Here is a 49,710-nt window from a genome sequence, read left to right on the forward strand (position 1 = left end):
TCGTCGAACTGGAATGGGGCGCCAAGGCCTATGGCCTGATGCGGCGGATCAAGGCGCTTTTCGATCCAAACGGGATTCTCAACCCGGGCGTGGTCATTTCCGACGATCCGGACATTTATCTGAAAGCCCTCAAAGCTCTGCCGACGGTTGATCCGCTGATCGACAAATGCATCGAATGTGGCTTCTGCGAACCGGTCTGTCCTTCCCGGGCGCTGACCACGACGCCGCGCCAGCGGATTGTCGCGACCCGGGCGCTCGCCGCTGGCACCTTGCCGGACGAGGCGTCCAGGCATCGCTACGACTATGCGGCAGTAGATACCTGCGCTGGCGACGGGCTCTGCGCCGGCTTCTGCCCGGTCGGCATCGACACCGGCGAGATGATGCGGACGCGTCGGCAGCTACGCCGTGGACCGGCCAGCCGCACAGCAGCGCGAACCGTGGAGCATCACATCGGGCTTGCCATGAGCGCGGTACGGGGAGCGCTCGGCGTCGCCGATCTCGGCCAGCGGGCGCTCGGCCCCGGTGGAATGAACCGCACGATACAGTTGCTGCGCGGAATATCCCGCGGACGCATCCCACAATGGACGCCCTACCTGCCGACGCCCGGCCGCAGGCCGAAAACAGGGACGTTTGCAACGACGACCGCGCGTCCCCGGATCGTCCTTTTCTCGAGTTGCGTGAGCAGCGTCATGGGCCCGGCCCGCGACGCCCCGGACGCACGCCCCCTGTGGGACGTTTTGAAATCCCTGTTCGACAGGGCGGGCTATGACGCGGTGCTGCTCACCGCCGTCGAGACAGCCTGTTGCGGCATGCCGTTCCAGAGCAAGGGCTTTCCGCAGCAGGCTGCAGAAAGTGCCGCGACGCTCGCCGCGCGTCTTCTGGAAGCAAGCCGCGGCGGCAGCGATATCGTCGTCAGCGACACGAGCCCCTGCTCCAACCAGATGGCGCTGACATTCCCGCAGAATATCCGGCCAATGGATATTACAGCGGCGCTCGCCAGGCTCGTCCTGCCCAAGCTCAACATCCGCCGCAAGGCTGAGACGATTGCGCTGCACGTCACCTGCAGCACGCGCAAGATGGGCCAAGACGCACTGCTGCTCGAACTTGCTCGCGCCTGTGCGGACGAGGTCATCGTGCCGGATGACATCGAGTGCTGCGGCTTTGCCGGCGACAAGGGTTTCGACACGCCGGAACTGAATGCCAGTGCGCTCAGGACCCTGAAGGGTCAGCTGCCGGAGCGCTGCAACACCGGCTATTCGACCAGCCGCACCTGCGAAATCGGTCTTTCGGCCCATTCCGATCGCCACTACCAGTCAATCGCCTATCTGCTCGACTGGGCCAGTACCGAAGCGCCGGCCCATGCGGCGATCAAACGAACGACACCATGAAAGGTCTTGCCATGTACGCCATGCCGCTCACCGACGATTGTCTCGAACCATTCGCCACTCGGCTTCGTGCCCATCCTGGAGAGCGCACCGTCTATCCGGTGGTAACGGAGCCCGGCGACAGCCCCGGCAAGCCGGTGTTCTCGATCATGACCCACGCACCCGTGGAAGGCGACATCGTCGTAACCAAGCTGGAGCGTCACCCACACACCAGCCAGAGCTTTCTCGCACTCAACTCCGACCGCTGGCTCGTCATCGTCGCTCCCACGAAGGCCGACGGCGATCCGGACGTGGACAAGGCCATGGCTTTCATCGCAGGCTCCGGCGACGCCATCTGCTTCCATCGCAATGTGTGGCATGCCCCGCTCACCGTCCTCGGTAGGCCGGCCGACATGGCGATGATGATGTGGAAGGTCGACAGTGGCGACGACAACGCATTCTACGACCTGCCGAAGCCGCTCGTCGTCACCGTCTGAACCGCAGGCGCGAGCAATCTGCGCGCGACCGTAGCGTCAGGCCGTGTTGAGCAAGCCCCGGGGAATTTACCGGCAACGCCTTTGGAAAACGCGCCGGGTTTGTTCATCCACCCGGCGCTCTCGCCCATCCGAGTGTCCCGTCATGCCGTTTCCATCAATACCCGCGCGTGTATTCGACAACCCCGGTTACCGGGTTGCCGGCAAGGTAGTCGTCGAGATTTTTGGCAAGGTAGCGCGCGAGGCGCTTATCGGCGTCTTCCGATCCACCGGAGACATGCGCTGTCAGGCGAATACGCGGGTGGCTGTAGAAGGGATGGCCTTCAGGCGGTGGTTCGGGCATCGTCACATCGAGCGTCGCCGCGCTGATCCTGCCGCCGTCGATCGCTGCGACCAGCGCTTCGTCGTCGATCAGAATGCCGCGCGCCACGTTGATGACATGCAGTCCGGGCTTGGCGTTTGCAAAGCGTTCGGCGTTGAAGATCCGCTCGGTTTGCGGCGTCTGCGGCATGGCGATGACCAGATGGTCGCTGAGCGCCATCAGCCCGTCGAGATCGGCGATACTTTCGACGCCGACCATGTCGATCTTGGAGGACCGGGTCAAGGCGACGACCTTCATGCCGAGAGCAAGTGCCAACCGCGCCGCCTCGGTGCCGATGGCACCAAAGCCAGCAATCCCGAGCGTTTTGCCGCTGACCGCGCCGAGCATGGTGGGCTGCCATCCTGCGCGATCGGTAACACGCTGGTCCCAGAACTGCTTTTCATGGGCAAATATCGCCCCGATGACATATTCACCGATCATCGGCGCCTGCACGCCGCGACCGCGTGTGATCAGCGGAACCTCATAGGCCCACACCGGAAACGTATCGACGCCCGCCGAACCAACCTGGATCCATTTCAGGTTGAACGGCCAGCCGGCAGGCTTTTCCTTAGGCGCATGCCGCCACTGGGTCTGGAAGGTGAAGAGCGCTTCCGCTTCCAAAGGCACCTCCCAGGCGGCTCCCGTCAAGGCAATGACTTCAGGCCGGGCGTGATGGCTTGCAAGATACTCGTTCTGCACCGGAGGCAGGCTGCTGGCGATCTTTATCAAGGCGTGAATTCCTCCGTTTTATGCGATTTTCTGCACCATAGAAAATTTTGCAGCAGGCGCAACACGTAAAGTTTGTTTTCATAATTTTCACTACTGTTTGCAGGTAGTGACACGAACAACGACGTGTAAATCATGCTGAAATCCGCCGAAAATGGCGATATTCCTCGGTTAAGCAATGAATCTTTCAAACCATAATTTTCATATATTTCAAAGTTTTTAATTGACAATTCGTGAAATTACGTGATTTTCAAGCTACCTCAAGGCATTCGGGTTTGCGCGTTGGCTCAGAGCGTCCCGCTCGCGTTTACGGACCCCGTTACATTCACAAAACCGTTTGGAGATCGGAAACTTTAAAATGCTGGACTGGATGGGATATCGCGGCGAAGTCAAAAGTCGTGTGGGCGATTTGCGTACGCTCGTGCCGGAAGTCATGAAGGGTTATGGTGCGCTCGCCATGGCGGGAGAGAAATCGAAGCACCTCGACGCCAAGACCCGCGAAATGATCGCGCTCGCGGTCGCAGTCACGACCCGTTGCGATGGATGCATTGCCAGCCACGTAGAAGCCGCGATCTCGCTTGGTGCAACGAAGGAAGAAATCGCCGAAGCGCTTGGCGTCGCGATCGCGCTGAATGCCGGCGCAGCGCTCGTCTATTCTGCACGCACCCTCGACGCATTCGACAACATGAGCGCGAAATAGCAGCAAAGGCATGCTTCCGGATGAATTACGGAAGCGTGCTTTCGTCTAGGAAGGCCAAGGGAAACAAGGAAAACGGCGCATGCTTTTGGCAATTCTGTGTGTGGACAAGCCGGACCATCTCGACCTTCGCATGGAGACTCGTCCGGCCCATGTGGAATTTCTGAATGGCCTGAACGACAAGGGCATTCTGAAGATGGCCGGCCCCTTCCTCGACGCGGAAGGAAAACCATGCGGCACGCTCGCGATTTTTGAAGCCGCATCGAGCGAGGCCGTCGGAGCGCTTGCCGAAGCCGATCCCTATGCCAAAGCCGGCCTTTTCGCATCCGTTGAAATCCGCCCCTACAATTGGGTCTTCAACAGCCCGGCATGATGTACTCGCCAGCGGCCGCGATCGAGGCGGACCGCCCTGCGAGCCAATGAGAAGTGATGTCTGGGAGGACATGATGGAGATACAAAACCGCCCCGTGGGAGGGGATTCTGGTCACGATACCAGCTACCTGCCGCTTGGCGCGAGCTGCACCATTGTCGGCATTGGCGCGATCCTGATTGCAAGGGGGTACGAGTACGGGACGCTCACTGCCATGGGGCCTGGTTTCGTTCCGACATTGATAGCCGCGCTGTTGACCTTCTTCGGCGTCGTCATTCTGGCGTTTCGCGGCGGGGATGTCGCGGCGCAAGAGAAGGACGAACAGGAAAACGGCGCAGGTTACAGGTTCGGCGGCGTCGTTCGGGTCCTTCTGATGATCCTCGGATCGATCATCGTTTTTGGCTTCGGGCTGAGGGTTCTGGGGCTGGCAATCAGCACCTTCATTCTCGTTTTCCTGGCGAGCTACGCCCGCCGAGACGCCGAACTGCTGCCAACCCTCCTGCTCGCCGCCTGTCTTTCGGCGTTTGCCTGCGTGCTTTTCGTGGTGCTGCTCGGCGTCAATGTTTCCATCTTTCCGGGATTTTCCGATGCTTGACCTCGCGACCACATTTGGCGGCGTCGTTCATGGCTTCGGCGTCGCGTTCGAACCGACCAACCTACTTTTCGCCTTTCTCGGCTGCATGGTCGGCACGCTCGTCGGCGTTCTGCCGGGCCTTGGACCCACAGCGACGATCGCCGTTCTCCTGCCGCTGACATACGGACTTCCGCCGGTTACCGGGCTTATCACGCTCGCCGGCATCTACTACGGCGCGCAATATGGCGGCTCGACCACATCGATCCTGCTGCGCCTTCCCGGCGAAGCCTCGTCAGTCGTCACCGCGCTCGACGGCTATGGCATGACCAAGAATGGGCGGGGTGGCGCAGCGCTTGCCATCGCTGCGGTCGGCTCGTTTTTCGCAGGGACTGTGGGCACGCTGTTCATCGCGCTCTTCGGCCCGATGCTTGCGACCATCGTGCTGAAATTCGGCGCTCCGGAGTATTTCATGCTCATGGTCCTCGGCCTGATCGCCTCCGTTGTACTTGCTCGGGGGTCAGTGCCCCGTGCCATGGCGATGATCATGCTTGGCCTGCTTCTCGGAATGGTCGGCACAGATCTCAATTCCGGGCAATATCGTTATACATTCGGCAGCAACGAGCTTCTGAACGGCATCCCCTTCGTGCCTCTCGTCGTCGGCCTCTTCGGTGTCGCAGATATCCTCGGTGCGTTGGAAAACCAGGTAAAGGAAAAGATCCCGCCAGCCATTGGCAAGATCACCAGCCTCTGGCCGACGAGGGAAGAAGTGCGCGAGTCGGTGCCTGCCGCCGCCCGTGGCACGCTGATCGGCCTGTTCCTCGGCCTTCTGCCCGGCGGCGGGGCGCTGATGAGTTCGTTCGTTGCCTATTCTGTCGAAAAACGCTTTTCCAAGACGCCGGAAAAATTCGGAAATGGCGCGCCGGCTGGGGTCGCCGCGCCGGAATCGGCCAACAATGCAGGGGCGCAGACGGCTTTCCTGCCGCTCCTGACGCTCGGCCTGCCGTCGAATGCGGTCATGGCACTGATGAGCGGCGCGATGCTGGTGCAGGGCATCGTGCCCGGCCCGCGCATCATGACCTCGCAGCCCGATCTCTTCTGGGGACTGATCGCATCCATGTGGATCGGAAACCTGATGCTGGTCATCATCAACCTGCCGCTCGTCGGCATCTGGGTGCAGATGCTGAAGATCCGCTATCACATCTTGTATCCCCTGATCCTGGTCGTCAGCATCGTCGGCGTGTTCGGGGTCGATTTCTCCATCTTCGACGTCTACCTGACGGCGGCATTCGGCTTGCTTGGCTACTTGATGAACAAATGGCGTTGCGAACCGGCGCCGCTCATTCTGGCCTTTGTGCTCGGTCCGATGATGGAACAGTATTTCCGGCGTTCGCTTCTCGTGGCGCGCGGCGATCTCGGCATCTTCATCGAGCGCCCGATCAGCCTGGTCATGATGATCATAACCGTGGCGCTGCTTATCAGCATCGCACTTCCCTTCTTCCGGTCTTTCCGGAAAGAGGCGTTTGTCGAATAACAATAGGGTAAAGGAGGACCCCAATCCATGTTTAACCAACTCAACCGACGGAATTTCATGACGCTTGCGGCCGGCACAGCGCTTGCCGCAACCGTTCCGATGCGCGGCTTTGCACAGTCGACCTACCCGCAAAAGGATATCACCTACCTGATCCCCTATAACCCCGGCGGTCTCAGCGACAACATCTCCCGTCTTGTCGGCGCTGAACTGACCAAGGCGACCGGCAAGAATGTCATCAATGACTACCGTCCGGGCGCCGGTGGCGCGATCGCGGCCAATTATTATGTCGGTACGAAGCCTGACGGCTACACGATCATGCAGTCAACCAACAGCTTCTACGCCATCATCCCGAAGATGACCAAAGTGGAATTCAATCCTGATACCGATCTTACGCCGCTGGTCCTGATCGGCGATGCACCAATGGTCATCGCCGCGCACCCGGCTGTTCCGGCCAAGACATTGAAGGAACTGATCGACTACGCCAAGAAGAACCCGGGCAAGCTTTCCTATGGTTCGTCCGGTCGCGGCACCGTCGGCCATCTGTGCGGCGAATGGCTCAAGGCGAAGGCCGGCGCCGACATGCTCCATATCCCGTATAACGGCACGCCGGAAGCGATGCAGGCCTGCATTTCCGGCGAGGTCCAGATCATGTTCGGTCCCGAATCCGCGCCACAGATTCAGGCTGGCGCGCTCAAGGGCATCGCCATCATGGGCGACCAGCGCTGGAGCGTCATGCCTGACCTGCCCACTACCGTCGAAAGCGGCATTCCCGGTTGGGCGCCGCGCAGCTGGCATACCGTGACGGTCCTGTCCAAGACCCCGGACGACATCAAGAAAAAGCTGAGCGATACGATCAACGGCTTCCTGAAGACCGACGAGGTGAAGAAGAAGATCGTCAACTTCGGCCTGATCGGCGGGATTGAGGATCTCGCAGGCGTGCGCAAGCGCGCCAATGACGACGCTGCCGAATTCGGCAAGTTGATTGCCGAAGCCGGCATCGGCCTCAAATAAGGATCGCATGGATAGAAGCGTCGCCGCATACGGCGGCGCTTCCACTAAAGGAAAACGCCATGGCCGATTCCAGCCTCTTTTTGCCCGACCTTTCTTCCCGCACGGATGTTACGCCGTTCTTCGATCAGCAGACAAACACGTTCAGCTATGTCGTCAAGGACCCGCAATCGCCCGCCTGTGCCGTCATCGACACGGTGATGGACATCGACTACGCTGCGGGCCGCATCAGTTACAAAGGCGCCGACGCCATCATTCGTCATGTCGAGGCGGCCGGACTGACAGTCGAATGGCTGATCGAGACGCATGTCCATGCCGATCATCTCTCCGCCGCGCCTTATATACAGGAGCGGACCGGCGGCAAACTCGGTATCGGTGCCAATATCGTCCAGGTGCAGGAGATCTTTGGCAAGATCTTCAACGAGGGCACGGAGTTCCAGCGCGACGGATCGCAGTTCGATCGCCTGTTCCGGGAGGGTGATAGCTACACGATTGGTTCGCTGCGCGGCCACGTCATGGAGACGCCCGGCCATACGCCGGCCTGCACCAGTCACATCATCGGCGACGCAATCTTCGTCGGCGACACGCTTTTCATGCCGGATAGCGGCACGGCGCGCGCCGACTTTCCCGGCGGCGATGCACGCATGCTCTATCGCTCGATCCAGCGACTGCTGGCGCTTCCGGACGAAATCCGCGTCTACGTCTGCCATGACTATGGCCCGAATGGCCGCAAGGTCCTGTTCCAGACCACAGTGGGCGAGGAGCGCGAGCACAATATTCACGTCGGCCGAAATTCCAACGAGGACGATTTCGTCACCTGGCGCCTGCAGCGCGATGCAAGCCTGGCAATGCCTAAGCTTATCATTCCGTCCTTGCAGGCGAACATGAAAGGCGGTCAGCTCCCCTTGCCGCAGGACGGCGGGCGCCGGTTCTTCAAAGTTCCGATCAATGGGCTGTAGTTTCACAAAGTCCGGTCGCGTCCCGTGCTGACCGAAACCGTACTTGCCATCGTCTCGGGCGGCTTCGTCGGCTTCATCCTTGGGCTTCTCGGCGGCGGCGGCTCGATTCTCGCCACGCCGCTGCTGCTTTACGCCGTCGGCACCGAGCCGCATGTAGCAATCGGTACCGGCGCGTTCGCCGTCTCGGTCAACGCCTATCTCAACCTCTTCAATCACGCCCGCAAGGGTCATATCTGGTGGAAATGCGCCGGATTTTTCGCCGTTTTCGGCTGTCTTGGCGCACTGGCCGGCTCCACGATCGGGAAATCGATCGACAGCAGCAAGCTACTTTTCCTGTTCGGTCTGATGATGATGGTGGTTGGAGCTCTGATGCTGCGATCCGGCAAGCGGGTCGTCAATCATATGCGCCACGAAAGCGTCCAGACCCATTCCAAGACGCTCGCCATCGGCTTCCTGACCGGCCTCACGTCCGGCTTCTTCGGGATCGGTGGCGGCTTCCTCATCGTACCGGGCCTGATTCTCGCGACCGGCATGCCGACCATCAGCGCCGTTGGCTCGTCGCTGCTTGCCGTCGGCACGTTCGGCCTGACGACGGCCTTGAACTATGCCGCATCGGGGCTGGTGGACTGGTGGATCGCCAGCGAATTTATCGTCGGCGGCATTGCCGGCGGGATTGGCGGGATGATCGCCTCCACTTCGCTCTCGAACGGCAAGGATGTGCTGCACCGCTATTTCGCGGCACTGGTTTTTCTGGTCGCCATCTACATCCTGTACCGCAGCGGCAGCGAATTGCTCACCGCCGCCTGACCGGATATCTCAGCCCGCGGAAACCGCGATGGAGCCGTCACTCTCGTCAAATACGATCCTCGTGCCGTAGGTCTCGCTCATCGACGCCACGTCGGCTGCTATCTCGCGCGCAAGCTCCAGGCTTGCGCAGGCGGGCAGGCCACGATCCGATGGCCGCCGACGGTTGAGGTCGAGATCAAGCGCCACCAGCCGAATACGGACTTCGTCCTCTTCGAAGTCGCAGACGGCGATCGCCGATTTCGAGAAACGCGAGTCAGCGTTGAATCCCTTCGGCTTGCCGTTCTCGTCCCGGGCGCGCGAGCCATGCAGATGCGATGGCAGGTTTTCGCGGGTGAAGCCGTAGGTCTCGTACATTTCCGGCGTCATGCGCTGCATGCCGGCTTCGAATTCCATCAGCAGGCTGCCGAGCGAATAGAAGATCGGCTTGCCCTTGTAGATCTCGATGCCGCGCAGCATGTGTGGCCCGTGGCCAATGACCGCCGTCGCACCGGCATCGATCGCCCTGCGGGAAAACTCTTCTAGGAACGGTGCCGGCCGCGGCGAATACCAGTTTTCCTCCGTGCCCTCATGGGCGTGCAGGCTTAGAAACACATAGTCTGAACGCGCGGCCGCGTCGCGAACGTTTTCGAGGATCGCCTTGGCGTCCTTCTCGTTAGCGTAATAGCGGATATGCGCCGTCTCGCCGCGCTCGAACTGCAATTGCCCCTCGAAAACCGAGCCGAAGGGCAGGCGGTTCGGGCCATGATCGGGCATGACCTCAACTTCCATGACCTCCTTGCGGCTAGCCGCCATGCCGAGCAATTCGTCGATCGCCTGGATTTGGTGAAATTCCTTTTCAGGCAACACATAGGCTCGCCCCCAGCGCAGCGGATTGAGGCCTGCCCGCGGCGATATACCGGCACCCGGCGAACTAGCCGCGAATTCCGCCGAGCGGGTGGTGCTCGTCGATATCAGCGAGATGCGACCCTTCGCGGTATCGAGGAATTGCGCCATCCGCGCCTCCTCGAGGCTACGTCCGATACCGCTATGGATGACGCCCCTCTCCTCGCAGGCTTCGATCGTGTCGATGACCCCCTGGTGCCCGAAATCGCCGGTGTGATTGTTGGCGAACGAAAGCAGATTGACGCCGATCGAGGTCAGCTCGTCGACCGCCTGAATGCCGACCGCAGTCATGAAGCGGCGCGGCGCCGGCGGCGTACCATAGTTGGGGCAGATAAACTCCGCATTCGCAAACACAGCGTCGGCGGCTTCGAACTCCTCGAGAAGCTTTTCATCCAGTCGTTCGGCGAGATTCCCGCCCGAAAACAACGCATCGCCACCCGCAATAAGACGCATTGGCCCATTCTCCTCCGTTTCGACACAGGCGGGCGACCGGAGCCGTTGTCCGTCGCCTGAAGCCTATCTGTCTTAGGCGGTACGAGCCTCATGTCAACAAAAGAAACGCTCTAAATGATGAAACACGCGAAACAAATGAAACACGCGTCAGCAGTGCGAATTCGGTCGGAAGCCCCAGAAATCCAGTTGGATGGGGATCTGGGCAAGGGTCATCTCTTCGCCCAGTTGAATCTTGTGACCTTGTGATCGCGCCGCCTCAAGCCAGGGCGCTATTGACGGCTTCGTCACCACGTCGGCGACAATCCTGACACCCTGCAGCCGTTCGAGCGCGACCGGAAAAGGATCGCCCTCGCGCATGCCAAGGGTGGAGGCATTGATGACCAGATTGACGGCCTGTCCTTCAGGCCAAACGTCCAGAAGTTCAAGCTGCGGAAAGCTCCGGGCGAGACTGGAAGCGGCCGCAGCCCTGCGCGCCGGATCGATCTCGATTATCACCAGGGAGGCGACGCCCGCTTCGCCAAGCGCGTGCAAGATCGCCAGGCCGGCGCCGCCGGCCCCGACGACAGCCGCACGGGCGCCGTGCAGTGAGACGCCATTGTTGGTCAACGCCTTCGTCATGGCGATACCATCGACCATATCGCCAAGCAGCCGCCCGTCGCTCGACCGGCGCACGATGTTGACCGCGCCAATCGCGCGCGCCCTTTCAGTCAACGCATCGACATGCCGAGCCACCAGCTGCTTGTGCGGCACGGTGACGGAAAGGCCAATGCAGTTCCGGATACCCCTGACCGAAGCCAGCAGGGTTGGCACCTGCTCGCTGTACACATCCATCGGAAAGATGATTGCCTCCACCTGGTTTGCGGCAAACCACTCGTTGATCGGCTCCGGCGACCTGACCTGCGTGACAGGGTGACCAAGCAGCGCGACGAAACTGGATTTTCCTGAAATGACCATGACAATTCCAACTATAACTTGGGTGGTGATGAAGGTGGGCCGTGATCCCGCAATCAGCGAGGAATCAGTTCAGTTTGAATTGCTGCCGGGCATTCAAATAATAAAACCTGTCCGTTTCGCCTGCGCGCGCCCCAGGGCGCCGCCTCTTCCCGCATGTTCAGCCAGCCCAGATAATCGATGGAAATCCGCGAGGGAGAGGGAATTCCACCCCAAACGCCCCTTTTTTGGATCCCACGCTGGACTACGGAAACACCCTCCGACGGCTTATCTGAGCCAGGACCAATTTATGTCAACAAGAATTTTCAGAAATAAATGAAAATTTCGAACCCGGAACGTACTCGTTCGATGGTTTCCCTGCTTGCCCGCTCGGCGTCGAAAACCTCCACGGTCCGCTTCGACGACAGGCCTATTATCTCGGTAGTTCGGGCGAAGCTGGCGGCACAATCAATGGACACTATGGCCGTGATCCAATCGTGAAAATCTACACCACGATCACCGATCGTTGTGCGCCGCTTCATCAGAGGGTCATCGCGGGCACCGCCGGCGAAGCCATTCATGCGTTGGACGGCATTCTTGGCCATGAAAGCAATGTGAGTGTCAGCGCACTTCATGTCGATGGCGGCGTCTCTGGCATCGACTTTACAATCGCAGCGCTGCTGGGCCGCTCGTTCGAACCTCGTATTCCACGCCTGTCGGACCGCAAACTCTATGCATTCGAGCCGAAGTCGAGGTACGGGCGCCTCGCGCCTTTGTTTGGCCATCGCCTCTACGCTCGCCTGATTGTCGCTCACGCCGATGAAATCGGCAAGGTAGTCCGGGCACTCGCCGACAAGGTGCTCACACCTTCTCTTATCTTGAAGAAGCTGTCCGCCTACCGGCAACAGAGCGGTCTGGCAGCGGCCTTGCGTGAAATCGGGCGTATCAAGCGCGCCCTCTTCACCCTAAGGTGGTTTGAGTATCCCGCTCTCCGGCAACTCGTCACCGCAGAACTCAACAAGGGCGAAGCACGAAACACCCTTGCCCGCGCCGTCGCCTTCCGTCGTTTGGAGCGCTTTCGGGACCGTAGCTATGAAAATCAGGCGAGCCGGGCTGCAGCCCTCAATCTCGTCACGGCCGCCGTAGTTCTCTTGAATTGCCGCTATCTCGGACGGATCACGGAGGCTTCGCGCCGACAGGGCAGGCCGTTCGATGAGAAGATGATTTCCAACCTGTCGCCGTTGGGCTGGGATCACATCAATTTTACCGGCGATTATGTGTGGTCCGACGCTCTGAAGGTCGATCAGGAGGGCTTCCTCCCGATCAGGTTGGCACCATCCTGAGCCGAAAATCGCCTACCGTATATCTGGGTCCCAACAATGTGCTGGGGCCATTCCGACCTGGGCGGTGCTTCCACGCAGGCGTCAGACAAGACCACTGCCGAGGCGAGATGCCGCCATCGAAAATGCGGGTTAGTTCCTCAGGCGTTGGGCGACGTTCACCGCATCCCCGATGACCGTGTACTCCATCCGGTGTTGCCCGAGGGCGCCGACAAACGCCTGGCCGCAATGAACGCCAATGCCGGCATCGACCGGGCTTCGCCCCTCCCTTTCTCGTTTTTTGCGCCAGCGAATGATCTCGCGCTTAAGATCGTGGGCTGCTGCATCCGTATTCGCAGCATCTCGATCGCTGGGAGCGGTCAACCCAAACACGGCCAACAGCCCATCGCCGGTGAACTTGTCGATCACACCGCCGTGGCGTGCAACGACGAGTTCAGCGTGGGTGCGAAACGATATTAAAAGCCTTGCGACCCGTTCAGGTTCGAGCGTCTGCGAAGGTCAAACCATGATAGTTTTCAGATCTCGAAAGACAGCTATTTTTCGAATGATGGCGTCATCTGGCTGGCCAGCATCAGGTGGCGGCGCATAAGCGTCGCCGCCGGATCGCCTCATGAAAGAAACGGTTTGCCGGAAGCTGCGGCGATCCCTTCATGGAAGGCGGCATTCACTTCGTAGTGGAGAATGCCGTAAGCCGGCGTCCAGGCAGCGGCGAGGATTTCCTTATGACGCCGGCACATGGCCTCAAACCAACGGGCGGCAATCGAAAGCTTGGCTCGAGAATGCCAGCCGGTTCGATAACCATGCGAAACCGGTAGCTCTCCATACGAACATCGGCATTCCAGACCGTCATGAAACGCCAACGTAGCCGGGCTTACGCTGTACCATGTCGAGATCCGCGAGCGACTTAAGCGCGCTCCGGACGCTCGAACGGGCCACCGCATACCGCTGCATTAGCTCGGATTCGGAACTATCGCCAATTCGGGGTGCCGCTGGCTCTGATCCGCCGCGAGGTGCTGGAACAGAAGCAGCTCGCGGTTGCCATGAAGACGGTCTATGCGACACAGAAATCCGCCTCCAACAACATCATCGTCAGCCATGCCAATGGCGTCGCGATCAATTTCGAATGCGCGCCGGAGGAGACGTTCCAGATTCTGCCTGAAGACGGGCTGATCGTGCACGCGACCCATTTCCAGAGCTCGGTGGCGCTCACCAAGCTGCTCGACAAGGGCGTCGCCAACATACCGGACTCGCTCTATCGCGATATTCGCGTCCGCGATCTGCTGAAGCCTCATCTGGGCGTGATCACGCCGGACATCGTCAAGACCGCTCTCTTCGACGATTTCGAGGATCCCTCTTCCGTCTGCCGGCCGCCGCGTCCGTCGCTCTGAGGCAACAACCAGTCAGCCACCGTCGCGATGATCGTCATGGAGCCGGAGCTCGGAATGATGGACCTGGCCATGCTGCCGGCCTTAAACAGGGAGTTTACTCGCTACCAGCTGGCAATGACGAATACGAAGCCGACAGCAATTTCGGGATATGGACAAGCCGCAGAATAGAGCGAAGATCGACCTCGCTCGCCAAATTTGATCTAGCGCGCGTGAGAGCCATCGCTGACTGCGAAACGACGTTCCGTCGCGGCGACGGCGATGGCTTCACCGGCAGGCTGTTTTCTGCCGTATTGTCGCCAGAACTGCAGTGGGTTTCCCATTGCGTTCTTTCGCCGGTCGTCCGGGAATGGGTGTCTCTCACGGCCTACAACATCCTGCGGGCTGTATTCACGGGCGCTTAACCGTCCAAAGAGCACGCGGATGTTTCTGAGCGCCTTGAACGGATACGAACTTACGACCTGAAGCAACAGTCAGGCTAACTAACTGTCTTTCAACACTTTCACAGATCAGGATGTCGGTTGACGTCCTTGTAGAGCAGGTAGCGAAAGCGTCCCGGGCCACCGGCATAACAGGCCTGCGGGCAATAGGCGCGCAGCCACATGTAGTCGCCTGCCTCGACTTCTACCCAGTCGCTGTTCAGCCGATAGACGGCTTTGCCTTCCAACACGTAAAGCCCGTGCTCCATGATGTGGGTTTCCATGAAGGGGATGCTGGCGCCCGGTTCGAAAGTGACAATGTTAAGATGGAAGTCGTGACGCACGTCGTTCGGATCGAGGAAACGGGTCGTGCCCCAAGCTTCTTCCGTGTCAGGCATCCAGTCGAGCACGCACTCGTCCTCGAGGGTAAATACCGCCGGCGGCGGGTCCAGGCCTTCCACGGCCTTGAACACCTTGCGCACCCAGTGGAAGCGGATCGGCGCGGAACTGTCGTTTCTAAACGTCCACTTGGCACCAGCTGGAAGATAGGCAAAGGAACCTGAACGCAACGGTCGGCCCTGGCCCTCATAGGTGATCGTGCCTTCGCCTTCGACGACGAAGATCGCGGCCTGCGCACGCGAATCCGGTTCCGGCATCACGCTGCCCCCGCCGGGAGCGACCTCCATAATGTATTGCGCAAACGTCTCGGCAAAACCGCTGAGCGGCCGCGAGAGTATCCATGCGCGAGTCTTTTCCCAATGCGGCAGAACACTGGTAACGATGTCGCTCATCACTGTCTTCGGGATCACGGCATAGGCGGTGGTGAATACCGCCTTGCTGGAAAGCGTCTGCGTCTGCGGCGGTAAGCCGCCGACCTGCGAGAAATATCCCCCACTGGTCATTCGGCAGCTGCCTTTGACTTGTCCTCCCGGCTTTCCCATTCCTGTGGCGTCAGCGTCTTGATGTCGAACTGATCGCGGGTGCGGGTATAAGTGTGTCCTCCCATGCGGCCGACCGCGTCCATCAGGTGCTGGTCGATATGCAGGTTCGATGGGTTCACCGTGTCGCTGCGGACATAGACGCCGAGTACCTCCCCCAGAATGATTTCTCGCGCCGGGCCGACCTGCAGCGTCGTGTGGCGACGGCACTCTAGTGCTGCCGGTGCAGCAAGAATGCGTGGACTGCGCACCATCTGGCCGGGCACGGTCGCAAGGCCTGCTTCCTCCATCTCGTCGATCTCGGGGCCAAACTTGATGGCGCAAACTTCCATCTGTTCGACCAGCGCATTGTCGCAGATGTGCACGGTGAACTCGCCAGTCTCGCGTATATTGCGGGCGGTATCCTTGAATCGCATGTCGGAATAGTTCTCGACCCCGATCGCGACGATTGCCGGATCATGGGTCAGGACGTTGAAGAAGCTGAAGGGCCCGGCATTCGGCAGGCCATCAGTACTCACGGTCGTCACCAACGCGATCGGGCGCGGGATCACGGTTCCAATGAGTAGCTTGTAGCGCTCGCGCTCGTTGAGCTTGGCGAAATCGAAATGGGTGTGCTCGGTCATGTCAGGCCTCGACTGCAATGCGGTGGGTTTCAAGCGGGGTATGGCGGGACAGGTTCTCGAACCCATCCTTTGTGACGACATACATGTCGCCGACATTGCAGCCGGCAGACAGTGGTTCGAGCCACTGCGTATGCAGCACGAACACCATGCCCTCCTCCATCCGGTCGTAATTATGGGAGGAGATGTTGAAGCTGTTCTGCCCGCCCGCCATGCCGACGGAATGACCGAGATTGGGGTTATGCGGCCCGTGGGTGGCCGGGTAGACATGCATCAGCGTGCGGCCCTGCGCCTCCCAGTCGATATTTTTGACATACTGCCGCGGGATAAGCCGCGCGCTGCCATCGTCCATCGGCGCCCAGTTATAGGGCATGGTGCGCGCTTCCGGCGAAGATAGCATGCCGCGCTCGATCATCGCCTCGAAGGCGGCGTTGTTAACGTCGCGCATCAGAGCCCCCGGCCGGATCAGCTTTTCAGCACGTTTGACGCCCTCGGTGCAGGCGGCAAGCACCTCTTCCTGCCGTTTGGTGATGTTACCAACCGCGATCATGCGGGCGGTCTGGGCGGTGTAGCCGCGGTAGGTTATGTTGGAGACGTAAAGATTGATCAGATCACCGGGACGGACGACGTGGCCGTATGGCTTGCCGCAATGGGTGCCAAACTCGTTGATGCCGATCTGGTAGCCGTCACCCGTCTCGCCACCGAAAGAAAGCTGCGCCTGTGTGAAGGCGGCATAGATTACATGATCGGTCACGCCGGGTTTCGCCACGTGATAGGCCGCCTGAGTGGCAATGCTGACGAGTTGCGCGGCGGCCCGGAACATCTCGATCTCCCGGGGCGAGCGCACTTTCTGCATCCGGTCGAGAATGGCGTTGTCAGCCACGAACTTGCACTTGGGCATCAACTCATCCAGACCAGACCAGAAGGTCAGCGAAGTACGATCACCGATGCGGCCGATCTGTGCCTTCGACAGTCCCATGCCGGCCAGCAGTTCGGCGCATTTCTCCGCCGTCTTGACCACGCTATCACCTGGACGGTCGGCATATTCGCGGCCGATCGGGCCGATCTGCCAGATATCTTCGACCAGCACGGGCTCGCCGCCCGGCGGCAGAAGCACGGACTGGGTGAAGAAGGACAAAAGCGTCAGCGGCGTGTCGACATCCGTCGGAATGATCAGCACGCCCTCACGCATCCAGTCGCAGATGTAGCGAAGGTAGTGGTTCGATGTGTGGAACCAGCCGACGCCGCCGGTGTGGACGATCAGCGCGTCATGCCCGGCCTCGACGGCCTGGCGGCGGATGCGCCGCAGGCGCTCCTCGAATTCCTCGACCGGCAAGGGCAAGGGTGCCGCAAAATCGAAATTCGGCTGGAAATCGGCAAGCAGCGATCCGATGCGGTAGGCGCCTGCCCTGGTAGCATGTATGTTCATGGGGTATTCCTTCCAGAAGTGTTTTTTCTATGGGTCAGGCTTGCCTGGGTGGCGCCAGCACCCGCCTTGCAACCAGCATCACCACCAGGGTCAGCCCGATCAGGATGCCGGACATCGCAGCCACCCGGACATCGAGCGACTCTTCGATAAGCGCGAACATGCGAAGCGACAGCACAGTCGTTTGAGCGTCGGCAAGGAAGAGCGAGACGGAGACGTTGTCGAGCGACTGGATGAAGACGAGAAAGGCACCGGCCAGGATGCCGGGTGCCAGCAGCGGGAGGATCACGCGGCGGAGCGTCGTGTACCAGGTCGCGCCCATCACGGTGGAGGCCTCCGCCAGCGACGGGTTGATGCCCTGCGCGACAACCGATGCGGCCCGGTACATCAGCGGCCCGAAGACGACGACATGGCCGACCACAGTGAGCCAGAGTGATGGCTGGAAGCCGATGAAATTCGCCACGATCAACGCTGCAAGACCATAAACAAGACTAGGCAGGACGAGCGGCGCCAAGAGAAACGGCTCCAGCGAATTGACCGTGCTGCGCCGCATCCGCGCCATGCCGATCGTGGCAGGCACGGCAAACAGGAGCGATCCGAGTACCGCGAGGACTGCGATCTTCAGCGAATTGCCGGCCGCGATATGTTCGGTTCCGGAGCGGACAGGATCGAGGAGCGCCTCGTACCAGCGGAGCGAAAAGCCCTCGGGCGGATATTTGAGCGTCTGGCCCGCGGTAAACGACATGGTGATCGCGATGACAATTGGCGCCACCAGATAGATCAGGCTGAGACCACCGAAGCCGAAGACGAAAGCCCTGTAGAGGAAGACGGGAAACGGATTTTCGCGAGGACTATGCATGGCCGACAAGCCTCCTGTGGCGGGAAATCGTGGTCATGGCGACGAGAAGGATGCCGGTCGACAAAAGCAGGACGACCGCGATGGCAGAGGCCATTGGCCAGTCGAACAGCGTACCGACCTCGCGATAGATGAGCTGCGGCACATAGACATTGCGGGCACCGCCGATGACTGCCTGGGTGACGAAAGAGGCGCTGGTGCTGGCAAAGACCAGGATCCAGCCCGCTAGCAGGCCCGGCAGCATCATCGGCAGGAGAACCGTTACCAGGATCCGCCACGGTCCGGCGCCCGAGACCTGTGCGGCCTCCGTGAACTGCACCGGCGTACGCGACAGGATTGCGATCAACGGCAGGATGATCAGTGGCAGGTCGATCTGGCACATGGCCAATACGAGGCCAAGTTCGGTGGACATCAGCGTGAACGGGCGCTCTGCAAGTCCGAGAGCCACAAATGTCTCGCTGATCGGTCCCTGCCTCCCGAGGATGACGATCCAGGCGAAGGTGCGCACCACATTGCTGGTCAGCATCGGGATGAGCGTCAGGAAGATGATGACCTGTCGCGCGGTTTTGCCGCTGTGCCAGTAGAGAAGCGCGATCGGAATACCGAGCAGGGTCGTGCTAGCAATCGTCTGCATGCCGAGCTTGGCTGTGTTTATCAAAACGCGGTAGTTGAACGCATCGCCCAGAAAGCGCGCGTAGTTGTGAAGGGACGGGCCGTCGGGGCCGATGAAGCTGAACCCCACGAGAACGGCGAGCGGCGTCGCAAAGAACGCCACCGACAGCAGAAGCATCGGGAGAACGTATGGGAAGCCGCTCGCTTTCATTTTATACCCTCAACCGGCGACGAGAGCGTCGAACTGGCGGATCCATTCCGCACGGTTCTTGTTGATCGCCGCCCAATCCGGATAGACCAACGTCGCAAGCTGTTCGCGCTTCACATAGGCCTCGATGCCGGGCGTCAATTCGACTTGCCTGTTGGTCGGGAACATCTCGGTCGGCGGCATCTTCAGCTTGTCCTGCGCGGCCTTGGAGATGGCGGCATCCATATAGGCATAAGCCGCATCCGGGTTCTTTGCGCCCTTGGTGAGGTGGATGTTGACCGGAGCTGCCGGAGAGCCTGTCTCGGGCTGGGCGAATTCGGCCTTGAGGCCCAATGCCTTCAGCTTCGCGACATTGCCAGTCGAGCACATGAAGACGGCGATTTCGCCCTGCTGGAACAGCGTCATCTGGTGGTTGGTGCTGGCGACGACACCTTTCAGTTGCTCCGGATGCTCCTTGAACAGCTTGAACACGGCCTCCATGTCGGTCGGACCGGTCCCGAAGATCTTGGCGATCTCGGAATAGGCCATGACGCCGGTGTTGGAGGCAAAACCCGTCCAGGAAACGAGGCCCTCGTAGGCCGGATTTTCGAACAGATCGCGGTAGCCCTTAGGCGCGGGTACCAGGTCCGGGTTATAGGCGATCCCGTTGACTTCGACGGTCACGGTCGGGCCGTACTCGCCCTGGAAGGCCGGATCGAGCAGGCTCCAGTTCTTCAGCTTCGACGGATCGATCTTCTGGATCAGATCGTTCTCGATGGCGACGGCCATCTGGCCGGGCGACATCAGCAGCGTGTCATAGGGCGGGTTGCCGGGGCTCGCCATGACCTTGGCGAGCTGATCCTGCGCCATGGCGGGCGCGACCGTAAGATCGAACCCGGCTTCCTTGACGAGCGGCGTCAGCGTGGTGCGATAAGCATCCTCCCAATTGCCGGGGAAGGTCGCGGCGACGGCCATGCCTCCGGCGGCGCGTGCAGCGAAGGGCAGCGTGGCGGCGGCTGCCGCACTGGCGGCGAGCAGTCCGAAATGACGTCGTGTGATGTTGAATTCTTGCATCTGTTCACCTCTGTTGTTGTTCATTCACGGGATGTTTCCGGGTCGCTCGGAAAGGCGTGACACCTCAAGGTGTCGATCTCGGCAAAGAGTTGGGCTCCCGGCTCGGGAATGAATGTGTAAGGTCCACGGACCTGCGACGCGCGCAGGCCCGTCCCGTCATCCAGGACAAGATCGTGGACGAGCGTCGGTCCCAGTGGCACAGACACTGTCAGCCGGGCTGGCAATGCGAAGTCACTCGGGTTGGTGGACAGCCGCACATCTTCGGGACGGAAGGTGATGGTGACCTTGGAGCCGACCGTGAAGTTCAGGCGGCGCGGCAGAACAACCGTGTTGCCATTCGGGAGCGCAACGGTCGTTGCCTCTGCGTCCAGCCGCTCCACTGTCCCATGCAGCACATTGGCCTGGCCGATGAAGGTATTGACGAACAGCGTCTTCGGCCGATCATAGACGGCCATAGGCGTGTCGATCTGCTCGACATTGCCCTTATTCATCAGCACCAGACGCCCCGCAAGGCTTTGCGCCTCTTCCTGATCATGCGTGACGATCAGCGTGGTGATGCCGAGCGTCTTCTGCAAATGCAGAAGCTCGACCTGCAGATCGAAACGAAGCGCCCGGTCAAGCGCGCCGAAGGGTTCGTCGAGCAATAGAAGCGAGGGCCGGCCGGCAATGGCGCGGGCGACCGCGACGCGCTGCTGCTGGCCGCCTGAAAGTTCGCGCGGCAGGCGGTTGCCATAGCTCTTCAACTGCACGAGCGAGAGCATTTCCTCCACCCGTTCCCTTCGCTCAACTCGTGGCATATGCTGGCAGGCCAGCGGATAGGCGATGTTTTCCGCTACCGTCAGGTGCGGAAACAGAGCGTAGTTCTGAAACACCATGCCGATGCCACGGGACCTTGCGGACACGTTGGCGAGATTCTGGCCGCCCAGCTGAACAGCGCCGCTCCTTGGTTGGATGAGCCCGGCGATCGCCCGCAGCACCGTGGACTTGCCGCAGCCGCTTGGCCCCAGTAGGGCGACGATCTCGCCAGCCTCGACCTCGAACGAAATGTCGCTGATGGCGTTCTGCCCACCGTAGCTGTGAGTCAGACCCCGAACGCTGAGCTGCTTGCCTTCGCCTGCCTTCAAGGCCTCTGCCATGAATATCCCCTTCGGTTTCGCCATGTCGTCAAAGCGCTCGGCGCGTGGTGGCACCAGGCAGAGATGAGGTCGGTCGATGATGTTGGCTTCTGTTTCGGGCATGGCAGAAGAGTAGCAATCTGCATGCCAGTTCTCCGGTTACGTCTGATCGATAGCGGCAACACAATGTTTTTGCGTATTTAATTCTGAATCTTCTAGTTTCGCATATCTCCAGTAAACTTTGTGCGAATATCATTCCGTAACTAAAAAATGTGCAACTTTCGCCGACGCCGCTCACGCATTAAGCACTATTTGAGGCAAAAAATAGGGATTTTCCGGGAATTTCCCAAATGAAATCGCAGCAGACGATTGTCCATACGGCTTGGATAATCAGAAAAATGCTCTGCCAACGCAGTGACTTAGGCAAGCGACCGCCAACGCACGGTCTGGGAAGCATCCGTGAGGTGGTTTTTTAATCATCACGTTTTCGGATCTTTGTGCGCATATTTGTACGGATGAATGAAAAACCTTTATTGTAAAAAATAAACATTTAAAAACAAAACACTAAGAAGCCATCGCCCAAGGTGGCACACCGATTGCATTGAAGTTTGCGTAAATTAACGGTCATAAAAACCGACAAGGGGATCACATGCGCAGCTTCAAGAAAAGTTTCAAAGGCGGCCTGGCCGGCATCGCATTCGCACTGCTCGCGACTTCGGCATACGCCGCAGAAGGGACCGCCATTAAGATGGTACCGGATGCAGACGTCGCCAAACTGCCGGGCGTCGCCTTCGATCAGACACTGGCGGACCGCCTGCCACCTGCGATCAAGGACAAGAAGACACTGAAAGTGGCGACAGACCTGACGCCGCCGATAAGCTTCCAAGCAGAGGACGGAAAGCTGATCGGGATCGACGCCGATATCGCCGCAGCACTGGGTGTCATTCTCGGCATCGATGTTCAGATGACCAATGTTGGCGCCGGCGCCGCGATCGTGCCCGCCGTCCTGTCCAAGCGTTTCGACATGACCATCTCCGGCATCAACGACGATGTGGAGCTGGAAAAGCAGGTCGACGTCATCGACTACATGTTCGACGCCACGACGATCATGACCATCAAGGGCAACCCGCTCGGCATCAAGAGCATGGAAGACCTCTGCGGCAAGAAGGTTGCCGTGCCCGTCGGCACGTTCCAGGCGCGTCTGGTGGAAGCCGCATCGGCAAAATGCGCGACACCGATGAACATCATGTCGATCCCGAAAATGCCTGACGTCCTGCAGGCTGTGCGCACCGGCCGCGCCGACGCAACCGTCAACGGTTATGCGACGAGCGTCTACACGACGGAAAACCAGACCGGCAAAGGTGCCGGCCTGCAGGCGATCCCGGAAGTCCGCCTCGCCGTCGGTTATCTCGGCATGCTGACGTCGAAGGACAATCCCGAACTGCGCGACGCGGTCATCGCCTCGTTGCAGCATATGGTCGACAGCGGCGCCTATAAGGCAATCATGGAGAAATGGGGTCTCGGGGCCCTCGCCGTGACGACCGTCAAGTTCAACGACGCCGCCAGCATGCCGGTGAACTGACGATGTCATTGTTTGCTCAACCCGTCAGCATGGCCATCGCACCTCCGGTCGGCAAGCCGATCCGGTGGGGGCAGCTCACAACCGGAACCAGCGCGATTTTCGCGCTGGTTTTCTTCGTCACCACGATTGCACGAAACCAGACCGTTCAGTGGGGCGAAATTCCCCGTTACATGGTCGATCCTGTTATCCTCGACGGGGTCGTTCTGACTTTGCAGCTGACGGCCGGTGCAATGGTGTTCGGTATCGCCTTCGGCTGCATCGTTGCTATCATGGCCACCAGCCAGAATATCGTCTTGAAGGCTTTCGCCATAGCCTTCGTCTGGTGGTTCCGCGGCGTGCCGCTCATCGTCCAGATCTTCTTCTGGTTCAACATCGCGCTGTTCATTCCGCAACTGGGCGTCGGCAGCTATTCCATATCGATCAACGAAGTAGTCACTCCCGCACTTGCCGGCTTCCTCGCGCTCGGCCTGCATGAAGCCGCCAATATGAGCGAGATCATTCGCGGCGGATTAACGGCTGTCGATCGAGGCCAGCGCGAGGCGGCCTCCTCACTCGGCCTTCGCCCACTCCAGGTCCTTCGAACCGTCGTCCTGCCCCAGGCGATCCGGCTTATCGTACCGCCAACCGGCAACCAGGCGATCGGCATGCTGAAGGCGAGCGCCATCGTTTCGGTCATCGGCATGCAGGACTTGCTGACCCAGGCACAGGCTATCTACGCGCGCAACTTCCTTGTGATCGAGCTGCTGTGCGTCGCCTCGCTCTGGTACCTGCTGATCACCACCATCGCATCGATCGGTCAGCATTTTCTGGAAAAGCACCTTGCCCCGAAGGGCCGCAGCGCCGGTGCGCAGAAAGGCGCGCCCAGACCTGCCTGACACACCACCCACTCAATCCACCAACCAACCAGGGTCGCCATTGCAGCGCATCCGATCAGGAAACATCAAGGAGCAGATCATGAGACTAGGCATCGATGGACAAAAACTTCCAGAAGCCAGGAAGCGCGGGCCAATCAAAAGCCTCGACCACGTCAAGGAACTGGGTCTCGGTGGCATCTTCTTCAGTACAATCCTCGATATGAGCGCCACGCTGGACAAGGGAGAATTGGCCGATATACGGGCCAAGGCAGACGAGCTCGGGCTTTATCTCGAAGCCGGTGTTGGCAAGATCAATCCCTATTGCAGCGCAGAAGCCCCTGAGTTCCGGGCAATCGGCGATGGCGACACTATCCTCGGTTTCACCCGCATGATCGAAGCGAGTGCGGCCATCGGCTGCCGCGAGCTCTGGGTGTCGCCGGGAAACTTCAAATCGGAGTATCGCGGGCGTCTGGCCAATGACCGCTTCCGTACCGACGTCACCTGGGACGAGCAACTGCTGGCGATCGAAAAGGTGCTCTTGAAGCTCGCCCCTGTGGCGCGCGCCAATGGCGTCCATCTCAACATGGAGACCCATGACGAAATCACCTCCTTCGAAATCCTTCGACTGATCGAAAAGGTGGGCGAGGATTGCATGGGTGTCGTCTTTGACACCGCCAACGGACTGCAACGTGCAGAACATCCGGTCTTTGCCGCAAAACGCGTGGCCCCCTATGTTCGCCAGACCCATATCAAGGACGCCTATGTCGGCCGTGCTGCGGGCGGCCTCGATTTCCAGACCCGTCCCGTCGGTCGGGGCATTGTCGATTTTGCGACGATCATCCCCATCCTCGCCAAGGCCAATCCTGATCTCAACCTCTCCCTTGAGGTCGCGGCTTCCGTCGAGGACAAGCCGCGCAGGACCTATCCTCGCCAGTGCATCGAGATCAACGATCCGATCTGGCGCGCCGGGCACCCCGACCTGACCGCGGAAGAACTCGAGGCCTATCTGGCACTGGTGCATGGGTTCGAAAAGCGTGTCGCCGCCGGCGAGATCCCGGACTGGGAGACCTATGAAGCCAGTCAGTATGGATACCCGACCTATGAGAAGCAGTCCTACGGCTACAGTGAAGCGGTAGAGTTCATCAAAAACTCGGCCCTGCATATCCAACAGGTCTGCATGGAGAGCGGAATTTCACTCTCGACGGCTTCCACGAAACAGCGAGCAGCCTGAAAGGGAAAAGTATCAGCACCGGCGACGGTTGTTGCCGGTGCTCCGAAAACCGTGGGAATATCTCGACTTTTGGCACCATGCGCATATACGCAGGAATATTCTCATGAAAATAATTACATCGCCTAATTGGAGCTGGAGACGAGAATGAAGAAGACGACACGACGTCAGGGCACCAAGACCGCACCGAAGGCCAACGCCCCGGTGGACACGGCGGAAAACGCCCATGACGACGTTACGGAACGCATCCGGATCACCCTTGCCACGGCGATAGGTGAAGGCGCGCTCAAACCCGGCGTCAAGATCCTCGAGGACGCGATCGCTGACCACTTCGGCGTGAGCCGCACGGTCGTGCGTGGCGCACTTGGCGTATTGGAGAGCGACCATCTCCTTGAGCGGAAGAAAAACCGCGGCACCTTCGTGGCCGAACCGAGCATCGAAGAAGCGAAGGCCTTGTTCGAGGCCCGTCGCAAGCTTGAGCACGTCATTCTCGAACTGGTAATGGACCACGCGACCGCCGACCAGCTGGACGCGCTCGAAAAGCTGACCGACGAGGAAGAGCACATTCATCACCATGGCGACGAGAAGTCGAAGACGGTGCTGTCGGGCAAGTTTCATGTCGTTCTGGCAGAGCTTGGCGGCAATGCCGTCCTAACGGAGATGTTGTCGAAGATCGTCGCTCGCCTCTCGCTTGTCATGTTCCTCTATGAAGAGGAGCGGAAGGACGATTGCGGGGCCGATCATCATCGCCAGATCGTCGGCGCCTTGAAGGCCAAGGACCTGGCAAAGGCGCAGCAGTTGATGGATCATCATCTGGCCGACATCGAGGGCCGCGTCCGGCTGACCGAGGGACAGGGCGATCGGCATACATTCCTGGCGGTGCTGGAGAATTTTTCCTGAACAGTGGTCTTGATGAAAATCGAACCTTTGGCCCATCTATTTTCATGAACTGAGGGGCAAGGGATCGGTGCCTTCGTTCAGGATTGCAAGATATCGCTGATAGCTGAACACGCGGCCGCGTTTGCGGCCGGTCACCTCATCAACGATGCCCAAACGCTCCAGATCAGCAAGTGCGGCATTGACCGTTGGCGCGGAAAGACCCGTGATCTGAACAATCTGGTTCGCAGTGTGGAAAGGATTCTGCTGAAACAGCTCGTGAATACGAAGGGCCGACCCTGCTCTATCGCTCTCCATCGTGATTCGCTCCCGATCTTCCTTGAAAAGATCGACGATCTGGGTCGCAGCCTCAAATGCTTGATTGGCAGTGTCGGCAACGCCGGCCAGGAAAAAGTCCAGCCAAGCTTCCCAGTTTCCATGCTCACGCACCTCTTGCAATAACCGGTAATATTCTCTCCGATGGGACTTCAGATAGAGGCTGAGGTAGAGCAGCGGCTTTCGCAAAACCCCGTTCATGCAAAGATACAGGGTTACAAGCAGACGGCCGATGCGACCATTGCCATCGAGAAACGGATGGATCGTTTCAAACTGCACATGCAGCAGGCCAGCTTTGATTAGCGCCGGTAAACGCGATTGGTCGTCATGCATGAAGCGCTCGAACGCATCCAGGCAACCGGCCATTTCAGTGACGGGTGGCGGTACAAAGAGTGCGTTACCGGGGCGCGTCCCACCAATCCAATTCTGCGAGCGGCGGAACTCTCCAGGATCCTTGGTGCCTCCTCGCCCACTGTGTAGGAGCCTGGCGTGCATCTCACGGATCAGACGCAACGACATGGGCAGCGTTTCCAGCCGCTCTAAACCATACATCATGGCGTCAACGTAGTTGGATACTTCACGGATATCATCAACCGGCTGTCCGGCTTGGGCTTCGGTCTCAAACCGCAAGAGATCAGAAAGCGTGGACTGCGTGCCTTCAATCTGCGAGGAAAGAACGGCTTCCTTTCTCACATACATATAAAGAAACAGCTCCTGTCTCGGCAGCAGCATTGTGATACCATCCAGGCGTCCTAGCGCGCGTTCCGCCAAGCTGAGGCGCTCTAGCAATGAAAGCACATCAATCGCAGGCTCGGGCGGCAATGGCGGGGGTACAAACGCCCGCACTGTTTCACTGGCGGCGACCGTCTCGACGAAACGACCCAGGCGGTTTTTGGATTGGGAATCAGACATAACCAAATATCAGCCGCGCCCCTTATTTAAGCAAGACGCATTTCATTTAATTAATCGACAGACTTAGATAAGCGCGCTTAATTAACGCCGACATTGAACTCCTGAGCTTTGATTCCGGGCGACATCGGCGCCTAACACGATGAACGGGCGCCATTAGAAGTGACACGCCCGATACATGCTTTGTTAAAGCTCGCCTCATATTTCCGCTCGCCCTCGGCACTGTTGCCGAGAGAAACGGAATGAGCATGCCCAAACACGATCTTTCATCACGTCATTTTCAGCGAAAAATATCCCAATTCTGCGAACTGCGTATCGCGCCGATCACATCCAAGCGGGTGCTGGAGAACATCCGGCCCTTCCTGATCAGCTTAATCATCTATCGGAAATCGCCCCCGCTCCGGAGTGGCCAACTCGACTGGACGGCGATAGGCCAAGCCTGTGGTGTCGAAGCTCAGCTGACTGTAGAACTGAAAAAGCGACTTCAGCCAGGCCTGGATGCGATCATCCGATGGCTTGGTGCAACACCAGCGGCCGAAGAGAGACGGCCGCCAGAGCAGACAATTCGCCCGGACAAAATGGCGCCCGCCAGAAAGGCAGCCTCCGCGACTTCAAACAGAAAGCCTCAACGTGCGACGGCCGATGGCATCGTTGCCCCGTCTGAATCGGTGCCACGTGGGCCGACTCCAAAACCGATCAGCCCATTCCCGGAACCACTGTTCGACGCGGCAGAGGACCCGGCGAGCTTCCAGGATGCATTGGTCTATCATATGCGTCGGTTCGGCGACACCTATTGGCAGCTTTACCGCGCCGTTGTTCATCTGAATGAGACCTTCGACAACAAGACGCTGCTATCGTGGATCCAGGGAGAGCGCGTGCCCCGATCTGTTGCCAGTTTCAATATCCTCAGCCGCATCGAGCGACGCTATCGACTTTCAGAGGGATATTTCAAAGAGAAGCTACCACACCAGGCACGCTCGCTGTATGGTCACGATCTCGGTGACATCAGCCCAGCTGAGCGTCGGCGGATTTCATTGCACCTGCCCGAAGACTTCAACAGCCTGCCCTTTACCAAGCGCGAGGAGATCTTCGATTGGGTGCGCCGGGTGATCATTTCTGGCTCTACGGAATATCGCCGCTATCAGGCGGCGGCCAGCAAGCAGCGATATGCCATCCGCTTTCCCGGCGTCACCAATGGCAGCAGCTTTCTTTCCTCTCGATCGTTGGCCTCGGCGGCCGGCACCAATCAGAACGTTGCCGCAGAACTTGACGATCCTGATCTGCTCTCCGGCGTTGTCGACGCACCGCCGAGACTTGCCATGGAAATGGCTGATCTCATCCGCTTCAAGACTTCGACGCTGACGGCGATTGGGTTCCAACGGAACGGCGTCTGGGGTGAAGAAACGGCCTCCCAGAAGATTGAGCACCTCGGCTTGATGTTTGGTGCGCTTGCTGCCTCGCCAAACGGTGTCGTGAAGGGTTTTGGTGTGCCAGTCAGCCAGTTGAGCTTCGGCCTTCTCGTCTTCCCGGGTGTTTGGGACTGGTATCTGCAGTGGCGGGAACAGCGACGTGGCTTCTACACCAAGTGGGAAGAAGACATGCTGATGGTCGCCCAAGCCCTATCTCGCGCAGACGTCGGTTGGATCCGGCAGCATCCGGAGCTGCTTCGAAATGTCAGGCCCATTGCGGGCTTGATTGAGCAGGAAGAAATCGATTTCGCGGCTCGGGACTGGCATGGCGCCTGTGATGCGTTTCACCGACATGCCGCTAACCGTTCCAAGGAGATCCAGCGAGTGATGCGCGTGCATCGCGATCCATTTGAACCGATCATGTGTGTACTTGAAGCGGACAGCCCGCTGGCGGAATATCGCAAGATCACGGACGAGATCGTGAGACGTATGCCGGATGAGAACAGATATCCACGACCGGCCGCCGAAGCCGTTAGATCATTCCTATTGCTTCGGCTGGGCCTGCACCTTGGGCTCAGACAAAAGAACCTTCGCCAACTTCGTGTCTGCCCCCGTGCACACTATCCGGCGTCAGAACGCCGGTTGGAGGATTTGAAATGCGGTGAGTTGCGCTGGAGTGATCGCGACCATGGGTGGGAGGTCCTTATCCCGTCGGTCGCATTCAAAAACTCCGGTTCATCCTTCTTCGGACAGAAACCGTTTCGGCTGATATTGCCAGACCTGCTCGACCTCTACGAATATCTCGATGCCTATATCGACCGTCATCGTGGTGTCCTCCTTGGCGGCGCCAAAGACCCCAGAACCCTGTTCGTCAAAACGGTGAAGACCACCAGTACTGACGCAGCTTACAACTCGACCACGTTCTACGAAGCTTGGAGGACCGTCATCCAACGCTATGGAATTTACAACCCTTACACCGGGCGAGGTGCCATCAAAGGCTTGTTGCCGCATGGACCCCATAACCTGCGGGACATTCTCGCGACGCATATTCTGAAGCAGACCGGATCCTACGAGCAGGCGAGCTACGCAATTCAGGATACACCCGATGTCGTTCAGCAGCACTACGGTCGCTTCCTTCCGCAAGACAAGGCCGCACTGGCCGCAAAGATCCTCAATCAGGTTTGGGAAGCTGCGTAAGATCGAATGAGATGCTCGGCTCGGATACTCAGACCATGTTGCATCTGGCCGGGCGTCCTGGTCTCCGCCTTGAGCCATAACGAACCGTTGACCCTCACATTCACTTTGGCCAACTGGCGGACATTCCTACCACTTAGGCGCATATCTCTCTATTATGGAACCGTAAGCCGGGAGTACAGCGGCATTTCTTGCCAATGTCTTGCCCGAGCGAAATTAATTCGGAAGAAAGGCGCGCTCCACATAACGGCGAGCCTGATCGCCAACTTCCAGCGGTACGCCGTTGACAGCCAGCCACTTTAACACGTCTGAGTGGCCAACCGCGGTGTAGACCCCGCCGCCGCCGCAATCGGTTGGCCCAAACTGCGGTACGCCATCAAGGCCACGAGACGTAATCCCGACCAGTATACGGTGGTACTCGGCCATGCCGCTGTCGTTGATCTTGCCATGAATGAAATAGACCGGCCCACCGCTATCTCCGTCGCAGGTATCAGCCGCAGGGTCGGTCTCGGAAACGAGACTGGAAAGCGTAAATTCGCGAAAGGGCGCACAACCCGAAGCGTCGCCTCGATCATTCAGGCAAAAGGGATCGCGAAGCCCTATAAAAGCGGCAATCAAATCTCTCGGGAAATCACCGTTCTCGCGTCGGCCATATCCCAATGCGAGCATGCTTTCGAGCTTGCCGGCCTGCGCCAACTCGTATGGGACGATCATGGAAGCTACTGGCGGTGGTGTAACGCCAGATCGGTCCTCCGGCTTGACCGGCGACAGGAACAGCAACGCCAGATCACGGCCCGGCTGAGGTGTATCAGGCCGCTGGCAATCGTATCCGAAAAACGTCAAAGGCGCCCTAGCCAGTGTCCGTGGGCGATAGAATTGAGTTTCGAATGCCGGGTCGCCGAAGCGCGGATACTGAATTCTGTAAGTTGACGCTAGCGCGCAACCGCAATGGCCGGCTGTCAAGACCGTGTTATCACCGAGGGCGACACCGGTGCAGAGCGCTTCGACATCACCCACACGCAGCGTGATGCGAACAACCTCATCGAAAAGCGGAGGGACGACAACACCGTCAATAACCTCACGGGTCAGAAGCGCTCTACCATCGGGTCCAACCTTTGCCAGCATGTCAGCCGCGTTGAAGGCCCCATCCTTTCTTCCCGAGGACTGCGCTTTTATCAATGGGTTATATGACAGAACATAACACTTCTCTTTTGGGCACGTCGGGAATTGTGTCTCCCGGTCCTGCGCCTGGGAGGCGGTAGCGATACACACGCAAAGGAGCGCCCAATATCCGGCTGCTGCCCAAATACTCACTCGAGATTTCCGTTTTCTTCAACGATTTTTTGGCACTTCTGATAGGCGCTTTCCATGCCAGCGGCCGAGTTGATGCAGTCAGCGAAGTTACCGCTTTCCAAGGCTGAACCGAGAGGATCGCTATTGACGAAGGCCGCCCGTTGCGGCTCGGACTGGATGCCGGAGATGGCCGCTTGTTCCGCCTTGTGCTGCTTCACCGCCTCATCATATTCGCGCAATGTTGCAATGAGTTTGCCTTGTGCCTGGATTAGTTCGTTCCGGTTTTCAGTATCGGTCTTTCCGATTATGAGCGCGCGCACAGGGATAGAGACGATGACCTGCATCGTTCTGAGCACAAAACCGGAGAAAGCTTCCGCCTCGCTGGGTTTGTCGATCTTGATCGAACTCAGCACGCCCCCATCGAAAGCAATGTCCATTTTCCTGTCGACGAATAGCGACCGTTTGACCTCAAGAGAGAAGGCTGGCGCGGCATTTGGCATGTGGACACGCCTCGTTTCGAACAGCTTCCAGGCACCGCCGGCGGCGTGATCTCGTCGCATGACCACCAGCTTGTGCGTCAACATAGGTCGATAAAGCACACCCCGTGGGCTTTCCTTAGATAGCGATGAGGAAGCCTTGATCACGGAAAGCCCGTAGTAGCCGGACTGAACAACAGTCGGCGACGCTGATGAACATAGGGAAGACTGCCAGGCGGGGACGTATGGATCATCGGTCGGGTCGATAAAGATGCAATGATCGAGATCACGTAGCTTCCCGTCAATCCGAGTAATCGAGCCCCGGTCGAAAGGATCGAACTCGAAATGTCCTGCGAGGATCTGCTTTTGTTCGTTCGCGAACGCGCTACGCCCTGCAGCAGCCGATCGCTGCGCGGCAGCATTGATGAAGGCTTCGCCTACATCGAGCGTCTTACCCTGAAATTCGGACGTAATGCTGCCTAGTAGCCGCGGGTCCGCTGAACTGCGGGAAATCTCGAGCCTATCACTAGCCAAGGCCGATCCAAGAAAGTCCAAACAATAGTGTTGATCGCTGGCAGTGCGTTTGAGTTTAATTTCGCTCGTGTACTGGTTTGGGATGCCTTCGTCCCTGAAGATGTCGACGACAAGGATATCTTTCGGCAGGGCATACTCGCCCTCGCTATACCTGCATGTGCTCGAGCTCGGCGAACCTGCGATGGATTGAACCTCTTCGCTCACCAGCGCATTGCACCCTGCCAGCGCGAACGCGGCGACCATCGACATCAGGACGGCGTTGCTGTTCTTCCACTTTGGCATTGTTACGTGCCTCCTGAAGGAAGCTTTGCCATAATGTCCTTACAGACCTGAGAGGTGAACGCGGGCGGCGCCAGAGAGATCGTTGGTTCGAAGGTTGTCTTTTCGGCAGGCTTGCAGGCTGCAGTATTCCCACAGGTGGAATTTGCTATGCCTTTCCCGGGGCTGAATGATGCTGTGCTATCCTTGTTTTTCAGGAATTCGGCGTAGGATTCCTGTGTCTCGATAAGGTTGATCTGAGCCCTCTTCAACGCTTCCGTTGAGTTTGCCCGTTCATATTCGGCGCGAATAGTCGCCGCCGGAAGCTCGACAAGCCCGTAGACGATATCGAGAGGAATATCGACAAATCCCGCGACTTCGCTCGACTTAGAAATACAGAAGTTCGTCAACACCCCGTCGTCAAATTCCAAGCCGACCTTCGCCTGGGCAAACAACGCCCTCTGGACGCCGAGCGAGATGATGGGCGCGATATTCTCAAGTTTGACCTCGGTCACATAACGCAACTGCCACGCGCTATGCCGGGGGTCTTCCTGGGTATAGACCTGAAGCATGTATGGCAATCTCGGACGATAAAGCACGCCGCGCCTTTCCGGGTCCTTACGAATCCAATATTGCCGCCGGGCATCGGCAAGCTTTGCCGACGGATAACGGGCGGCCGTCGCGGTCGGATTGGCACAATATTTCTCGCCGGATACGACCGAGGCTTCATAGGAATACTGATCGAGCACCAAGCAGAAACCAAAATCAGCGAGCCGCGCATTGGTCTTGGCCATATCAATCGGATCAAGTGGATCAACGTCGAAGCGGCCCAGGACCTGAGGCTCACCCGACAGGGTTTTGCCGGCACGGCCCCCCGAGAAATCCCTCTGTCCGGACATGCCGACAAAGATCGCCCTGATCAGATTTCGAGCCGTGTTGACGGACTTATCAACCGAGAAGGATGCCACATAATTAAGCAGCCCTGTCGTCGCAGGTTTGCCTTGCGTAGCGCCGGCGGTCTCGCTGTTAGGCTTCGCATAGCCGATCGACAGTTGATCGTGCGACAGCGACGAGGCGACATAGTCCAGACAGTAGGTATGCTTACCATCGGGGTGGTGGCTCTCTACAATGTTTTCGAGGATATAGGGACTGTCGGGATACTTGGTAATCTGGAACTGCCAGGTGGTCATGGAAAGCGAGTATGATCCCGCCTCGCTAGCACAAGAGCCAGTAAGGGTCTGTCCGTCCACCACGCTGATTGAATAGGACTCGACGACAGAGCAGGCCGCAGAGACCATCAGACCCGTCGCAGCCAAGATGATGAGCATCGTCTTTCGCAAGCGTTGCCTCAAGACATAGCCTTTCAGTTTGGCGAATTCGAGCATCGGAAACTCTGACCCTTGCTATAAAGCGCTGCCACACGCGTCTGAGTACCTGTAGGAAGCGTAAAACTTTTGCGGATCGCACTCGTTTCGGGCACCATGGTCCAGCTGGAATCCTGATCGTTTGCTCGGCAATCATAGAAGACCACCAGCGCTTTCTTCGCCGCCGGCGCAAAAGGAGCCGGATCAAAGCCACACAAATTCTTGTAGTCGTCGTTGAATTGGCACGCCGCCTGGCGCTCACATTGCGCGATAAGAGCCGCCGATGCGATGCACCAGCGGCTCTCCGTTTTAGGGGCGCGGGATATACGCTTCCCTGCGCCTGGCTCGAAGTCAGAGTTAATCGCGTCGACGTCACCGTAAAGGGCACCGAGAAGATGGACTCGCAATTCCCTGCGCTGTTCGAAGGGAAGAAGCGCAGCACGCAAAGCCGCCAAGCTTTTGATCGAGTCCTTATCAAGCAGAAGAATCTTGCGCGAGTCAGCATCCTGAAGAACGGTGACCATCGCATCAGCTTGAGCCGCCAGCGCGGGCACGGAGGCGGGCACCAACAGAACCTTCAACTTTGCATCAATGAGAGCCGCCGCTGCGACGACAGCAGGGTTTGTTGCGGAAAGCTTGCTCTTGTCGTCGGCTAGGGTCTTGGCGCGGCGCAGGAAGGACGCCGTGGGATCACGGCTCACTAGAAGGTTATCAAAAAAAGCCTCGCTCTCGCTCAGCGCAGCGGTGAAATCACCGGTCCAGCTTGCGGGAAGATTGTCTCGCGTAAAGCCAGATGCCAGCAACTCCTGCGAGATAACCGCAGTTTGTCGCTCAAGGGTTATTCCTGCCCCGCGCGCCTTGTAATCGAGCAAATATCTAATAAGAATATCAACCTTCTGAATCTTGTTCGGATCACTTTGTTTCAGTTTTGATTTTAACAGAAGATCAGTAAGAATAGTTATACTATTATCTATGCCAACATCATCAGCGTTCACCGATGATACTTCACAAACAAGGCAAAAAAATAATATCATCCACAGCCGCAACACGGCATGGGTTGAACAACGAAGGATCATACTATCCCCTCAATAAACCCTCGATTGAATGTTAACAAAAACAGTACTAAACACAATCGTGATTTTTGATGGCGTCAAGGTATTTTCTGATGGTGATCTCCATGCGCTGGAGGCTCGTCAATCGAGAGACAATAACGTGATGAATCGTCCCAAAACTCGGCGGACCTTCGCTATGCTTTCATCGAAGCATCATCGGATTGCCGCTGCTTGCCTGTTGATAACTCTGGCAGGCTTCGCCTCAGTGGTCGTCGCTGCCACCGAGTTTGACAGAATCGACCTGCCTCACCTCAATCCCCTCAAGCCGGAATCGCTTTGCGGGATCCGCGACAGCATGCAGGACGTAGAACTCTATGACGGGACGCTTGGCGTCTCGAAGGAATTCGTTTCGGAGAATGCGCGATCGACGGTGAGGTTTCGATGGCCGGACGATCAGAAAATAATTGACGAGGGATATGTCCCAGGTACCGTTGCGGGGATGGGCTGGTGCACCGGCACGCTTGTTCATGAAGCAATGGTTCTTACGGCCGCTCATTGTTTCGATGCGTTGAATGATGATGCCGGCCGCACCACGCCATTTCGTTACGGTAATGATGGAAAGCCTCGGCTGTCGGACCCCAGAGAACTTGCAAAGCTGCAACTCGTCGATATCGGGTATCAGCGCGATCCGTCTCGGCAGGTGAGAGAGCCTATGACGTTTCAAGTCAAACGGCTCGTTGAGCACCGACCGGGCGCCAATCACTTGGATTTTGCGATTGTCGAACTGGAAAAGGACGCCGACGGCAAGCTTGCTGGCGACTACGCCGCGCCATCGCCGGTCGCACCACGGACCGTTGTTTCAGGAGAGCCGATTGTCATCTTTCAACATCCCGATGGCAAACCGAAGATGGTCGAAGCTGGCACGGTGAAGGCGGTTAATGGCGGGGAGATACGTTACGACGATGTCGACACATGGGGCGGCTCTTCCGGTGCTGCAATTATGAGTGCGGAGGGTGACGTCATTGGAGTTCACCTTGCTGGCAATTGTCAGGTGTCCCACAACGAAGGAATTTCAGCACAAGCGATCGCGGAGGTCTCTGATGAACTGTAGAGAAGCATTCAAGATACTTGTTATGCTTGCTCTGACGATATCGGGCTCGCCGAGCCGTGCCGAGGATCCGAATTCCCCACGCGCCTGGACGGTCCGCGCCGTCGACGGCATGCCCGACGAATTGCGCATTCAGTTGGCAAAGGACGGGAGACCTTCTTACGAGACCGTGGAAAACGGCACCCAGACGCTGAACGCGATCATCGCGGAAATATGCGGCGACCAGCCCGCAAAGGTCAAAGCCGAGTTGGTCACCGAAGCTGAAGCTCTTAACAAGCAACCGGCGGATGTCCCGGTTGGCCCGGACGTCACTGTGGCGGTTCCGTTTTGTATGCGCCTGGATCGTAACATTCTGGTTGATGTCAAGGAGAACGATACGGTCGAATCCCTCCTCAAAGAGCATTACGGCGTCTATGGTAACCTCACAAAGGCGAAAACCTACGCCGTCAATGAGGGGCGCGAGGCCGACAATAGCGCGGAGATCGAAGAGGCATTCAAATCAATAAGAACAGGCAGAAAGGTCTTATTGCCCTTTGGCGCTAAAATCGAAATCTTTGAGCCTAAAGCCGGGGGTATTGCGCTTCCCGACGCCGTGAAGCAGCTCGCTGGTCCAGGCCTTGCTGCCGCCATCAACAATTCGGTCAAACCGGTGACCGTGCCGCAAACGTCAGATCCTACGCAGCTCGCCCTGATCGAATCCGTCGAAATTGCAAGTGCGGGCGGCGACACCCCCTGCTCATCGTCTGAGGACATCAATGTCCCGATCGACCTCGCAGCGCTCAGGGATGAATTCAAGTGGGAACGCGATCAACTAGCAAAAAACGACGGCGACATGAAGACAGTCACCATCGGTGTGATCGATACCGGCTTGGCAGCGCCTGATGACGGCTTCTTCGTTCCCACGTCGCTCGCCAGGAATTCTCAGGAAATGAATGGGCAGATGGGCGCTGATGACGACATCCCGCCAAACGGAGCAATTGACGACATATTTGGCGTAAACCTCAACATGAACCCAGCCACTGGTAATGTCATTCCGTACCAGAACCCCGATCTATCTTGGAAGTTTCATGGCACGCGAATGGCGAGCCTCGTTCTTGGCGGGCCTAAGGTTGATGTGATTTGGGCGCCGCGCCCCCCTTTGAGGATCAAGGTCGTCAACTTCGCGTCCTCGAAAATGGATGGTGGAATGGTGCCGACCAGCGAACTGGATCGAGCGTTAGGTTTTCTTGGCGCTAGCGGCGCAGTTGTAGTGAATATGAGCCTTGCCACGAGGCTCAACATCATTGGCATAACAAATTCCATTCGCAGCTTCTCCAACAACACACTGTTCGTGGTGGCTGCGGGAAACAGCAGATTGGGTCCAGGCGAAGATATTGGCCTGAACGCCGCTTACCCTGCATTACTGGGCGGATTCAGCGGCCAAAATCGTGAAAACGTCATCACCGTTGGTGCCCATGGACGTTCGGGCAAACGAGCGACGTTTTCGAATTACTCGTCGCAATTCGTGGATCTACTTGCGCCTGGCTGCGGTGTCGAGACACGAGATGGAACGGGATCAACCGTCCTCGATAGCGGGACTTCCCCTGCAGCCGCTCTCGTTTCCTTTACCGGCGGCTTGATCGCCGCTTTGGACATAGCCCACCCCAAGGACATTAAGAACCGCATATTAGTCTCGGTGGACGTTGATCATACCGAGTTAGCTGAAGATGCCTGGAGCCGCGGACGGCTGAATGCTCTTAAGGCAATCAGTCTTAGGCGCGATGTAATCGAGCTTTCCAACGGTCAACTGAAGCTTGGGGGCATTGCCGATCGAAGCCCCCTCATGTCGTTATGTGCCGACCGAACACTTCCGTCCCCTTCGAAGATCTACAAGGTCATGCCAAACATCAAAGTGGGAAATGACGCCTTTATCGAATACTGGTCGATGAACAATGACTACATTCACAAGATGAGGTGCAAGCAGGTGCAAGGCTCCAATGCCCGTATCGTGCTTGACGGAGCGAGCTTTGCTGTTGGCGACATCCGCGACGTCGTGTTTCGCTGGCGGTAGGATCGACAAGAGATTTGGTCAGGGATAACTAAAGGGCCTGAAAGCGGCCTTCGCGGGATGCGTAGTTCAACGAGACTGTTGCATCGGTCGGCCGTTTTTCGCAAAACCGACTGTCCCGTCTTCTGGTTCAAAGGAATGACAACAATCCGCCGGCGAAGTACGCCGGCGTGCCGCGATTGCCGAACTCTGGCAGAGTACGGCGTCCTCTACGTGCCTTCCGGTGCCATCATCGGGCACGACGCGATTGACAAGTTTGCCGGCGATCTTCGGGCGACGCATCCACACTACGTCTTCACGCCGCACGGCAAGCCGCAGGTGCTTCATATGCCGGACGCCTGGCCTGGAGTTCCGGCCCTCGTGATGAGGCACCTGAATACACTGGCTGGGATGTCATCACGGTCCGCGACGGCAAGATCACGGCGCTCTATGTCTTCCTGGACGAAACGTCAGAGGAGTTTCGCCGGGCCAGCGGCAAAACTGCGAGCTGAGTTGCTCTCCTGAGCCGGCAGGCATGCTGGGCGAAGACGGCTCAGCGGGCGCCATCCTGTATGAGGGACTGACCCAACCGGCCTCTCATCGACGCCCGCCTGACGCGAGCACAAGAAAACGCACCCCAAGGTGGCGCGAGCAAAATCCTTATCTTGCGTCTTCGCCTTGAAGGGATCTGAACCGGCGACGCCTGACCGAAATGGGTTAAGCACCTGATGTCATTGGCAGTTAATGAGAATGTCTGAAGTGCAAGAAGTTCAAGGAGATAGCTCGGCACTTTATTTATAATTGAGCAGCTAGTTTGAGATTGGTGCACGTAATCCGGCGCTTACTTGGATATTTACCACATTAAAAAACCTTATACTGGCGGTTGGACGCTCCGCTTCAGAGACCAGGTTCGGCCAGAAGAAGCATCAAGTTTCCACTATTTGCCGCAGGTGGTTCGCAAGAGTAGGATCGCAAAGGTATCCCGAAATGCCATGAGCGTTATCGGTCCGGTTTCTGATGTTGTTCTGATTGTTGATCCGACCTCCGCTGACAGGGAAGTACCCATTATCAAGCGCATTCAATGCGACCACGTCGCGATCATCAAAGGCGTTGTACCAGGACCGAAGCTGCTCTGGATATCTCAGCGGTTTGAAAGACCTCATGATCGGCCCCACGGCAAGCGGCGAACCAATTGTCACATAATGAACGACGTTGGCGGCTTTTGGCGAATTCAACAAAATGTCGTACCCAACCACAGACCCCAGTGAGTGCCCGACTAGGACGACGGATCCGTCTCCCAGTGCATCCTCAACTACGCTGTTGATCGCTTTCCGGACTTTAGTGCGGGTCAAATACAGGTAGACATCTCGGGTCGCGCGCTCGATAGCGTGAGCGCTCAAGCCTGGAAGGCGATCCGCAGCTTTGAAAATTGCCTGCACCCATCCCCAGTTTTGTGGACCACGCTCGATTACTGCGTCTCCCAACTCGGCATCAATTTGAGCATCCGTCATCGCAAGCGAGCGTCTCAAACCATCTGCCACCGCAGCCGCGTACTCCTGAAACTCGATATCGGAAGTGGCGGACGTACCCCGCAGAATCACGTCTGCCGGAAGATCGGCTTCCATCTGACGCGTGAATCCATCCAAAATGTCTCCGTAGAACGGAAGTGCTATATTGATAGTAGACAAGAATTCATCCGCTTGGCGACCGAGCCCAGTCCGGAATGCATTTATCCATTCATTTCTTATCTCGTCCGGAACCTTGCCCTGCTGCGATCTTCCATGAATGAATACTATCGATTTACCCAATTCAGCTCTCCTAATTTGTATGCTTCTCGAAGAATTCTCATCCCGTCAGGCGTGAACGTGGTCCACGGGGATTGTTGACGATGCCTTCCCGCCTCGAGGATTTTCTGCGGGCACGCTATCGACGCGTTATCAAGATACGCCCAGGTTTGGCTGAGCATTGGGCAGAACGGCGCCACGGATCGTCCGCGGCGACGAGAGCCCGACAATATCAAAAGGTCCAACAGCGATCCCTTTATATCGTGATCCATAAATCGGAGAACGGAATTTATTTGAGATTTCAGTCCCACCTCCGCATACCCTATCGCAGCGTATAGACCTAAAGTTGGATCGACCTTCTTCCACCTCCTAATAGCATCGGCAAATTCGATGACCTGATGACGGTCCATCGGAAAAAGCCCTATGTTTATCGCAGCAGCGGCTTGCGCTCGTAAGATCCAGATCTCGTTTGAATCGAAGGTACGGAAATTCTCTCCAGAGTCAGGATCTATCGAGGAATAGGTCATCTGCAAAATGCCCGATTCATCAAGCTTTACGGTCAGATGATAGTTAGGAAGCAATGCTAAAACTGCGCCTGTATTGTCCTCAAACCGCACTATGACACTGACCGGGTGGACCGCTCGTCCATTCAGGTTAATCACCGCGTCGCCTGAAGAGCGGGCGTCTAGCTCGGCGAAACGATATGACCAAATAGATTTTACTGGACGTCCAATGATGGTCGCCCCTGGCCGCATCGGCTCAGTTAGTCGGCCATCAAGCAGGGCGAATTTCTGGCGATAAGCTTCGAACCTTGGGCGGTCGGAATCGTCTTGCAAAAACAACTCAGTTTCAAATTCTGACCTATCTCCGAGAACATTTGCCTCCGCAGCTTCAAATCTCTTCTCCAGTATTGGATCTGGCGGCTGAGGTCGCTTTTTGTCGTCGCGACGCAAACCTTTCGTGAAGATTGGTTTTGCTACGAATCCATCATCACCACACTCTAGGCGCAGCTGAGGCTGTTGTCTCAGAGAGAGCTTCACATCCTGTACGCGCTCATTAACGAGGTTGGGCAGCACCCTCTTTAGGCGCCGGGAAAGAACCACTGGGCCTTCGGTTCCGTCGACGTCTGCTGACCCAATGAGTTCTCTTGCGGGATCGATGTGAATGCTTCGGAGTGCCTCGGTAAACACGCCAACGTATTTCTCAACAACACTAGACTGCCCTTCAGATATGGCTACTTCCAAAGCCGCATCACCAGGTCGGGTAGCGAAAAAACGATCAACCTCTACATCAAGCCGACCATCACCGTTTGGGAACAGTGTCCCACCCGTCATCCTGCTTTGTGCTAATGTTTGTGGGACGGTGCGGCACGCGTCGGAAATAAATATCACACTCCCGATCTCTCCACGCCGCGAATCTTCTGCACTCCTTCCGACATCGATTACCTCATCCGCATCGTCAATGGCGTTGGAAAGCAACCAGATCTCGTTCGAGCCACTCATCAAACCGTGGCCTGCGAAGTAAATCACCAGTTTTTCGAATTCTGCGCTCTGCACGAGCCGTCGGACCTCTCGCTTGAGGTCTCCTATAGCAACGTCACCATGTTCGTCGGTGATCAAGCTAGTTTCGTATCCGTCCAAGGCGAGCCAGCTCTCCATAGATTTTGCGCCCGAAACAGCTGCCTTTAGCGGATTGAGGGACTTCGCTTTGTCAATCCCGATTAGCAATGCCGCTCTCCTCACAAAAGATCTCCCAGACTGTGCTCGCCTTTATTGACGTATGCCCGATCAAGCACCACCAAAGCGTTAAGCAGTCTTCCGAACCTTGATTGGGGTCCGCGCCATCCGAATCCAGCGATGATCATTAGTAGGTTATCTCGTTAAACCCATTGCTAAATAAAACTGTGAATACTTTATATACCCGCGTAAGTAGGCGGCTCCCGAACTATTATGTTCACAACATACTCGAACTTGATTTCCGCGAAAGGCATTCGCAAGTGGCGCAAGACATTCTTCAGCGGTTCCTCACAAAACGGCTCTTTGATCTGGCCGGCGACGACGCAAGGCTTCAGAAATTACGAGAAGCGGCAGACGATGTCGCGAACTTGTTGAAAGCGTCCCCAAATAGGGTTGCTTCATTCGTGCAGGTTGGATGCGATTTAAAGGTTCCACCCGATGAGCCTATCCTTGCTGAAGTCGCGACTATCGTCGAAAAGAAATGGAATTCCTACCTTAGTGCATTCCCGGAGAAGGCTCTGCCCGTCGTGATGAGAGCCGTGATACTCGATGGCTTAGCCCGGGTCATGGCTATTGATGCAGTCGCACTCGCAACCTGCCTTACAGCCAGAAACTTCCTTCCCCATCTTGGAGCGTCTACCGATATTGAGCTTTGGGAGGAGTTAATCAGCGAGGCGGGGACAAGGCTCGAGCAGCGGGCCCGTAAAGAATGGGCTTTGCCGACGAAGAATGCGTCTACACTGGAGCTTGATATCCCTGCTACTCCAAGCGTTACAGTGCAAACGCTGAAGGTGGATTGGGTCACAAACCTTTTTGGTGCGGCGGCTGGTCCTCATGACGCCAACAGCAAGGCGTACGAAGCAGGCAATCAGCATTGGCCGAACACCGGCGCATCTTGGTCTTACGAATTTGCGCCAAGAGCTGCGAAAGCGGTAGCAGCAGCAGTAGACGCTTCTGTGAAAGCAAATATTGAGAAAGTCATAGAGGCTCTGAAACCCGACGAACATTTAAAATCATTCGCCGACCAAGTCGGTTTGGCCGTTGCTTCCGCTCTTCAACAAGCTCACGGCCTTGAGCGTCGGACCTCAATGATTTGGTGGAAGGAAGCTTTATTTTCACCGGAAGCCGAAGTAAGCTATCGAGCGCTCAGCACTGCGAAAACATGTGCATGGATGGCGGTTGATGCCGCCGCCATCACAGGCGCTTACGCTCCTCTCATGGCAGAAGCTGTTATCTCGGAAGCGTTGCGTTCGCTGCTCGGTCCAGAAGCTGACGAGCCAATCTCGTTAGCAACCCTGCTCAGCGATGTCGCGCATCGGGGAAGCGCGATCGATGAAAAGTTGCAGGGGCATTTCGCGAGCGTTTACCGGGCATCAGGTCGGACGCAATTAACAAGTCTGCTTGTGGAAGGCGAACCCGCTCAATATCTGGGAACACGTCTTGGACTGGCAGAAACGACCTCAATTTCACCCGTAGGATTTTCGCTCTGGATCTACCGCGATCTGCAAATCGCCAATGCCACGGTCGTAGCCCCTCGGACCCGCAAAAAGAGCACGTGATGGAACGCTGTCCCTACCCACGTTGTCACGTGCCGGATGTCGCATGTCGCCTTGGAGAACCCACACCGGCCTCCTGTAAACATTGGTTGGACGCGCAAGGGGGCAAGAAGGCCGTTGCGGAAAAGAGAGGGAATGGCGAACAAACGTTGTTGCCTTGGACTGGGACAGCGCTTGGAACAGATGAGCTCCTTTTTCTCACCGGTAGGGGTGAAACACGACTGGTAGCGATTGTAGGCCCCCATAATGCGGGGAAGACCACGCTTTTGGCCGCATGGTATCAAGGAGCTGGAAGGTCTGGCCGGGTGGGAGATCATACCTTCGCCGGTAGCTTTACGCTTGAAGGGTGGGAAGCGGTAGCGCACGCCCTAAGATGGGAGGGCTCTTCCCCGACCTTTCCACCACACACATCCTCAGGCGCTGGTCGTGCACCCGGAATGTTGCATCTCGCCGTGAGACAGGAGGATGACGAACTCGTTGATTTTCTATTCGCCGATTCACCAGGCGAGTGGTTTCAAAGGTGGGCGATCGACAGCTCTGCTGAGGATGCGGAGGGAGCGCGATGGCTTGCAGACCGTGCTTCTGTATTTTTGATCACTGCAGACTGCGAAGCACTTTCCGGCTCAAACCGGGGCAATGCGCGATCTTCACTGATCCAATTGATCCGAAGGACCGCGCATGAACGCCGCGGAAGACCCGTTGCTTTGGTCTGGACAAAGGCGGACATCGGAATCTCCCCCAACATACGCAACTCGATCCTGGAGGCCGCGAAGCTCGTCATGCCAGAGGTCGCAGAATTTTCCTGCAGCGTCTCGAACCTAGATATCGATGGTGATGAGATTTTTGCGCAGAAGTCGATGGGCGACGTCTTGAAGTGGGCTGTACAACCTTATCCACGAGGTTTCACTCCAAGTGAAACTCGAATTGCAAGTAACGACCCGTTCCTAAACTTTGGCAGAACCCGATGAGCTCCAACATCCTCCTACTCGGAGAATATAACGTCGGAAAAACCAACTTTGGCGGCCAGCTCCTTGGACGGTTGAACCAAGAAAAGGGTTACCTGCGGATGGTAGGAACTCCAAGCTCGCTTTCGCCGTTTGAAAATGCCCTATCATCGCTAAACGACGGACGCGCAGCCCAACATACTTCAGCATCGCAATACTCGGATAGCAGATGGCCTGTAGCGGATGCTGACGGCAACTCTACGGAATTGATATGGCCGGACTATGGGGGCGAGCAGGTTTCTTCCATTCGCGACAACAGAAGCATGCCTCCTGAATGGAGAAAACGCGTTGAAACCGCAGACGCGTGGATCGTAATGATGCGGATCAACAACTCGAGTGTAAGTGACGACATATTCTCTCGTCCACTCTCTCAGCTGACTGCCCGGCAGGACAAGCAAAGTGGCCCGTTCCGAATGTCTGATCAATCACGCCTTGTCGACTTCCTTCAGTGGCTCATGTTCGTTCGCGGGACGGGTACCTTGTCCCGGGTATCGACCCCACGCCTTCTGCTGTTGCTGTCGTGCTGGGATGAATTAACCGCCCCTGAACTAAACCTACCACCTTTAGATGTCCTACGTCGTCGAATGCCCATGGTGTCATCCTTTGTGGAAGCAAACTGGGACCCGAACTATCGCTCAATTATCGGACTTTCCGCTCTCGAAAAAAGCCTTAGCGAGGACACGGAGGATGAAGATTACATCGATTTAGGGCCCGAACACTTCGGCTATATTGTCCAGGAGGACGGATCTCGCTCGCCAGACCTCACGCTTGCTATTAAACCTGTGCTCGGAAGAACCTGATGCGTCTCGGGCAAGCGGCATACGGTGAGCTGAATAAAGGCCATGCTTTGCTGGCCGCCAGTCCCTCTGCCACCATAAGCGGATCGATTGTCAATCAGATGGATCTCCGCGGAAGCGTCCCTCCAGGAGTTCAGTGGCAGCCTTATTTCAGCGGGTTCCTATTTGGCGATCACTATGTCCTTGCTCGAACAGCGTCGGACCACACTGCTGTTCGTCCTGGCATGGTACGGTCGAAGGCGCTATTCGTCTCTCTTGATAATCTTAAAAAGGTTCACAGCATCGCTGGCGCCTTTAGGTTTCTGGAGGATCATTTCGATGATCCCGCACCTCTGGAAGACGTGAAGATCGACATCGACAATGGCTTGGGCACAGCCCACCGAGGGCTCGCCACCGCTATGGTCAAAGACTTTCAAAGCACGATAGTGTGGCCTTTTGAAACCGGCTTCGAAGAAGCTATTACCAATTTATGGCGCAATCTCTGGCCCGAAGCGCGGCAGAGCTTCAGCTTCCGGTTGGCGTTTTCACCACAAGATATCCCTGATCGCCCAACAGTCGTGAAGACCCTTGCCGGTCTGAAGTCTCGATGGGTTGGATATCCTCTTGTCAAAGAAGAGGGCGACAGCGACGACGCGGCTGTGGCAACGCTTATGGGACTGCCCGAAGGCAACGAAATCAAGGCCTTGATGACAGCGTTGAACGCGAGGTTGAGCAGTTTCAGTCAATTGCCGCAAGTCGCGGAGATCTCCAGAGCTCTGACGATTGATGAGGATTTCGCGGATTTGATCTCTGCGACAAGGTTGATTTGCTTTCTTTCCCCCTCACCGACCGACGGGGCCAACGAAAAGATTCAGCTTTTGGAGAGGACATCAGCCGCGTTTCAAGGCGCCGACACAGGCGCCATCAGGATGTCTCGAAATCTCGATCTTTCAGCCATCGCTGATGCTGAGATATTTTGGCGATCTTTGCGCAACTGGGCTCACGAACGTCTTCCGAATGAGCCTTCAGAAGACGCGGCTACAGTCCTCCTCGACACAGATCGCGAGGGGCCGAGCTCACAGTGGAAAAGTAGCATAACGGCCGGACTGCAAGATTATTTTCAGTCCGACCGCTTTGACATCCGCTTCGTCTTAGGGGTTGTATTCTACCAGCCTTCCACACTTCGCGTCTTTCTAAAGCTAGCTGGTGCTCGTCCGAAATTCGACAAGAGATTTGCATCAGGCCTCTTGGCCTCAAGCAGTGAAACGCCGGACTATAAACTCCTCGCACTGACAGCCACAGAAGGACTGAACCTGAGCCATGCTGCTTGCTGTGCGTTGCTCTTTGAACCAGGTCAAGCAGTGATGGAGCACATCAAGGGTTTTGCGGCCACCAGTGATAGTATTAAAATCGCTTTAACTAAAAGTTCCGATCAGGAGATAATTTCTATCGCCGTTAGGGAAGGCATACCTGCCCTCATTGAAATCGCCGCTTCGAAGGCGGCGATGCGGCAAAGTCTTCTAAAATCCTTAGATGTCAATGACGGAAACTGGCGGAAAATCTGGCTTCAGGTACTGAGGGAGGACATTAAGGCGTATCAGGCGCCGCGAAAACCCGAAGTTGCACTTCGCGGATTACTTGATCTCCTCGTAGCCGGAACCATCGATGAAGCGGGCAGAGATCTTCTTGAAAAACTTTCTAAGACGGCTTTGGCTAACATTGTGGACTATAAACATCGAGCGCAGGTTTGGCTGGCGATCCCTGCTGAAATGCGGCAAGCTTACCTCGACGCGACAGCAGATGCGTGGATTTCCCAATTTTTAATAGACGGATTAGCTCCCTTGGAGCAACCGCTGAAGGAGCGTGTCCTCGCTCCTACACGGGTCGAAAAAGCACTTCAGAATTTCTCAACAAACATCGCGCTGGGCTGCGCTTACTTCCGAATGTTTGGGGAGTTGCCTGAATCCGAGTTTCGTAAGTGGCTGTGGTATTCGATCAAAAACATTCATTTGGCCACAGAAGATGCGGCCGCTATCGGCCGGCTGGTTGCCGCTCGCGATTGGGAACGCACGGCCCGCGACCTTGCGGACTGGTGCCTTGAAGGCCGAAATGACATCATACCGGCTGTGGATATCAGTCGAGACCAGATCGGCTATCTTCGACGTTATCGATTGGATCTTATGGGGTCATTGGCTCCAGGCGTTAAATGGAGGATCTTGGAGGAGATCGGTGTTGAGCTTTATCCGATCGGTCCAGGCGATCGAAGCCTCTGGGAGCGGGCGGGCGGCAAGAATGGGGATATTCCACGGGCAACTAGTGGGAGCGAAGGCTGGCGGATTGTTGTACAGGAGATGGAGCAAGGGCGTCGGAAAATAGACCCGGCGTCGTTGATCAAGGTGATGGCAGAAGATTTCCCAGGTAATCACACGCTGCGGAAAATGAGGTACGACAGGTTTTTTCATTAGCATGACAAAATTCGTTCCCGGCCGTGCAGTCATCGTTGCCATCAGCGGCTATCCCTACGTAGATGCGTTGCCGAGGGCCGTCCTCAATGATGCTTCTGATATAGCCTCAACGTTGGGCGATCCAAAATTCTGTGGCTATGATCCCTCCAAAATTCACATGCTCATGGAGCGCGATGCAACACGAGATAATATATTGCGAGCGATTGATCAAAACGTTGAGAGTCTGACTCGCGACGAGCCCTTCTTTTTCTTTTTCTCGGGTCATGGCGACCGCCATGGAGAAGTATCGTCAGAAAGAAGCTATCTTCTTGGTTACCAGGCTACCCTCGACGATCACGATGTTACAGCCATAAGCGATGCCGACCTTGTTGAGCGCCTCGATAATCTTCCGTCGTACCGCCAGGTGGTAATCTTGGATGCCTGTCATGCAGGCGGAATGGGGACCATCAAAGCAGCCCGAGGCCGCGTTAAGCCAAAGGGTATTGGTGCTAGTGCCCCGCAAAACCTCAGTTCTGGGCGTGGGAGGGTGATTTTCACTTCCTGTCGCAGTGACGAAGTTGCCGTAGTGTTGGACGGGGCCCGGAACAGTGTATTTACCACCAGTATTTTGCGAGGGTTGCAAGGGGCTGCGAGGTCCAAAGACGATGGCACGATTGGAATATTTGATCTCTTCGATTATGTAGCTGACGACGTGGCGTCGCGGTCATTTCAGCATCCCATTTTCAAGACGGATAACCTTGAAACCAATTTTTCAGTCGCTCGCGGGACTCCACGTGCGCAGAATTCTCCAGCTTTGCCTCCTGCAATGCAGCCGATTGACGATGTAGTTCAAGCATTGAGCGAGTTATACCCTCTCGGTCCTATGCAAGGCGAGATTTGGGCACGAGCTGGGGGTGACGTATCACGTCTCGTAATTGTCGGTCAGGGGAGGACTCAGTGGTTCTCGGCGCTCCGGTTACTCCGGCAAGGTGGCGGAGGGACGACAGAGCGCGAACTGCTGGAAAAGGTGTTGGACGAATATCCGGGTAACACGAGCATCAAGGCCATACTCCAACCCATTTAATGGGCAGCATCGCAGAAATCCAACATACTTCCCCTACCGATGATAGCCTCTTCGTGGAGTCGTCAAGGAGGTCAATGATTCTCGCAAAGCGGCTCTTTCCACAACAGGCGCGCCGGCAATTGTGCTGCCAATAACACCCTTTCGGCGGGCCGAGAGCCAGCCGGCGATGGACCCAAGGCTATAGCCGCAGGAACGGAGGCGCGGTGCCGCTAGGGGACCTGCCCATCCTCCGGACGCCATCCCAATGCTTCAGCTTTGGCGAATGCTGTAAGATTTTCCTGGTACCACCTGTCAACCCTGGCCTTCACGTCAGGCGGAATGTCCGAGGTGCGTATATACTTTCCCGCAAGCTCACGCTGCAGGAGAGCGCTATAGGCACTTCCCTTCTTGGCCAGCATCTAAGCAAAAGCCGGGTAATGTTGAAGAATGACATCAGCGGTCGATATCGCCACCTCGAACCTGCTCTCGGCCCAGTGTTGCTCGACCACGAAGGAAGCTATCAACGCAACAGCCTCCTCATGAGCGAGTGCTCGGAGATAGGTACCTTTAGCGACAGCATCGTCATTCATCGGCAACTTCTGCCTATACCAGAGATCGCGCGTAAATCCGCCGCCGCTCGTCGCCTCCAGGTTCCATGTCGCGCCAGCATCGTCGGTATATTTGACGAATACGTGAAGAGGAGCCTGAGCAAGCGCCATATTCGACCCTAAGCGCTGCCCCATCATCAAGAGAAGGATCGGCATGGTTATGCAGTTGCCCCGCCGCGTGTCCAAGTATCGCTGCAGCAATCGATTGGCGGACTTTTCCCCTAGGGGATCGCTAAGGTCATAGATGAATGGCCGATGCTCGTTCCACTCACCGCTTTCGTAAAGATAGTGCCTGAGTGCTTTGAGCTTCTAGGCGCTTCCAGCACCATCTCCCGCCATGCGAGCAACGTCCGCAACCATGATTGCGCGCGAAGATATGGGATCGGTAGCGGGGTCCACCAGATGATCGACGGCAAGCTTTACTTCCAGCAATTCGAGACGGCTTTTGAAAGTATCCTCGACTTCACTTCTTGGTGAGCGTCCGGCGAGCCGGTTTTGGCGGGGCGCGGAATTAGCGCAAGTTACGAAACAGATGATTCATTTGTGACGTAACAGGGTATGAATGGCCAAGGTTGAGATCCTGACGGGCGGAGAGCGGCAACGCCGGTGGTCCACAGAACTGAAGCTCTCGATATTGCACGAAGCGTTTAGCGGGGATGGCAGCGTCTCAGATGTCGCCCGCCGGCATGACGTTCTTCCTCAACAGATATACGCCTGGCGAAAGAAGTTCTTAGCCTCCGACATCGGCTCTCCTCAGGCCGCATCGCTCGTCCCGGTTTCGATTATTGGGCCCTCAGAAAATCCTGGCAACGGCTCCAAGCGGAGCGCTGTCGGATCGAGGTGCAAAGACGTCGAAATCGTCCTCAAGAACGGTCGCTTGCTCAGGATTGCAGCGGACTTGGATCTCGGGGTGCTGGCGTCGTTGATCGCTTATGTGGAGGCGGCATGATCGGGCCGTCTGGGAATGTGCAGGTTTATCTCGCTTGCGGCGTGACCGATATGCGACGTGGCATCGACGGCCTGTCGGCGATGGTGGAGGCAGTCATCAAGGAGGCGCCCGGTTCCGGCGCTATCTTCGGCTTCCGCGGAAAACGCGCGGATCGGATCAAGCT

The 49,710-nt window shown here is 57.3% G+C and carries 42 protein-coding genes and 2 pseudogenes (1 of these 44 running past the window's edge); 24 read left to right on the plus strand and 20 right to left on the minus strand.

The features are described 5' to 3' along the window. Together PMI07_RS15350 and PMI07_RS33630 are read left to right on the plus strand one after the other, a co-directional pair. On the plus strand, positions 1-1,388 hold the 3' end of the coding sequence (locus PMI07_RS15350) for an FAD-binding and (Fe-S)-binding domain-containing protein (protein WP_007773239.1). The gene continues 1,465 nt to the left of window position 1, outside the view; only the last 1,388 of its 2,853 coding nucleotides appear in the window; its start codon lies off the left edge, out of view; its stop codon occupies positions 1,386-1,388. Beyond that, a complete protein-coding gene (locus PMI07_RS33630; RefSeq protein WP_081760768.1) occupies positions 1,385-1,861 on the plus strand; it encodes an ureidoglycolate lyase in 477 nt (158 codons plus the stop codon). Before PMI07_RS15350 ends, PMI07_RS33630 begins: the two co-directional genes overlap by 4 nt. Before the next feature lie 154 nt (positions 1,862-2,015). Here PMI07_RS33630 and PMI07_RS15360 read toward each other — a convergent pair whose 3' ends face one another. After that, the gene (locus PMI07_RS15360) at positions 2,016-2,948 is read right to left on the minus strand and encodes an NAD(P)-dependent oxidoreductase (RefSeq protein WP_007773242.1); all 933 of its coding nucleotides are present in this window, start codon (positions 2,946-2,948) and stop codon (positions 2,016-2,018) included. A 355-nt stretch (positions 2,949-3,303) separates the two neighbouring features. Between PMI07_RS15360 and PMI07_RS15365 the strand changes: the two genes are divergently transcribed. The 7 genes from PMI07_RS15365 (at position 3,304) to PMI07_RS15395 (ending at position 8,891) form a co-directional block, all read left to right on the plus strand. After that, positions 3,304-3,645, plus strand: a complete 342-nt coding sequence (locus PMI07_RS15365) for a carboxymuconolactone decarboxylase family protein (protein ID WP_007773244.1) — start codon at positions 3,304-3,306, stop codon at positions 3,643-3,645. A 79-nt stretch (positions 3,646-3,724) separates the two neighbouring features. Continuing rightward, the gene (locus PMI07_RS15370) at positions 3,725-4,015 is read left to right on the plus strand and encodes a YciI-like protein (protein WP_007773245.1); all 291 of its coding nucleotides are present in this window, start codon (positions 3,725-3,727) and stop codon (positions 4,013-4,015) included. A gap of 73 nt (positions 4,016-4,088) precedes the next feature. Next, positions 4,089-4,607 (plus strand): tripartite tricarboxylate transporter TctB family protein, encoded by a 519-nt coding sequence (locus PMI07_RS15375; protein WP_007773246.1) that lies wholly within the window; start codon positions 4,089-4,091, stop codon positions 4,605-4,607. After that, positions 4,600-6,117, plus strand: a complete 1,518-nt coding sequence (locus PMI07_RS15380) for a tripartite tricarboxylate transporter permease (protein WP_007773247.1) — start codon at positions 4,600-4,602, stop codon at positions 6,115-6,117. Before PMI07_RS15375 ends, PMI07_RS15380 begins: the two co-directional genes overlap by 8 nt. A gap of 27 nt (positions 6,118-6,144) precedes the next feature. After that, on the plus strand, positions 6,145-7,128 hold the full coding sequence (locus PMI07_RS15385) for a tripartite tricarboxylate transporter substrate binding protein (protein WP_007773249.1): 984 nt from the start codon (positions 6,145-6,147) through the stop codon (positions 7,126-7,128). Between the two features lie 59 nt (positions 7,129-7,187). Continuing rightward, entirely contained in the window at positions 7,188-8,084 is an 897-nt protein-coding gene (locus tag PMI07_RS15390; RefSeq protein ID WP_007773251.1) for an MBL fold metallo-hydrolase, read from the plus strand. A 27-nt stretch (positions 8,085-8,111) separates the two neighbouring features. Next, positions 8,112-8,891, plus strand: a complete 780-nt coding sequence (locus PMI07_RS15395) for a sulfite exporter TauE/SafE family protein (RefSeq protein WP_155956528.1) — start codon at positions 8,112-8,114, stop codon at positions 8,889-8,891. 9 nt (positions 8,892-8,900) lie between these two features. Here PMI07_RS15395 and PMI07_RS15400 read toward each other — a convergent pair whose 3' ends face one another. Continuing rightward, a complete protein-coding gene (locus tag PMI07_RS15400) occupies positions 8,901-10,226 on the minus strand; it encodes a CapA family protein (RefSeq protein ID WP_007773255.1) in 1,326 nt (441 codons plus the stop codon). 147 nt (positions 10,227-10,373) lie between these two features. After that, the gene (locus tag PMI07_RS15405) at positions 10,374-11,180 is read right to left on the minus strand and encodes a shikimate dehydrogenase (RefSeq protein ID WP_007773257.1); all 807 of its coding nucleotides are present in this window, start codon (positions 11,178-11,180) and stop codon (positions 10,374-10,376) included. Between the two features lie 443 nt (positions 11,181-11,623). Between PMI07_RS15405 and PMI07_RS15410 the strand changes: the two genes are divergently transcribed. Beyond that, positions 11,624-12,499 (plus strand): Tn3 family transposase, encoded by an 876-nt coding sequence (locus tag PMI07_RS15410; protein ID WP_280949771.1) that lies wholly within the window; start codon positions 11,624-11,626, stop codon positions 12,497-12,499. Between the two features lie 129 nt (positions 12,500-12,628). On the opposite strand, the pseudogene PMI07_RS34120 reads toward PMI07_RS15410, so the two are convergent. Together PMI07_RS34120 and PMI07_RS35980 are read right to left on the minus strand one after the other, a co-directional pair. Further along, positions 12,629-12,973: pseudogene (locus PMI07_RS34120) on the minus strand (adenylate/guanylate cyclase domain-containing protein); the annotation flags it as partial. A 131-nt stretch (positions 12,974-13,104) separates the two neighbouring features. Continuing rightward, the gene (locus PMI07_RS35980; protein ID WP_280949767.1) at positions 13,105-13,233 is read right to left on the minus strand and encodes a hypothetical protein; all 129 of its coding nucleotides are present in this window, start codon (positions 13,231-13,233) and stop codon (positions 13,105-13,107) included. A 219-nt stretch (positions 13,234-13,452) separates the two neighbouring features. Here PMI07_RS35980 and PMI07_RS15425 point away from each other — a divergent pair. Continuing rightward, a pseudogene (locus PMI07_RS15425) lies at positions 13,453-13,884 on the plus strand (C45 family autoproteolytic acyltransferase/hydolase); the annotation flags it as partial. Positions 13,885-14,383: 499 nt separating this feature from the next. On the opposite strand, the gene PMI07_RS15430 reads toward PMI07_RS15425, so the two are convergent. Genes PMI07_RS15430 through PMI07_RS15460 form a run of 7 tightly spaced genes read right to left on the minus strand, consistent with a single transcriptional unit; the run spans position 14,384 to position 21,251 of the window. Continuing rightward, entirely contained in the window at positions 14,384-15,202 is an 819-nt protein-coding gene (locus PMI07_RS15430; protein WP_007773260.1) for a bifunctional allantoicase/(S)-ureidoglycine aminohydrolase, read from the minus strand. Next, complete coding sequence (locus PMI07_RS15435) at positions 15,199-15,861, minus strand: flavin reductase family protein (RefSeq protein ID WP_007773261.1); 663 nt, start codon at positions 15,859-15,861, stop codon at positions 15,199-15,201. The genes PMI07_RS15430 and PMI07_RS15435 overlap by 4 nt, the downstream gene beginning before the upstream one ends. Position 15,862: 1 nt before the next feature. Further along, positions 15,863-17,287, minus strand: coding sequence for a Xaa-Pro peptidase family protein (locus PMI07_RS15440; protein ID WP_007773262.1), 1,425 nt, complete (start codon positions 17,285-17,287; stop codon positions 15,863-15,865). Positions 17,288-17,321: 34 nt separating this feature from the next. Next, a complete protein-coding gene (locus PMI07_RS15445) occupies positions 17,322-18,143 on the minus strand; it encodes an ABC transporter permease (protein ID WP_007773263.1) in 822 nt (273 codons plus the stop codon). After that, on the minus strand, positions 18,136-18,963 hold the full coding sequence (locus PMI07_RS15450; protein ID WP_007773265.1) for an ABC transporter permease: 828 nt from the start codon (positions 18,961-18,963) through the stop codon (positions 18,136-18,138). Before PMI07_RS15450 ends, PMI07_RS15445 begins: the two co-directional genes overlap by 8 nt. A 9-nt stretch (positions 18,964-18,972) precedes the next feature. Continuing rightward, the gene (locus PMI07_RS15455) at positions 18,973-20,013 is read right to left on the minus strand and encodes an extracellular solute-binding protein (protein ID WP_024163839.1); all 1,041 of its coding nucleotides are present in this window, start codon (positions 20,011-20,013) and stop codon (positions 18,973-18,975) included. A gap of 20 nt (positions 20,014-20,033) precedes the next feature. After that, positions 20,034-21,251: an ABC transporter ATP-binding protein gene (locus PMI07_RS15460; RefSeq protein WP_007766035.1), complete on the minus strand. Its 1,218-nt coding sequence runs from the start codon at positions 21,249-21,251 to the stop codon at positions 20,034-20,036. Between the two features lie 526 nt (positions 21,252-21,777). On the opposite strand from PMI07_RS15460, the gene PMI07_RS15465 reads away from it, so the two are divergent. The 4 genes from PMI07_RS15465 (at position 21,778) to PMI07_RS15480 (ending at position 25,692) form a co-directional block, all read left to right on the plus strand. Continuing rightward, a complete protein-coding gene (locus tag PMI07_RS15465; protein ID WP_007766037.1) occupies positions 21,778-22,710 on the plus strand; it encodes an ABC transporter substrate-binding protein in 933 nt (310 codons plus the stop codon). Positions 22,711-22,712: 2 nt separating this feature from the next. Next, complete coding sequence (locus tag PMI07_RS15470; protein WP_007766039.1) at positions 22,713-23,585, plus strand: amino acid ABC transporter permease; 873 nt, start codon at positions 22,713-22,715, stop codon at positions 23,583-23,585. Between the two features lie 79 nt (positions 23,586-23,664). Continuing rightward, entirely contained in the window at positions 23,665-24,795 is a 1,131-nt protein-coding gene (locus PMI07_RS15475) for a sugar phosphate isomerase/epimerase family protein (protein WP_007766041.1), read from the plus strand. Positions 24,796-24,939: 144 nt separating this feature from the next. Continuing rightward, on the plus strand, positions 24,940-25,692 hold the full coding sequence (locus PMI07_RS15480; RefSeq protein ID WP_007766044.1) for a GntR family transcriptional regulator: 753 nt from the start codon (positions 24,940-24,942) through the stop codon (positions 25,690-25,692). Positions 25,693-25,734: 42 nt separating this feature from the next. On the opposite strand, the gene PMI07_RS15485 is transcribed toward PMI07_RS15480, so the two are convergent. Further along, positions 25,735-26,916 (minus strand): Fic family protein, encoded by a 1,182-nt coding sequence (locus PMI07_RS15485; RefSeq protein WP_037086368.1) that lies wholly within the window; start codon positions 26,914-26,916, stop codon positions 25,735-25,737. Positions 26,917-27,161: 245 nt separating this feature from the next. Here PMI07_RS15485 and PMI07_RS15490 point away from each other — a divergent pair, with 245 nt between their 5' ends. Beyond that, a complete protein-coding gene (locus PMI07_RS15490; protein WP_197032521.1) occupies positions 27,162-29,519 on the plus strand; it encodes a hypothetical protein in 2,358 nt (785 codons plus the stop codon). A gap of 213 nt (positions 29,520-29,732) precedes the next feature. Here PMI07_RS15490 and PMI07_RS15495 read toward each other — a convergent pair whose 3' ends face one another. From PMI07_RS15495 to PMI07_RS15510, 4 genes are all read right to left on the minus strand, one after another. Beyond that, a complete protein-coding gene (locus PMI07_RS15495) occupies positions 29,733-30,641 on the minus strand; it encodes a trypsin-like serine protease (RefSeq protein ID WP_155956468.1) in 909 nt (302 codons plus the stop codon). A 185-nt stretch (positions 30,642-30,826) separates the two neighbouring features. After that, positions 30,827-32,101, minus strand: coding sequence for a hypothetical protein (locus PMI07_RS15500; protein WP_007766057.1), 1,275 nt, complete (start codon positions 32,099-32,101; stop codon positions 30,827-30,829). A 2-nt stretch (positions 32,102-32,103) separates the two neighbouring features. Continuing rightward, positions 32,104-33,462 (minus strand): hypothetical protein, encoded by a 1,359-nt coding sequence (locus tag PMI07_RS15505; RefSeq protein ID WP_007766069.1) that lies wholly within the window; start codon positions 33,460-33,462, stop codon positions 32,104-32,106. After that, a complete protein-coding gene (locus PMI07_RS15510; RefSeq protein ID WP_007766071.1) occupies positions 33,441-34,517 on the minus strand; it encodes a hypothetical protein in 1,077 nt (358 codons plus the stop codon). Before PMI07_RS15510 ends, PMI07_RS15505 begins: the two co-directional genes overlap by 22 nt. 28 nt (positions 34,518-34,545) lie before the next feature. Here PMI07_RS15510 and PMI07_RS15515 point away from each other — a divergent pair, with 28 nt between their 5' ends. Then, positions 34,546-35,604 (plus strand): serine protease, encoded by a 1,059-nt coding sequence (locus tag PMI07_RS15515; protein WP_037086373.1) that lies wholly within the window; start codon positions 34,546-34,548, stop codon positions 35,602-35,604. A gap of 22 nt (positions 35,605-35,626) precedes the next feature. Then, complete coding sequence (locus tag PMI07_RS15520; protein ID WP_197032500.1) at positions 35,627-37,651, plus strand: S8 family serine peptidase; 2,025 nt, start codon at positions 35,627-35,629, stop codon at positions 37,649-37,651. A 902-nt stretch (positions 37,652-38,553) separates the two neighbouring features. Here PMI07_RS15520 and PMI07_RS15525 read toward each other — a convergent pair. Both PMI07_RS15525 and PMI07_RS15530 read right to left on the minus strand, forming a co-directional pair. Beyond that, complete coding sequence (locus PMI07_RS15525; RefSeq protein WP_007766079.1) at positions 38,554-39,435, minus strand: hypothetical protein; 882 nt, start codon at positions 39,433-39,435, stop codon at positions 38,554-38,556. Further along, complete coding sequence (locus PMI07_RS15530) at positions 39,420-41,153, minus strand: caspase family protein (protein WP_155956469.1); 1,734 nt, start codon at positions 41,151-41,153, stop codon at positions 39,420-39,422. Before PMI07_RS15530 ends, PMI07_RS15525 begins: the two co-directional genes overlap by 16 nt. 254 nt (positions 41,154-41,407) lie before the next feature. Between PMI07_RS15530 and PMI07_RS15535 the strand changes: the two genes are divergently transcribed. Genes PMI07_RS15535 through PMI07_RS15555 form a run of 5 tightly spaced genes read left to right on the plus strand, consistent with a single transcriptional unit; the run spans position 41,408 to position 48,011 of the window. Next, positions 41,408-42,706 (plus strand): GTPase-associated system all-helical protein GASH, encoded by a 1,299-nt coding sequence (locus tag PMI07_RS15535; RefSeq protein ID WP_007766085.1) that lies wholly within the window; start codon positions 41,408-41,410, stop codon positions 42,704-42,706. Continuing rightward, positions 42,706-43,671 (plus strand): GTPase, encoded by a 966-nt coding sequence (locus tag PMI07_RS34135; RefSeq protein ID WP_007766088.1) that lies wholly within the window; start codon positions 42,706-42,708, stop codon positions 43,669-43,671. Before PMI07_RS15535 ends, PMI07_RS34135 begins: the two co-directional genes overlap by 1 nt. Next, complete coding sequence (locus PMI07_RS34910; RefSeq protein WP_007766090.1) at positions 43,668-44,507, plus strand: hypothetical protein; 840 nt, start codon at positions 43,668-43,670, stop codon at positions 44,505-44,507. The genes PMI07_RS34135 and PMI07_RS34910 overlap by 4 nt, the downstream gene beginning before the upstream one ends. Next, positions 44,507-46,948 carry an effector-associated domain EAD1-containing protein gene (locus PMI07_RS15550; protein WP_007766092.1) on the plus strand — a complete coding sequence of 814 codons (2,442 nt, stop codon included), beginning with the start codon at positions 44,507-44,509 and terminating at the stop codon, positions 46,946-46,948. The genes PMI07_RS34910 and PMI07_RS15550 overlap by 1 nt, the downstream gene beginning before the upstream one ends. A gap of 1 nt (position 46,949) precedes the next feature. Beyond that, positions 46,950-48,011, plus strand: coding sequence for a caspase family protein (locus tag PMI07_RS15555; protein WP_007766094.1), 1,062 nt, complete (start codon positions 46,950-46,952; stop codon positions 48,009-48,011). Between the two features lie 398 nt (positions 48,012-48,409). Here the strand turns inward: PMI07_RS15555 and PMI07_RS33650 are convergent, their stop codons facing one another. Further along, positions 48,410-48,844: a transglutaminase family protein gene (locus PMI07_RS33650; protein ID WP_081760776.1), complete on the minus strand. Its 435-nt coding sequence runs from the start codon at positions 48,842-48,844 to the stop codon at positions 48,410-48,412. Between the two features lie 316 nt (positions 48,845-49,160). On the opposite strand from PMI07_RS33650, the gene PMI07_RS15565 reads away from it, so the two are divergent. After that, complete coding sequence (locus PMI07_RS15565; RefSeq protein ID WP_007755486.1) at positions 49,161-49,547, plus strand: transposase; 387 nt, start codon at positions 49,161-49,163, stop codon at positions 49,545-49,547. Positions 49,548-49,710 lie beyond the last annotated feature (163 nt).

Origin of the sequence: Rhizobium sp. CF080, assembly GCF_000282095.2 — a bacterium.
Taxonomy (GTDB): domain Bacteria; phylum Pseudomonadota; class Alphaproteobacteria; order Rhizobiales; family Rhizobiaceae; genus Neorhizobium.

Excerpts from the sequence above, each read along its gene's own strand:
- PMI07_RS15450 (WP_007773265.1), bottom strand. The coding sequence starts at position 18,963 with ATGAAAGCGAGCGGCTTCCCATACGTTCTCCCGATGCTTCTGCTGTCG.
- PMI07_RS15500 (WP_007766057.1), bottom strand. The coding sequence starts at position 32,101 with ATGCCAAAGTGGAAGAACAGCAACGCCGTCCTGATGTCGATGGTCGCC.
- PMI07_RS15445 (WP_007773263.1), bottom strand. The coding sequence starts at position 18,143 with ATGCATAGTCCTCGCGAAAATCCGTTTCCCGTCTTCCTCTACAGGGCT.
- PMI07_RS34135 (WP_007766088.1), top strand. The coding sequence starts at position 42,706 with ATGGAACGCTGTCCCTACCCACGTTGTCACGTGCCGGATGTCGCATGT.
- PMI07_RS15475 (WP_007766041.1), top strand. The coding sequence starts at position 23,665 with ATGAGACTAGGCATCGATGGACAAAAACTTCCAGAAGCCAGGAAGCGC.
- PMI07_RS34910 (WP_007766090.1), top strand. The coding sequence starts at position 43,668 with ATGAGCTCCAACATCCTCCTACTCGGAGAATATAACGTCGGAAAAACC.
- PMI07_RS15550 (WP_007766092.1), top strand. The coding sequence starts at position 44,507 with ATGCGTCTCGGGCAAGCGGCATACGGTGAGCTGAATAAAGGCCATGCT.
- PMI07_RS15435 (WP_007773261.1), bottom strand. The coding sequence starts at position 15,861 with ATGACCGAGCACACCCATTTCGATTTCGCCAAGCTCAACGAGCGCGAG.
- PMI07_RS15510 (WP_007766071.1), bottom strand. The coding sequence starts at position 34,517 with ATGATCCTTCGTTGTTCAACCCATGCCGTGTTGCGGCTGTGGATGATA.
- PMI07_RS15520 (WP_197032500.1), top strand. The coding sequence starts at position 35,627 with ATGCTTGCTCTGACGATATCGGGCTCGCCGAGCCGTGCCGAGGATCCG.
- PMI07_RS15465 (WP_007766037.1), top strand. The coding sequence starts at position 21,778 with ATGCGCAGCTTCAAGAAAAGTTTCAAAGGCGGCCTGGCCGGCATCGCA.
- PMI07_RS15440 (WP_007773262.1), bottom strand. The coding sequence starts at position 17,287 with ATGAACATACATGCTACCAGGGCAGGCGCCTACCGCATCGGATCGCTG.
- PMI07_RS35980 (WP_280949767.1), bottom strand. The coding sequence starts at position 13,233 with ATGTGCCGGCGTCATAAGGAAATCCTCGCCGCTGCCTGGACGCCGGCT.
- PMI07_RS33630 (WP_081760768.1), top strand. The coding sequence starts at position 1,385 with ATGAAAGGTCTTGCCATGTACGCCATGCCGCTCACCGACGATTGTCTC.
- PMI07_RS15565 (WP_007755486.1), top strand. The coding sequence starts at position 49,161 with ATGGCCAAGGTTGAGATCCTGACGGGCGGAGAGCGGCAACGCCGGTGG.
- PMI07_RS15480 (WP_007766044.1), top strand. The coding sequence starts at position 24,940 with ATGAAGAAGACGACACGACGTCAGGGCACCAAGACCGCACCGAAGGCC.
- PMI07_RS15460 (WP_007766035.1), bottom strand. The coding sequence starts at position 21,251 with ATGCCCGAAACAGAAGCCAACATCATCGACCGACCTCATCTCTGCCTG.
- PMI07_RS15405 (WP_007773257.1), bottom strand. The coding sequence starts at position 11,180 with ATGGTCATTTCAGGAAAATCCAGTTTCGTCGCGCTGCTTGGTCACCCT.
- PMI07_RS15495 (WP_155956468.1), bottom strand. The coding sequence starts at position 30,641 with ATGCTGGCAAAGGTTGGACCCGATGGTAGAGCGCTTCTGACCCGTGAG.
- PMI07_RS15375 (WP_007773246.1), top strand. The coding sequence starts at position 4,089 with ATGGAGATACAAAACCGCCCCGTGGGAGGGGATTCTGGTCACGATACC.
- PMI07_RS15390 (WP_007773251.1), top strand. The coding sequence starts at position 7,188 with ATGGCCGATTCCAGCCTCTTTTTGCCCGACCTTTCTTCCCGCACGGAT.
- PMI07_RS15430 (WP_007773260.1), bottom strand. The coding sequence starts at position 15,202 with ATGACCAGTGGGGGATATTTCTCGCAGGTCGGCGGCTTACCGCCGCAG.
- PMI07_RS15370 (WP_007773245.1), top strand. The coding sequence starts at position 3,725 with ATGCTTTTGGCAATTCTGTGTGTGGACAAGCCGGACCATCTCGACCTT.
- PMI07_RS15470 (WP_007766039.1), top strand. The coding sequence starts at position 22,713 with ATGTCATTGTTTGCTCAACCCGTCAGCATGGCCATCGCACCTCCGGTC.
- PMI07_RS15555 (WP_007766094.1), top strand. The coding sequence starts at position 46,950 with ATGACAAAATTCGTTCCCGGCCGTGCAGTCATCGTTGCCATCAGCGGC.
- PMI07_RS15365 (WP_007773244.1), top strand. The coding sequence starts at position 3,304 with ATGCTGGACTGGATGGGATATCGCGGCGAAGTCAAAAGTCGTGTGGGC.
- PMI07_RS15515 (WP_037086373.1), top strand. The coding sequence starts at position 34,546 with ATGTTAACAAAAACAGTACTAAACACAATCGTGATTTTTGATGGCGTC.
- PMI07_RS15380 (WP_007773247.1), top strand. The coding sequence starts at position 4,600 with ATGCTTGACCTCGCGACCACATTTGGCGGCGTCGTTCATGGCTTCGGC.
- PMI07_RS15490 (WP_197032521.1), top strand. The coding sequence starts at position 27,162 with ATGCCCAAACACGATCTTTCATCACGTCATTTTCAGCGAAAAATATCC.
- PMI07_RS15485 (WP_037086368.1), bottom strand. The coding sequence starts at position 26,916 with ATGTCTGATTCCCAATCCAAAAACCGCCTGGGTCGTTTCGTCGAGACG.
- PMI07_RS15455 (WP_024163839.1), bottom strand. The coding sequence starts at position 20,013 with ATGCAAGAATTCAACATCACACGACGTCATTTCGGACTGCTCGCCGCC.
- PMI07_RS15400 (WP_007773255.1), bottom strand. The coding sequence starts at position 10,226 with ATGCGTCTTATTGCGGGTGGCGATGCGTTGTTTTCGGGCGGGAATCTC.
- PMI07_RS15385 (WP_007773249.1), top strand. The coding sequence starts at position 6,145 with ATGTTTAACCAACTCAACCGACGGAATTTCATGACGCTTGCGGCCGGC.
- PMI07_RS15505 (WP_007766069.1), bottom strand. The coding sequence starts at position 33,462 with ATGCTCGAATTCGCCAAACTGAAAGGCTATGTCTTGAGGCAACGCTTG.